The organism is Paenibacillus sp. FSL H7-0331 (assembly GCF_001956045.1).
In genome coordinates, this window is the sequence record NZ_MRTH01000052.1 from 1 (window position 1) to 45,107 (window position 45,107).

Sequence of the window (45,107 nt, forward strand, 5' to 3'; positions counted from 1 at the left end):
CGTTCACGAATCGCTACAGCGCTTTGCTCTTCTCGCTCTTGCAGCACCGCTTCGTGCCACTCCTGCTGCTCTCTCAGCGCTTGCGATTTCTGTGCTTCCAGCTCCGCTTCACGATCTCTAAGCGCCTGTGCTTTCTGCGCTTCCAGCTCCGCCTCACGTTCACGAATCGCTACAGCGCTTTGCTCTTCTCGCTCTTGCAGCACCGCTTCGTGATGCTCCTGCTGCTCACGCAGCGTTTGAGATTTCTGTGCCTCCAGTTCCGCTTCACGCTCTCTCAGCGCCTGCGCTTTCTGCGCCTCCAATTCCGCTTCACGATCTCTCAGCGCCTGCGCTTTCTGCGCTTCCAGCTCCGCCTCACGTTCACGAATCGCTACAGCGCTTTGCTCTTCTCGCTCTTGCAGCACCGCTTCGTGCCACTCCTGCTGCTCACGCAACGCTTGCGCTTTTTGTGCTTCCAGCTCTCTCAGTGCCTGCGCCTTCTGCGCTTCCAACTCCGCTTCACGCTCTCGAATCGCTACAGCACTTTGCTCTTCTCGCTCTTGCAGCACCGCTTCATGCCACTCCTGCTGCTCACGCAGCGCTTGCACTTTCTGCGCCTCGAGCTCCGCTTCTCGCTCTTTCAGCGCCTGCTCGTTCTGTGCCCCCAGCTCCGCCTCGCGCTCTTTTAGCGCTTGTGCTTTCTGAGCCTCGAGTTCCACCTCACGCTCAAGCCGCTCTTCTTCATAACTCTTTTGCGCCTCAAGCCGTTCTGCCTCGTGACGTTCCTGCTGCTCATGCAGCTGATTCTCCCGCTCTTTGAGCGCTTCAGCACTTTCCAGCAGCTTTTCATTCAGCTCATCAGTCCGTGCTTGCAGCTCGGCATAGAGCTCTTGCTGCAGTTGGACCTCTTCGAGTCCACTGTTTAATTGGATCTGAAGTTCAGCCAACTGTTCGCTTTGCTCGCGAAGCTGTGTCGCTGCCGCTTCCTTGTCACGCTGATGCTGCTTCAAGCGCTCATTCAGTTCATTCAGCTCGCCTTTTCCCTGCTCGATCTGTTCTGCTAATTGCTGCTGAAGCTGATGTTCTTTGTCTAATTGCTGGTCGAACTCAAGCTGCTGTTGAATTTGTTTGGCTTGCAGCTCCTTCAATTCAGCTTGAAAGGATGAACTCCGCGCCTGCTCCGATTGATGCCGCTCTTCCAATTCTTGATGCAGTTCCAGCTGAAGATCATATTCTTCCTGACGGAAACGGATCTGTTCCTGAAGCTGATCATTTTGCAGACTTAATTCTTCTATGAGCTGCTGCCTGTTTTCACTCAGCTGCTTAAATTCATTAGCTTCAGTTGTCTGCTTCTCAAGCTGCGCATTCAGGCTCGCTTGTTCCAGTGATTGCTGTTCCAGCAATTGCTCCAGAAGCTCTTTTTCCTCCAGACGGCTTGCCAGCTGCCCAGCAGCTGCATCAGCTCTTTCTGTAAGGTCGGCCAGCTCAGCTTCCTGCAATAGGCTACGTTCCAGCAGTTCGTCTCTCACCTGCTGCAGCTGCTTAAGCTGCTCCTCAGCAGCAATACGCTGTTCCTCAAGCCGTTGCTTCGAGGCCGCTTGCTGAGCTTCCAGTTGTTGCCTTGCTGACTCCTGCTCGGCTTCCAACTGCACCCTGGCAGCTTCACGCTCAGCCTCCAACAACTGATCAGAAGCCTCCTGCTGCACTTGCAATTGCAATTCCAGCTCTACTCTTGAAGCTTCACGCTCAGCTTCCAGCTGCTCCTGATTGGACCGCTGCTGAGCCTCCAGTTGCTCCTTCGATGCTTGCCTGAGAGCACCCAGCTGCTTTTCCAGTCTGCCGCGAGCCTCTCGTTCTTCTTGCTGCTCGACCTCAAGCTGCCTGCGTCGCTGCTCAAACTCCAGTGCGGACGCTTTCAAGCGCTCAATCTCAGCCAATGCTTTTGTTCGTTCCGCCTCCAGCTGAAGGCCTCCTGCTTCCAGCTGCTGCGCGTGATCGCGTTCCTTCTCCAAATCCTGCAAAAGCTGGACATGCTGCTCCTGTAATACAGCAAGCTCTTGAAGCGATTTTTCCATCTGTTGTTGTCGAACCTGTATTTGTTCCAAATCATCTCTGATTTTGCAGTAATCGTCTGACATGTGAACAGCCGCCAAAACGGCGATTTTAGGTGTATCCAAACGCGGGGAACCCGCGGAAATTTTCTGCATTTGTTCATTAACATGCGCCACCACACGTTTCATATGGGGAACACTTGCTTCTGAAACCAATTTGTATTGACTGCCAAAAATATCTACCGTCATCCGAATTTTGCCTTCATTACTCACAACAAGCTCTCCTTTCGGAATCCCACATAAGAAAAACAACTCATCGAAGCCTACTCGACGAAGATACATTCGTGTTGTAGATGATGCCTTTCTTGCGAGCAGAAAGTTCCATAAGCGCTTTGCACTTTCAAGGAAGTTAAACTTTCTTGACTCATAAGTAAAGCTTCTGATCGAAGCCTATTCGACAAGCATACCTTCGTGTCCAATAGGTTGCTTTTCTTGCAATATCGGAGTATTCAGCTCTGCTGAAAACTTATAAATTCCGATATTATAAACAAATTCCTCGTATCTCATTTATTTCGATACGAGGAAGCTTTTTTCCTGCTACAGCAAGGGATTTTCATCAATTTCCATAAAATGGACTTAAATAAAAATCAAATGCGGCTGCTATTCTATTTTCTTTCTATTTTCTAAGCTCGGCGCCATAAGATTGCTCCAGTGCCGTTAACACCTGTGCATGCAATTCACTAACTTCTTCGTCTGTTAACGTACGCTCCAAAGTACGGTATACCAACGCCAACGCTACACTTTTCTTATCCACTCCAAGACGATCGCCTGTATAAATATCGAACACCTGGATCGATTCCAATAACGCGCCAGCGACTTCTTTCACCTTGGCCGTCAGTTCACCCACCTGTAAATCACGGTTAACGACTACAGCCAAGTCCCGACCAATTGCTGGGAAACGTGGCAGCGGACTATACGTAATTTGCTCATCCGCATAAGCGGCCAAAGCCTGGAAATCGACCTCAAGCACATAAGTATCAGCCAAATCCCGATGCTGCTGAAGCGTTGGATGAAGCTGACCCAGTGTTCCGATGACTTGAGCTTGGTCTCCTTCGGGCAATTGCAATGTAATATTGGCTGTTCTTCCAGGATGGAAACCATCCGGCTGCGCCGCTGTATAGCCAATCTTCCCGGTAAGACCGAGGTAACCGACAAGATTTTCAAATACACCTTTCAAATCATAAAAATCAACCTCTACCGACTTCCCGCTCCAATGTGTTGCCTGACGTTTTCCTGTTAACAAAATCGCAAGCATCAGCCGTTCCTCAGGAAGCTTGGTTAATGAAACCTCATTAGTCACGAATACTTTGCCGATTTCAAAAAGCGCCACATCATCCGTATTGCGATTACGGTTATAAGTAGCTGCCTCCATCAAATGCGGAATCAGGCTGGTACGAAGTGTACTCCGATCCTCACTCATTGGCATGGACAAAGTAACAGGCTTCGATTCTTTAAAGGCTCCCGGAAAATCGTTGATTTGCTGCGGATGTGTAAAGGAATAGGTCACGGCTTCAAACAAACCGCTTCCAGTGAGCAATGTACGCGCCAAACGGCGAATAGCCTGCTCCTTATTCAATGCACCTGGAGTCGTTACACCCGTCATTAATGTTGTCGGAATATTGTCGTAGCCATATAGACGAGCAACTTCTTCGATCAAATCAACACCACGGGTAATATCACCACGACGACTTGGTACATTTACATGGAACGTCTCCCCACTCACTTCCGCATCAAAATGCAGACGCTTGAAAATCTCGCTAACCTCTTCTACAGACAAAGTAGTACCCAGGTAAGCATTAATCCGACTAACGCTCAGCTCTATACGAACCGGGTTGTGCTGCTTGGACACAGCTTCCACTGTTCCCGCAGCTACCTGTCCATCTGCATATTGACTCATCAAAGCTGCTGCACGATTGAGCGCAGGCAGTACAGCCTCGGGATTAACTTCCTTTTCAAAACGCAGAGATGCTTCTGAACGCAGTCCAAGCTGACGTGAGGTTTTACGAACTGTACCTCCATCAAACTTGGCCGATTCCAGCAAAATCCTTGTGGTGCCTGATGTGACTTCGGAGTTTTCGCCACCCATAACACCAGCAATCGCTACTGGCTTCTTACCGTCCGTAATAAGCAGCATATGCGGCTCCAGGCTGCGCTCCACACCGTCAAGAGTAACCAGCTTTTCTCCGGACTGTGCCAGCCGAACATCAATATGGCCATTGTCCAGCTTATCTGCATCAAACGCATGCAGCGGCTGTCCGTACTCCAGCATTACATAGTTCGTAATATCTACTATATTATTAATGGGTCGAATGCCTGCTGCCATCAAACGATTTTGAATCCACAATGGGGAAGTGCCTACACGTACGCCTTCAATCAGCTTAGCGGCATAGTGAGAGCACTGCTCCTTCGCCGTGATCTCAACAGAAATCTGCTCAGAAGCTGGACGGGCCGCTTTACCAGCGCCAACAGTGTCTGCAGCTCCCTGCTCCGCGTCCGGTAGCCGTACAGGACGACCCAATATCGCAGCGATCTCATAAGCCGCACCCAGCATGCTGAGACAGTCAGAACGGTTAGGAGTCAAATCAAAATCCAACACTTCGTCACTGATCCCCAGCACATCCAAAATACTTGCACCAATCTCCGTATCCTCGGGAAGCACAAGAATACCTTCCTGGATTTCCTTAGGCAGCAGCTTGTCGTTCAGACCCAACTCCTTGGCCGAGCAGATCATGCCTTGCGATTCTACACCGCGCAGCTTGGCGCGTTTAATGTTCAAACCGTCCGGCAGCTTGGCTCCAACTATAGCGACAGGCACCTTTTGTCCGGCATCGACATTTTTGGCTCCGCAGACGATTTGCAAATCCTCTCCCTGACCTACATCCACTTTACAAACGCTCAGTTTATCGGCATCAGGGTGTTTTTCACGCGACTTGACGAATCCGACGAACACACCCTCCACACCTTTATTGCGATCCTCTACGCTATCAATTTCAACGCCGCTGCGTGTTAGCTTTTCCGCCAGCTCAGCAGCCGTAATTCCGCTCACATCGACATATTGAGACAACCATTGATATGAAACCTTCATCTTCGCTCACGCTCCTCTCTTTTTATACATGTACGAACTGCTTCAGGAATCGAAGGTCATTCGTATAGAAATGTCGTATGTCTTCAATGTCGTATTTAAGCATAGCCACACGCTCCACACCTAAGCCAAAGGCAAATCCGCTGTACTCTTCCGGATCGTAGCCTGCCATTTCCAGCACTTTCGGATGCACCATTCCTGATCCGAGAATTTCCAGCCAACCGCTCTGTTTACATACGCGACAGCCTGTTCCGCCGCACATGGAGCACGTAACGTCAACCTCTGCGCTTGGCTCTGTGAATGGGAAAAAGCTCGGTCTCATCCGAATCTGCGTTTGCTTGCCAAATAATTCCTGAACAAATTGCAGCAGCGTTCCTTTCAAATCACTCATGCGGATATTGCGATCGATCACAAGTCCTTCAATTTGTGTAAACATATGGCTGTGTGTCGCATCATCGTCATCGCGGCGATACACACGTCCCGGACAGATGATTCGTACCGGAACCTCGCCCTTCATTTTCTCCATCGTACGTACCTGTACAGGTGAAGTATGGGTACGCATCAAAATATCCTCTGTCACATAAAAGGAATCCTGCATATCGCGTGCCGGATGGTTCTTGGGCAGGTTCAATGCTTCAAAGTTGTAGTAATCCTGTTCAACCTCCGGACCTTCTGCAACGGTATAGCCCATACCGATAAAAATATCCTCGATCTGCTGGATCACCTTGCTCAGGGGATGAGCAGCACCCACTCCGCTCGGCTTGCCCGGAAGTGTTACATCTATGGTTTCGGCGCGAAGTCTGAGCTCCGTTTCGGCTTGCAGATATTCAGCCTGCTTGCTCTCAATAACCGCCTCGATGGCGCCGCGTACATCGTTGGCCACCTGACCTATTGCTGGACGTTCCTCTGCACTTAACGCTCCCATGCCACGCAGAACCTCGGTTAACGGACCTTTTTTGCCCAAATATTTGATTCTCATATCGTTTAACTGCTGTTGATTCGTGACTTGCTCAAGCTCTAGCAAAGCCTCTACCTTTAATGCCTCTAATCGTTCTTTCATTTGCTAATCCTCCCTTGTCTAAAAATCCTATTCATTTGCCCATTTCTCTAACCTAATCCCACTATACAAGTGCGGTGAATCATGAGCGAAGCGACCAAAGTAATTTGGAGATAGCGAAGCGGTGCCTTTGTTACCGTATTTTCACAACTAAATCATTTAGATAATCAGAAAATACGGTAACAACAGCAATCGGAAAATACTTTGGTCGCGCAGCGCCTCTGATTCACCGCACTTGTATCACGCATCTCAACGCAAAAAAGACGTTCCCTCATCCCGGAAAGGGACGAAAACGTCGTGGTACCACCCTTGTTTCGAAAAGCTTCCATTCCGGGCAACGATCCTCATGATCGAATTCCAGCAACAAGCAAAGCTTTCGCTTGATTGAAATTAACGGTTCTAGAACGCGAACGTTCATAGCCGGTTCCCTCTACTTGCCAGCGATCAGAGACCGTGGTTTCAAAGGACTGCTCAGGAGTGAAATTCGGCAGCCTGTTTCTGTAGAACCGCTCTCAATCTCCGGCGGCTCCTCCCTGTAAAGAGGCACTGCTTACTTGTCTCCGTCAACGCATTTCATGATATGCAACTACTAGCAGTATTATATGCAAATTCAACCTGTGATGCAAGTCAAATGGGGTAATCAAGTAAAATCTTCATTTTAAGACTTGAGTAAACTATCCATTTCACTTTTCAGCAAAAGATATCTATGTGTGCTTCTCATAATTTTAATTTTCGTGAGGTTATGTTTATCAACATATGTTTTCATTGCATCCTTGGACAATCCCAGCAGGGCTCCAGCTTCAGTAATGGTCAGAACTTCTTCATTACTGGTAGCATTGAACGTCTTCTTAACCTTCTGGTTCCAATCTTCAAACGAAGTCATCACTTCACAACCTTTTCTCATAATAAAATTACTTAGTCATAACCTTATTATTTTAACACAATTTGCGGAAATAATCTCACTAAAAGTTGACATTTCATAAAAAATGCGTTCACACTCTAAAACACACTATGATAATTGGATTATTTTCGGATAAAAATGGGTTTCAATACGACTTTGATGTACTGCTTACAAGCAAAAATAACCCGCCATTGTCTCATGAAGAGTGTTAATGGCAGGTTATTGGTGCATGTATACTCAGCATTGAGCGGCAGCCGTTGTTATCTGGTTATCTGAATGCTTCGTGCCTCGTTATACCACTCGGTTTGACCACCAAGTTGTGTGACGATAAACGTCAGCGGTACAAAATGGATGCCATCACGCTGGAGCATTTCCTTATCCATCTGTATTTCCTCGCCATTCACCAGGGCAGTTTGGCTTCCTGAATTCAGCTTAATCGTCGTTAAATTTACCGGGTCGATGATGGTGACGGTTTGTGCCTCCTCGTTCCAATCCACACGCAGATCCAATTTTTCGCTGAGGAATGTGGTAGGTACCATCGCCACACCGTCTTCAAGGAACGGTTTTCTGCTGTTAGCTTTGTAACGATCGCCATCCATCAGAAGCAGCACCGTTTTTTTCGAGATGCCCAAATCGTCTTTGAGCAGCCGATACGCTTCAGAGGAAGGTGTAAAATTGCGCAGCACATCAACGGCAGTTATTCCCTTTTCCAGAACCAAAGCATCCTCATCGGCAGTCAATGGAACCAACTTGACCGGATTGTTGAGGTTCCAGTATTCCCCCGCTATCGAGATTTTGGCTGAGGAGAGACTTCCCCTCGATACCGCGTTCAATGAAGTAGCTTCAATCTCCAGATTGGATTTGCGCAGCTTCATCGTGTTGTCCACGTATAAATCTGCTTTCACACGGGTTGAATCATTTAAAAACGGCAGACTCTCCTGCAATTCCTGTTCCTTTCTGGCGTGGAGACCGAGAAGAACAAAAACCGACAGCTGCTTGATCTCGGTATGAATCACCTCAATTGTCATATCGCGGTTTTTCAAAATATCCAGCATTCCAATGAGCGAATCCACGCTAGCCTTGCTTCCCGGCGTTTCAGGTATAGGGTAGCCTTCTAATGGATTTTGTAAGGCTTTACCGTCCTTGTTGTCCTGGATCCATTGATCCAGCTGAGGAGAGAGTATCGGGTAGAGCAGGTCGTACAACTCGCCAATTAATTGCTTCAGCGCCTTGTCATCCTGCATCAAATTGGTTACAAATGTTTTTGCCAGCGGTATCAGCTCTTTGCCTGACATCTCACCGTGTATTTTGTTAAGGGAAAGTGTCTCTCCGTTGACAACTTCCCTCACGTTTTCCACGTTCAGTTTACCTGGATTAGGGAGCTGCTTAATGAGGAAAGAGCTCAGACTATTCACAAATGGCTCAAACCTCTCTTCCATTTGTTTAACCAGAACAGGAGGGAGGTCTCCAGTGCTGGAGGAAGTCAGATCGATCACGATGGGCTTTTTGCCGCCTTCCAAAGCGATAATGACCTGTTCTTTGGTCATGTAGGTTTGAAAAGCGATTTTATGATTGGCGATGGTGATATAGCCCGTTGAAGAAACATTCTGCGCACTATCCATTTTAATAGCGTCGTGATGGATTTCAATATGCTCTAACAGCTTCATGACTGTCTGTTCTTTTGAAAAAGCCCTTGCCTGTGCTTGATCACCCGGAACAAGATCAAAGATTATGGTTGACTTGCCTTCCAACGACTGTGCAGTCGAAGCCTCAAAAATAGCTTTGTTAACATCCAATCCTCCAACCGCCTGACACCCGTTAAGTACCATTGGCAGTGCAATTAGCAGCGCACCGATTTTTTGTTTGCTTAAACGTCTGAACATATGCAGCTTCCTCTTCTCTCTATGTATGCTTGAATTGACAAGTCTTATGTACATAGAATTCGAGGTCAAACAGATTTTCCCTTTTTTTCTCATTTCAGATCGTTGGAAGTCCTGTAGGAGCTTGGCGTCACGCCTTCGTATTTTTTGAACAGGCGGATAAAGGTACTGATGCTGTAAAATCCGACCAGGTCGCAAATATCCTTAATAAAAATTTCGTCATTGCGCAGCAGCTCCTTAGCTTTGTCCACCCGAAGCTTGTTTATATAATCCGTCAGCGTATCCCCGACCTGCTCCTTGAAGTAACGTGACAAATAGGAGGGATGGATATCGAAGCGGGCCGATATGGTGTTGATTGACAGGTTATGATCGCGGTACTGTTCATTAATAAACTCAAGAATATCCTCCTTGAGACGAAAGTTATGGCTTTTTTTCTTCGAGTCCACATGACTGCACACCTTACCCAGAAAAAGAGTCATTCGTTCCTGCATCGCCGATACGCTGACACCGTTCATTAGATCCTGAATCGTTGTCCTGTTCTCCTCATACAGCTCCGACTGATTCAGATTCACCTCGATCGCAGCCTTCATCATGGTGCTGATGACGTCGAACAGCAGACAGCGGACCATATCCATCGGCAAGCTTTCTTCCGATAAATTATGCTTAATCACCTCATCCAAAATACCTTTGGCCTGTTCGTAATCGCCTGCCTTCACATGGTTGATCAACTGCTGCTCCTTCTCCAACGGATAGCTGTAGGAGTGATTGAAGCTTTGGATTTGATCGTAAAAAATAATTTTTTGCGCGCCAAGCAGCATTTTATATTCCATGGCTTCCATCGCCTCTTGATATGCAGTCGGCAGCTCAGCGACAGAACGGCGTATCGTGCTTACCGAAGCAGTGAAATATATATGAAATCGGCTGCCGATAAAACGTTGAGCTTCTTCCGTAAGCTGCAGCATCTCCTGCTTGGCTTCCTCAGTGGAAAGGTTTGAAGTGAAATTAATCGTGCAGGCCAGCATTTCGTCGATCTCTGTCATCCAACCCTGATGCTGCTGTCCGATAAGCTCCTCCACAATATTGGAAATAATATGCCTCACAAACTCACGTTTTTTCTCGACATCGGTTTCGTCCTGACGAAAGAAGCCGCTAAAATCCTCCAAATAAATGAGCAGTACAGCAAAGTAATCCGATCTGAGCACGATTCCGTATTCCGACATGACCTCGATAACAGGGAAATCGTTCTCCACCCGTCCCTTGAGCAGCCTGACGAACAGGTTCGAGCGCAGCACATTTTTTTGTTTTTCGATGATCCGGTTCATCTGATTGTTATGATCGAGCGTACTGTCGATGGCTTCCTCCAGATAATCGTATTCGTTCCCAACCGTACCCGGGTCCAGCTTGGAGCGCGCGGCAACCGAGCGGACCAGCTTTCCGAGAGGATCATATTGGCGGCGGGCCATCAATACAGCGAGTACAATTCCTATCGCAAGCGCCAACAGTACCGTAAGTATCGTCAGATTACGGACGTATTCCGCCTTTTGGCTGTACAGGCGCATAGGCAGTGCATATACATACTTCCAGTTGGTCCGGTTGGATTGGATATACGACAGCATGACGTCCTCACCATCCCACTGACTACGGACAAAACCGGTTTCACCATTCAGACTCTCAAAGCTGCGAGCGGTACCCGTTCGTTTTTCCGAGGAGGCCAGCAGTTGATTGGTACCGTCAAGAATATAGACCTTACCTTGATTGTAAGATTGGATGTTCCGAATGGCCGACAGCAGCCTCTCCTCGTTCAATTCAATAACGAGTGTAGCGAGAGGCGCATTACGAGCCTCTATCGGTAGTGATTGCGCGAACAATATTCCTGTACGAGGCTGCCCTTCTATCGGCTGCATGCTAAAAAACTGCCCTCGATACGGCTGAGCGAGAAACTGCTTCCACTCCTCATAGGTAAGACCCGAGGTGGATTGCTGCAAATCATAATACATACGCGCATCATAATAAGACCCTTCGGTGAGCACAAAGTCACCACTGCGGAAATACACATAAAACCTGTCCACATAACGAGTCGTGTTCGTATATAATCTGAAATCGGACAGTGCTTGCACCATCGCTATTCGTTCTTCTGGCCCGATTGTACCCGTTGAACGCATGAACTGGCGTACCTTCGAATTAAAAGCGATCATTTCGCTTAGTCGGTAAGCATAATCGATATGACTGTCAATATCCTGCTGAAGCTGGGTCAGCAAGGCTGAATTGGCACGATTGATCTCGTCTTCAAGTACGCTGCGGGTTTGAAAGTACGCAACTAGCATCATGGCTATAGGTATCAACAGGACTGCAGCATAGGAACGAAGCCATCGGCCACGCACGCTGTTCATTTTCAGGCCATTCAAGATGTTCACGCTCCACGGACTTATGGCTTTGGCGAAAAGCTTTACCCTTTAATTGACCCAATCATAACACCTTTAACAAAGTATTTCTGCATAAAAGGATACACGAATAATATCGGAAGGGTAGCTACCATAATCGTCGCATACTTGATACTTTCGCCGACGGATTCGATTTCACCCGCTGAAGACTGGTTCGTCATGTACTCCGTACTGTTCTGAATTAATATTTCCCGAAGAATTAGCTGGAGCGGATATAGATCTCGTTCACGCAAATACAGCATGGCAGAGAACCAGGCGTTCCAATGACTAACACCATAGAACAGCACCATAACCGCCATAACCGGCAGAGACAGCGGAATCACCACACGGGATAAAATCGTAAAATCGTGAGCACCATCTATTTTGGCCGATTCAACCAGACTTTCCGGTATGGAGGCGAAGGAAGTCCGCAATATAATCAGATTCCACGTAGAAATCATGCCCGGAATAATCATCGCCAGCAGACTGTTGCCCAGATGCAGCCAATTGTTGACGAGCAGGTAAGAAGGAATCATTCCGCCCGAGAAAAACATCGTGAACACAATAAGCAGCATCACATATTTGGACCAGGGCACCCCTTTGCGGGACAGCACATACGCTCCCATACACGTGAAAATGAGGTTTAGCAAAGTGCCGAGCACTACGATAAACAACGTATTGCCATAACCTCGGAGAATGTTCGGATTTTGAAAAACGAGCTTGTAGGCGCTCACCGTAAAGCCCTGCGGCCAAAATAGTGCCCCGGTATGAGACAGCAGCAGCCGCGAGTCGCTTAAGGAGGACATCAGGACGTATACAAACGGATACAGTGTGATGATGATCATCGCCAGCATAAACAGCCAATTGACATATCGGAAAGCGATTTCACCTGTGCTTGTGCGGATAGTGTTCACGGACATCAATAAATCCCCCTTACCATAGACTGTTTTCACTCAGCTTCCGGCTGATTTTATTGGCAATAATGAGCAGCAGGAAATTCATCGCCGATTGGAACAAGCCGACGGCCGTTGCATAGCTGAACTCGAAGGTGGCGCCAAGTCCTTTGCGGTACACGAACGTGTTAATTACATCTGCGGTAATATACGTATTCGGGTTATACAGCAAAATGATTTTCTCAAACCCGACATCAAGCATATGGCCGATTTTCAGAATGAACAAAATAATAATGATCGGTGCGATGCCAGGCAGTGTAATGTTCAGCGTCTGCCTCCACCTGTTAGCACCATCAATGCGGGACGCTTCATACAGCTCGGGATTAATGCCGGTAATGGCTGCCAAATAAATGATCGAGCCCCAGCCTACACTTTGCCAAATATCCGAGAGCACATACACAGACCGGAAATATTCAGGATGAGCCAGAAGCGCCGTACGCTCCATCCCAAAGAAATTCACAAGCAGGTCGGTAATAAAACCCTCACGCGAAACGAACTGGGTAATCATACCGCAGATCACGATCAAGGAAATAAAATGAGGCAAATACGTGATGGTCTGAACGATACGCTTGAACAACCGCCCGGCAAGTTCGTTAATAAGCAGAGCGAAGATGATCGGTGCAGGGAATGAAAACAGCAGCTGGTACACATTGAGCAGCAGTGTGTTTTTGAGCAGACGCCAGAAATAATAGCTTTCGAAAAAACTTTGAAAATGCTTAAACCCTACCCAAGGGCTTCCTGTGAAGCCCTCAGCGATTCTGTAATCCTTGAACGCAATAATCGCCCCGTACATAGGCACATAATGAAACAGGATGTAATACAGCAGCACAGGAAAAATCATCAGATACAAATATTTGTGTTTTCGATAATCGATCAACCAGCTTCTCATGAGGTTCACTCCTATTTCCGTTTGTTGTAACGGTCCAGAGCAGCTTGCTTGATCGCGATAGCACGCTCGATTTTCATATTTTTCAGTTGAGCCGTGTATTTGTCGAAATTGGTGATGGGTTCTGCACCCATAATGAATTTGAGGAACATCTCGCTCTGGTAAGTCGTCACTTCGGCCATAATCGCCGACAATTCGGATGCTTCCTCAGGTGTCTGACTGACGCGTGGCAGCAGCACGTCGTTCGCATTTTTCTGATGTTTACTGAACGTGACTGAAGCTTCCTTTTGCTGCTTGTAGACGTAATATTGGTCTGCATAACGATCGTCTCCAACAAGGCCGGGCGATGGCGTAGATACACGCAAGTATTTGGACATCGCTTCACCTACGGACAGCTTGTCGGGATTTTTTAGAATAAGATCCGAATATTTCGGATAGCCGCTAACCATATTGTAGGTCTGACCCTCGACACCGAATGACTTGAGCATATGGCCTTCATTGGAATAGTGATAATCGAGCCATTTAGCCGTTGCTGCTACATTTTTATTCGACGGTGTAATCCCTGCACTTCCGCCACCGCGATATTCATAAGGCTTGTTGATGAATTTGGGCTCTTCGCCTTTCTTGAGAACCGGATAAGGTGCGCCAACGAGATCAAATTTACCGTCTTTGCCCGGCGTGCTGTTCAAGTATTTGCCCATCCCACTGCCGATGTAAGTAAATAGCGCTCCTGCGCTGCCATTCGTCACTTTAGCGTCCAGTAATTTGGCATCCTGAGTGGCAAAATCGGGATCGATCAGCCCTTCCTTGTACCACGCACTCATTTGTGTCAAATAATTTTTGTAGCCCTGCTCATAGGGACCATACTTGACGCGTCCCTGATCCATATAAAATTCATAGCCAATGCCATAGGCACCGTTAAACAGCTGCGTATTAAGATCATTCAACCGAATCGTGAACGGTGTCTTGGCCGATTTCTTCTCCTTGAACTGGCGCAGCACATTCGTCCAGTCGTCGATCGTTTCCGGTACGGCAAGCCCCAATTCGTCGAGCCAGTCCTTGCGCAGCACCAGTCCTCCTGAAACCGCATTATTACCGATTCCTATGCCTGGGAACACATAAATGGTACCATCGTCGGTGACGATATCCTTACGAATCTCGGGATGCTCATCCAAATATTTTTTCAGATTGGGCGCATTCTTGTCGATGACATCGTTAAGCTTGATCAGTACCTTGTCGGAGATGGCTTTCTCAGGTCCTCCCGGGTATTTGGTGAAATCGGATTCAATTATGTTTGGCAGGTTGCCTGATGCGATCATCAGGTTGAACTGTTCGGTTTCACTGCCGATTGCAGGATGCTGAAAATCGATTTTGACTCCCGTTTTCTTCTCAAGCTCTTGATAGAAGAGCACTTCGTTAAAACTCTTTACAGACCGGGCAGCATCAGCAGGCATGGCTACCCAATACGATAGCTTGACCGGAGCGGTTGAAGCCGGGTCTGAATTAGCAGCGGAATTGGCGTTGCTGGCTTTGTCGCTTGATACGCAGCCTGCCAGCAAGCTTCCGGTCAGACCGAGTATAGCTGTATATGCAGTGATTTGTTTTTTATTTATGAGTACATTCAAATTCAAGCCCTCCTATGGATAAAGCTGATATGTGTAGTTCAATTATAAAACGGTTAAGCAGAAAAGCTATGTTCAATTGATGATAGGCCTGTGCAAATGATGACAATCCGCCTAATGAACCGCGCTCTCTTCTGCCTGCCATTGGGCAAATCGCTCATTAACGATACGTCGAATCGTACCTGCCATATCAAAGTCAAGATCCTTGGTCGGCTTCATTGTCACCATGATCGAAAAGTCCGGTTCGCTGACAAGGGGGCCTATCGTCTTGATGATTGCGGCACGTACTCCCCGATTCCGCTCGGCAATCCGAAACAGCGCCATCAGCGAGAACGAAAAGTATTGGAAAAAGTATTCATCGTCATGATTGATAAACTCAACATCCGTAGACAAATTAACAAATTGCTCGCGGCTGTGTATAATCTCGAGCAGCTCGGGCACGATTTCCATATCACCAAGCAAGCCGAGTAAATAAATCGAAGCGTAGCCACGAACCTGATTATATTTGCGGCTCGTTCTTGGAACAAACGTATCCCGTTCCCTCATGATTTCCCTGAGCACAGGGATAGCCGCTGCATCTCCCTGCAAAGCCAGTGCGAAAGCGCTGTGCCTTCGCAGGTTTTCGTCCTCCTGCTGTGTCACCCATTCTCTGAGTGAAGCGTTGATGGCAGCTCCTTCTCTTCGGGACGACCATATTGCAATTCCGGGTCTGATCGAAGCCAAGCCTTCCTGGATCGTTTCGTGATCGGTTATCCAGGACACGATCGTATTCTGATCGTCCTGTGTCGACATGCTGTCCTTCATCCCGAAATGATTGGAAGGATTCAGGCAGCCGTTTTCGAGCAGTAGTGGACGAAGCTGCTCGTAATCTATGGAGTGAAGCGATTGCTTCTCGCTGATCGCAACGTAAGCGGCCAATGCCGCTGCCTCACCACATTTCTGCATGTCGCGTTTCATCCGAACGCAGGAAGCCAGATCGTGATCAACACCAAGCGCACGTCCAGCCACAAGCACATTATCAAAGCCTTGCGGAATAAGGGCACCAAGCGGAATAGGTACCGATATGGTAATCCCCCACAGGCTGGCAGCAACGGCCCAATCCTGCTGCAGCACGCTTTCAAAGGCAATGTCCTTGTTATGATTATCCATATTGGAATAAGCATACAGCAAAGGCTGCGACGACAATCGGTCATTCAGTACATCGGCGAACGTCACCTGCTCTTCCGCACGGATGAATCGGCCCTCGCGAATACCAAGCTGAGGTGCCAGCTTCAGAAATTTACGAGATTCATCGAACTGTTCAGGGAGATGCGTCGGCATGCAGGCGGATTGCATAATAGCTTGTGTCAGCTCATTGTCCTGCGTCTGATCGACATAGCCCGAATCTGTATAAAAAGCTCTTACCACGTCGTTCTGGACAGATACGATAGGATGGGAATAAGGCTGCATTTTTCCGTCTACAGGTCGACCTGGCGGCAGCATCGCAGCTCCAAACATCGCACATACCTCGGCATCTCCAGACGCATCGATCAGCATGCGGCAGCCTGCTTCCTCTACCCCGCTCGGCCCGACCCAGCGTACGCCTTGGACAGTTGATCCTTCCAGATAAGCTCCAATGACAGCACACTCATAACGTACGGACACCCCGGCCTCCAGACAACGCTGCTCCAGTACATATTTCTTCAGCTCCGCATTGACACCGCCCGCTTTCGTGAAACCAACGGAATCAAGCTGCTGCACCTGCTTGTCAATTTCCTCAAACAGCCCGCCTTTGGAGCCATAGTAATAGCCAACAACTGCGCCAATCGTTCCGGCGCCGCCCATGGCATTCAGCCGCTCCAATCCCAGCACGCGAAGTCCCTTGCTGGCAGCAGTCAGTGCTGCTATCGCTCCCGCTGTACCTAATCCGACCACGATAAGATCATAGGTTTGTTGAAATAATCGATTCTCTACCTGTACAGGGACAGCAGCCCCTTGCTCACGCTGCATAAGGATCATGATGAGATCACCACTCTTTCTTCGTAGTAGCGGATGCCCGCCTCCATCGCTTCCAATGGATTATCGTAAGCGCAGGATGGAAGCCAATCCCAACCCTCCGCAATTTGTTCATGCCCGCTGGATACGTGATAAGTGAATGCATCGGCAATCGCAGCAATTGTCCATGGCTTAAGCTCCTCAGGTCGTTCACTCCAGGATTGAAACAGCTCGTACCGCGCCTGCTCCCAGGTTGCACCCATATCGATCGGCAGCTGCAAATAAGCCTCTGAAGCATAAGCACCAGGTATGATAGCACGCTGCCATGCTTGAGGTATTTCGTTCTGTGCTTCTTCCGTACTTGTACGATGCAGCGCAGCGCCAATGAATTTGGCCTTGGCCTGATAACGCCCCGGAGCGGAACGACAGTCCGAGGTCGTATCAATGATCCGTCCCGCCGTCAATGTGCGAATGCCTGACGCATCAAAAACCGTAACCCTCCAGCCGCCGCTTTCATTTGGACACACTTCAACAATCTCGTTCATCAGTCGAATCGGCTGCTTCGAATCGAGCAGCAGCTTATGGACAGTGGGTGCGATACCTCCGAGATGGACCTTTCCATCCTTGGTAAGCAGACCTTTGCTGCGCCACTGCTGCTGAAGCTGCTCAGCTAGCGGCTGCTGCCGCTCGATGTTCCAGCCTTTCCCTGGCTGATAGCTGTTAATAAATTCGTGTCCAGGCAGCATCGTTCTTTCTACAATCAATCCGTTCTCTCCCAAACAAGCCCCGACACCTATTCCAGCAAATGTAGCACCTACAATGAGCGTTTCTACGTGTTCATGATCGTTCATCTGATTCCCCCCTGTTTTAGCCAAATCGGCGATTACGGCTTCAGTATAGAGAGCGGCACAATCCCGTGACAATAAGCAATTGATGAAAGAGTATGTATTTCATAACAATGTCATCACATGGAAATCGAATACGGATTTGCGCATCAAAAAACCGGCCATCCCAAAAAGGGAAGACCGGCTTATCTATGTTCATCATATACATGGTCACGCTGGCTCAGTGATGACTCCATCAAAGGCCGATTGATAAATCGTACGGATATCTTCTTTAAGAAGTGGAAGAGGACTTCGGGCCAGCAGTCTCTTCTGCTTAACTCCGTCTTCCGTCAAACTCTCCAAAGCGCTTTCAGGAATATTGAACCCACGTAGTGTATTCGGGATGCCGACATCACTAACGAGTCGCTCCAGCTCATCTACACATTTACGAGAGGCCTCCTCCTCCGACAAATAGCTGGCATACCCGCCCATCGCTTGCAAAATGTCGGCCATTCGTTTCGTGCAGCTGCTGCGGATATAGCCCATCACATAAGGCAGCAGCACGGCATTGGATTCCCCATGTGAGACATGGAACTGACCGCCAAGCGGATAGGCCAGCGCGTGAACACCGGCTACGCCTGCAGTGAAAAAGGCGATCCCCGCCATATTGCTGCCGTAGCTCATATCGATGCGCGCTTGTTGATCCTGTCCGTTTTTTACCGCCTTTCTAAGTGAGCCGCTAATCAGGCGGATCGCCTGCAGCGCCAGTCCATCTGTGATCGGGTTCGCATTGACCGAGATATACGCTTCAATCGCATGGGTGAGTGCGTCCACGCCCGTTGCCGCGGTCACACGCGACGGAACCGAAAGGGTCAGCTGCGGATCGACGATAGCCACATCCGCCATCAAATAATCATGCGTGACGACATCCTTGGTCGTTTCCAGCGAAAGCACCGCAATGTTGGTCACCTCTGAGCCTGTGCCTGAGGTAGTCGGAATCAGGATTTTCGGCAGCCCTTTATGCTGCAGCTTCTTCGTTCCCGTCAAATTCAAATATTCGGCAACCTTGCCCTCATGCGTAGCTAATACGGCGGCCAGCTTGGCCAAATCCATTGCGCTGCCACCTCCAACACCAATGACCAGTTCAAAATTCCCTTCCCGCGTATAGGTAACCAGCTTCTCGCCAACCTCAAGCGGCGGCTCGGGAACTACATCCGTATATACAACGACCTCATAGCCCTGCTGCCTGAGCTTGGAAGAGATAGGCTCAATCATTCCCAATTTCTCCAGAATAGCATCGGTTATTAGCAAAATTCGTGATGGCGCGTATCTCGCCACCTCCGGCCATAGCTGCTCCAATGACCCCCATCCCATGTAGTTAAGCGGCGTATAGACCAGTTTGGACAAGCTCATAGATGACGCCTCCTTTATTCGTAATAACCTTCGGTTGATTTGCGGAATTGCTTGAATTGATCAGGATCATGGCCGAACCATACTTGCGAATTCGTTCTTTCCGCTATCGTTCGAATTTTCTCGACGGCGTTCCTGTAACCAATCGAATCGTAGATGATCCCTGGAGGCTTCACCGGAGGCCCATAGCTCTCTGCGGTGTAAATAGCATCGGAAGCGAGAATAATGCCGCCTGTTTCCGGCATTTCGATATGCAGACCGAGCATCCCCCACGCATGGCCGCTGCCGAAATTAAGAATTTTTATGCCTTCGGCCAGCTCCAGATTGTCCTCTCCCCGTTTGATCGTTTTCCATTGCAAATGATTCTTAATCCACGCATCGATATCCGCCCAAATGTAAGCGCCTTCCTTTTGGTTGCGTGCATAGGATTGAAGGGTTCCATTCAACTCATCCTCATGGACAATGATCGTCGCATTCGTGAACATCTCCAAGCATCCGGCATGATCCAGATGCAAGTGAGAGGCAATAACGAACTTGATTTCCTCCGGTCTTACCTTTAGCTGCTCCAGTCGGTTATGCAGGTAACACTCCTCGCTCGCTACCCACGGGAACGTTTGCTGTGTCGATTCCGTCCAGCGCCCCTCAATACCCATCGAGTTAGGGTTGCAGGAAGTGTCGAACAAGATTTTGCCTGCCGGATGATCGATAAGAACCGTATAAATCGGAAACTCTACAAATTGCGTCGGCGCGTTCGGATTATTGAGCGTAGCCGGATTGTGCATCGCGATCATCCAGTTTTTGTCCATACTCATCCGACCGTTATCCATCACATACAGCTTAGGGCGCGCTTTAATAATATTTGACATGTATAATTCCTCCTATAATTGGGTTTTGATCGAAACAAACTTTAAATCAGTCATCTCTTGAACCGCATACTTGACGCCTTCACGTCCATAACCACTCTCTTTAACACCGCCGTAAGGCATATGATCAACCCGGAATGTCGGGATATCGTTGACAATGACACCACCGGCTTGAATTTCGCGAGCTGCATGGAAGGCCTTTTCAAGATCCTTCGTATAAATACCTACATTCAGACCATAAACCGAATCATTAACCATTTCGATGGCTTCATCCAGACTGCTGTAAGGGACGATTGATACGACCGGAGCAAAAACCTCCTTGCACGAAACCGACATATCCGGTTTGACGTCCAGCAGAACCGTCGGTAAATAAATCGAATTTTCACGTCGGCCTCCACAACCGATTCTAGCACCGGCCACCACCGCCTCCTGCACCCAGGAATCAATCCGTTCCATTTCCCGTTCATGAATCATAGCACTGATATCCGTCTGCTCATCGGTTGGGTCGCCGACCCGCAGCTGTCCGGTTTGAGCGATGAAACGCTCCGCAAATTCACTATAAATCGATTCATGAACATAAATACGCTGCAGCGATATACACACTTGCCCGGCGAATGCGAACGCTCCTTCGACACATCTCGGAATGATCGCTTCGATCGGAACGTCCGGTTCAACAATAAGCCCCGAATTAGAACCAAGCTCCAACGTCACTCTGCGCAGTCCAGCCTTCGCTTTAATCTGCTTGCCAACCTCAGAGCTTCCTGTGAACGTAATTTTTTTGACACGCTCATCCTCCACCAGAGCATCCCCGATTTCCCTGCCGCTTCCCGTTACGACCTGCAAAGCTCCGTCCGGCAATCCGGCCTTCTGGAACAGCTCGGCAATCAACAAGGCGCTGAGCGGCGTCTGCTCGGCTGGCTTCAGGACTACGGTATTGCCTGCGGCTATCGCTGGACCCACCTTGTGAGACACGAGGTTAAACGGGAAATTAAATGGACAAATCGCGACAACCGTACCCAAAGGTTCCCTCCATGTAAAACCAAGTCGCCCTTCTCCACCAGGAGCTGCATCCATCGGGATGGTTTCCCCATAAATGCGTTTGGCTTCCTCCGCTGCAAACTGGTAAGTCGTTATGGTACGGCCTATCTCCGCTCTTGCGGTACGAATCGGCTTGCCTGCTTCGAGTGACAGCAATTGCGCAGCTTCTTCTCTTCTTTCCTTTAATTGCTCCACGACCTTGGACAAAATATCGGAGCGCTGGTGGGCAGGCATCTTACGCATCGTTTGAAATGCTCGATGCGCCCCACCTATCGCCTCCTGAACATCCTGCACATCGGCCTTGCTAATGTACGCCAGCACCTTACCATCATAAGGAGCACGCAAATCATAAGTGCGTTCTGTCACTTTCCATTTCCCATTGACAAAAATACCTTTGGTTTCCACTTCCAAATGGAATACCTCCTTCACTATGGATACAATTAAATATATATGCAAAAACCGTGCCAATCCCAAAAAAGCTATCTTAACACTCCATATATCCAGCCCGAAAATTCTAATGGTGAAAAAAATCACCACCACCATTGTGCAGCATAGCTTCCATACATAAATCCAGAGATGCGCTTGTATGCTTGTCACGTGTTCCATAGATACGTTTCATCGGTACATGTAGCATATCCAAGTCCTCCATTCCTCCTTCCCTTGTAGTTAAAAAAGGTGGTGAATCTTATCACCGCTCTGCGGAAATAATTCACCACCCACACCTATCAGATTTATTATCCCTTATCCCATCGCTGCATTTTTTTCAAAAGCGTTGAATGATCAATACCCAGCTGCTCGGCAGCTTTTCTCAGCGAGCTGTTTTTCTCAATGACTTCATGGATCAATCTCCGTTCAAATTGCTGAACACGCTCTTTTAATGAAGTGAATGGATCGAACTGGCCTTGATCACGAATATGTGGCGGCAGGTGAACCGGCTCAATTATTGTGGATGGAACTGAAACGATCATATTTTCGATCAAATTCCTCAATTCCCTGACATTCCCTGGCCAATGATATTGGATTAAGATATCCTTGGTTTCTTCGGACATCTGTTTATTTATCCGGTATTGACGACAAAAATAAGTAAAATAATGATCCATTAATGGCTCAATATCTTCGTGTCGCTCTGCCAAGGAAGGGATCGCAATTTCCACGACGGCCAATCGGTAAAACAGGTCCTCCCGGAACTTCCCGCTTTTGATCAGATTTCTGAGGTCCTGATTCGTAGCCGCGACGATTCGTATGTCCAAATGACGCCATTTCGTTCCCCCTATACGCCGCATTTGCCTTTCCTGAAGCACCCTTAGCAGCTTTACCTGAAGAGCCAATGGAAGCTCCGCGATTTCATCAAACATGACCGTGCCTTGATCTGCCAGCTCCAGCAATCCGATCTTTCCGTTCCGACTCGCCCCTGAAAACGCACCCGCTTCATAACCAAACAACTCCGATTCGAGCAGATGCTCGGGAATAGCACCGCAGTTGATTTTGATAAAAGGCTTCTCTCTGCGTTCACTAAGATCGTGCACCAGATTAGCCATCACCTCTTTGCCCGTACCGGATGGGCCATATAACAGGATGCTAGTCGGATAGGGAGCCACCTGCTGAATGTGCTCATACACCTTCTTGATTTGCGGACTGCGAAAAATAATGCTCTGCTCGGTTTCCCCACTCTTGATCGTATACCGATTGTTCTGCATCTGTGAGAACGTGTGCGCTTTCTCCAATTCCATCCTCAAATCGTTAAGATGGGTAATATCACGAACACTGGTAACGATCATCTCCAGGCCCCCCTGCTCATCAAAAACAGGATTGCCAGTCACGATCACATCTTTTTTGCCACCGATTCGTTGAATGATGGAAATTCGCTGCTTCCTCTCCAGCACCAGCAAGGAGACCGACTGATCGAAATACCCTTCCGACATTAAATCGACCATGCGTCGGCCGATCAATTCGTCCCTCCGGAAACCGGTGATTTCTTCATATGCCGTATTGACCTGCATCGTAACGCCTTCCCGATCTACAACATAGATACCGTCAGTCGAGAATTCGATAATCGATTCCATTTGCTTCAGCAGGTTGCGGTAATGGTCCATCTCCGATATGTCCTGAATGACAGCAATGGCTCCAACCCTGTCCCCATTTTCGTATAGCGGTGTCCGGTTGACCATGCAGGCCCGACCCGAAATCACCATCTTTTCACCAATAGAGCTTTCTCCACCCTCCAGCACTTCATGCATTCGGGAGTTGGGGATCAGCGTCTTGATACTTTGTCCCTTCCAGTCCTCGTTATGAACAGACAGCAGCTTTTGAGCGGATTCATTCATCAGTGAGATCTGATTATCCGAATTCACGACGATGACACCATTGTGCATGGAGGCAATAATATTTTCCCATAAATTGGCGGTAACCGATTCATATGGCACGGTAGACGAACCTCCTTCCTTATTCACCGGATAGTTAGAAACACGAATACTATGAGGATCTTAATCGAGACGATAAAATATGCAGCGCTTCTCTGTATTTCATCACCGTTCTTCTAGAAATCTGCAAGCCCTGCTGAACCAGCCTATCGGTAATTTGCTGATCGGATAAAGGATTCTGCTTGTCCTCCTCCTTCACAAGCTGCATGATTTGGGCTTTAATGCTTTGTGCAGATGCCGGCTCCTGCCCACTTAATTCTAATTTACTGGAAAAGAAATACTTCAAGGGATACACACCACGCGGCGTTTGCACATACTTATTTTTAACCGTCCGGCTGACGGTAGATATATCCAGGTTTAATTGTTCTGAGATCGCTTTCATAATGAGTGGTTTTACATACATCGGGCCTTTCTCCAAAAAGAGCCGCTGCTCTTCCATGACCGCTAGAACCACTCTGCTTATCGTTGCTTTTCTTTGCTCCAGACTACGAATTAACCATTGAATGGATGGCGCATATTGGCCTATGAACGTTTTGGTTTGCTTACAGGAGGTTTCCTTTTTGAGCTGCCTATAGTAATCATTCATGTGCACCTGAGGGTAGCATGCCTCATTAATCACCACTGTGTATTGATCCCCATTTTTGTAAATGATCGCATCCGGCTCGATAGGAGATGCTGTAAAAGTGCTGTAGACAAGGCCGGGCCGTGGATTCAATGTTTTGATGTACTGAATCGTTTTTTTGACCTGGTCCAGGGAAATTCCCAATTGGTCTGCTATCGTTCGATGCTTCCCTGCTGCTATCTCCTGCAAATACGCGCTAGTTATACGTGCAGCCTGCTCCAAGGCATCAGGATCTCTGTTAATTTGAATCAGCAAGCATTCCTGCAGTGACCTGGCGCCAACACCGGCTGGCTCCAAAGCTTGCACATAGCTCAACGCTTCTTCTATATCCTCCACAGATCGTCCTAAGCAGGCACTCATTTCTTCCAAGCTGATCGTCAAATACCCGTCATCATTGAGACTGCCGGCAATAAACTCGGCAATATCCATATACTTTTGCGGAATTGGACTGAGGTGAAGCTGGCTAAGCAGCACCATCTCGAGCGACTCATCCTGCTTGCTGACCACCTTAAGCAGTGGATCCTCATAGTTGTCTACTTCCATCGAAGGTTTTGAGGAGAGCGTTTTCCTCCTTGACTGAGGCAATCCAGAATGAAAAGCAACCTCCAGCAGCGGATTGTGTATAGTCTGCTCCTCCAAATAGTCCAGTAGCTCCGTAGAAGACATTTGCAGCATATGCATGCTCTGCATCAGCATCGTGTTCAATTTCAAATTTTGTGTCTGAGTTATACTCGGGTTCAGATACAGCATATCGATCACCTGTCTTTTTGAAATCGTGTGCAGACCTGCTGGTTATTACTGGGTATTCCGCTCGGACATCAGAAACCAAGGCTGCACTATAATCTTATCTTACACCACTATGGAGTGTCTGAGAAGTTGACTGGCATACTGCTGTTTTTCCTGCTCTTCCAACGGATTCATCCATACTGGACGCATAGATGTTTGTGATGATATGAAAAAGGAGCTGCCAACGAATACCTCCGTGACAACTCCTACTTTATCTATTGTATCTGTATGGACAATTTGATCTGAAAATGCCAATATTTCTACTCCATCCAACCCTTTGTGGTCGGCAGCCACTGCTCAAATGGCTTTAGATCGGCATCACCGGGAATATACCAGGATTTATTTCTGGAATTCCATTGCGCTCCCAGCTTTAATGCTTTATCCTTTTCCATCAAAGGGACAACCAGTTGTACAGGCCTTATAGCGGGACTCTCGCTCAGCTTTCTTCTCCACTGCTCCAAGGGAATCTCGTTCCAGAGCTCAGTTTGCTCCTCATATACGGCAATAAAGCTTTTTTTCATAAGCGTACTGTTGATTTGCTGGTTATCCACGACAACATAGTTATCACCCTGTCCTGCGTCGCAGTGGGGGCAAACGTGCATGATATATTCCGATTTGATAAAGGCACTGTATCTGTTCTCCAGAATAATCCCGTACTGTTTCGCTAAATCGATCATAGCCGCGGTCTTCTCATAAGCTAATTCGGTATGAAAAAAATACCCGTTAAACAAAAATATCGTGTTGGTCGGCTTATAAAGCAGTATAATGTCCATTTGCTGATCGCACTTGTGGCAATGATAACCGGAGTGTATTTGTACTCCCCATTGTACAGTCATAAACAGCCTCCTTCGGTTTTGCATAGCAAAACTTGCATCATAAGCGAATCCTTGCTTGTCCAAGCCAAACTTACATGGTTAGCATGTCAGGATTGTGCCAAATTGAGCTTCGTAGGTCATCTAATGGATGATGCGGAGTGAGTGTAATTATATGCGTCCCCAACGTAGTGTAATATACAAATTATACCACACAAATCGTTTCATTCACACTGCCTGACCCCTTAAATTCCCTATCTTATTTTATTGATAAATACTTTACTTTTCGTGTGCAGATGTCGATAAAAATAGTATGTAGGTTAATTAATATCATCCAAGAGAATAGAAGGAGACTTGTCGTACATGAATTTACGTATTCCTCAGACACTGCTGCTGTCTGCTTTCCTTTTAAGCTCTAGTCTCACAACTACCCTGTGGTGGGAAACTCCTGTCTATGCAGCTGCCCAAACAGCGACCGATCTCAAAGATTTGCAAGCTAAGCTTGAAGCCGCCATATTCAGTAAACCAGCTTCCTTCAGTGTTACTTACACAGGCGGTGCCTTATCCAAGACCAGTATGAACGCTATACTGGCAGCCATTTATGAGAAAGACGATTATTTACTTTACAGTACGAAGTCCTATGGCTACACGTTGTCACCCGACAAGGATTCTTCGACAATCAACTTAACTTTTACTTACTGGGAAACTGAAGATCAATCCAAAGATGTTGCTGCACGAGTAAGCGATATATTATCTGAAATTATTACACCTGACATGAACGATTTTCAAAAAGAAAAAGCGATACACGATTGGATCATCTCTAATCTCGCTTACGATACGTCATTGGTACAGCACTCTGCTTACGCCGGACTTTTTGGCAACCGAAAAACAGTATGTCAAGGCTATGCCCTACTCGCCTATCGGATGCTGTCGGATGCAGGACTGGAAAATAAAATTATTGAAGGAACAGCCGGAGGTCAGCTGCACACATGGAATCTGGTCAAGCTGGAAGGCAACTGGTATCATCTTGACACAACCTGGGATGATCCTGTACCCGATACAGCAGGCCGACTTGCCTATGGCTACTACAATCTGACCGACGCCCAGATCAAGTCCAATCACACTTGGAAAAAGAAATATCCAGCAGCAACAGTCGATTTTAATACCACATTATTGAGCAAAGAAAACACGGATACGGCAAGAGCCGATTTTTATCAGAAGCTTCAGCAATCGCTTGACCTGGATTATATAAAGGATGAATATACGATCTCTACCCCGGCGCAGCTTGCTACCAAAATTAAAGAGACCATGGCCACCAATCAGCCTTCCTTTACCGCTCGTTATACAGGCAAGAAAAGTATTGCCAATGACCTGAAGTCTGCCATTAGCAGCTTCGGTAATATATCGGCATACAGCTACAGCTCACCCGATTATATGCGTACGGCATTAGCCACGGATATATTGCTTACTGTTAATCTAACTTATGGTGATTCGGTTTCAGCGGCTGGCATAACATTAAATAACACGAGTCTCACGGTAAATGCAGGCAGCACGGCCCCGCTGGTTGCTACCATTCAGCCGATGAATGTGTCTAATAAAGGCATTACATGGTCTTCCTCCAACAGCGCCATCGCTACTGTAAGCAATAAAGGTGTTGTCTCGGGCAAATCGTCAGGAACCGCTATCATTACGGCTACTACCACTGACGGAGGGCTCACCGCTGCTGCTGAGGTTAATGTGATACAACCAGTCACCCGCATTTCGTTGGGCAAAACCACATTAAATCTCAAGGTTGGCGACCCTGACTTCACATTGACCCCTACAATCGCTCCGACCAATGCGACCAACAAAGATATCACCTGGTCAAGCAGCAACACGTCGGTTGCTACGGTAGATGAAGACGGTAACGTGCACATTCTTGCCTCTGGTAAAGCGGCTATCAGCGCCAAATCACAGAATGGCAAAACCGCCAGTGTCACCCTTAGCATCAAGCCTTAACTAAAGGTTTCGTTAACATCCAAGAAATTGCAATTTGCAAACGAGTGATGCCGGGGGGATAGCTGCATGTATAAACAACTTAGGCTTATAGGAATCATTGGGATCATTATGGTTACGCTTGGAGCTTGTGTACCACAATCGTTCGCGGGCTCTGCTCCAACAGATGAACCTCCACGTGTCGAGTCTGTTGATGTGCCTGCGCCCCAGCCGAATTTAAGCGATGAGGAACTCAAGAAATTCCAAGAGTTCATCCCTTCTATCCGGGGTGCCTCTATGATCCAAATAGCCGAGATTCGCAATCAGAATGAAGTTTTTATTCAGTTTTATACGAGCTATAAAGAACTCAAAGAAGCTAAACCCGACTCTCCCTTAACCGAAGAGGAGTTCAATAGCTATTTTCCTGCGATCGATACCGTTCATAAGTTGATCATGGAAGTAACCATTCGGCTGCTGCACGAAATTCCTGCAGTTCGTAAAATCACTCTAAACGCGCCATTCAAAAACCAGTTATATGGGATCGACGCCAAAAGACGGTCTATTGAGATGTACCTGAAAGCAAGCTTTAAAAAAATTCATGATGAACCCGGTCAAAAACAATGGAAAGAGCTGGTCAAAAAGCTTTTCACTACCAAGGAACGGGATAAATTCGCTCAACGATTTATTCGGCCCTATCCATCTGCTCCGCTTTAGCGGCACGGACGTCTAATACAAAAAAAGCTTACAGGGAAGGACCCCTGCAAGCTTTTTTTGTATGGAGTTATTTGCTGACAGTTCCTAATTGAATTTGGGCGATAGAAGCGCCTATTCCCGGCTCGTTTGGCTTATTATCGCCGCGCGGCTGGTCAAAGTTGCTTATATACAGGGTATTTCCTACAAAATAAGGACTTGCAGGAAATTCCAAAGGACCATTATTATCGTTATGCGCAACCTCGGTTACCTTGCCGTCCAGCGTTACCTTGACAATCGAATTACGCTCATTGGCGCAGACGTACAGGGCATGGTCCGGACCGAAGTTAATACCGTCAGCACCATAGAGCAGAGCACTTTTTGCCACCAATTCTGTACTGCCAAGTGAACCATCAGCGTTCACCGTAAAGCGATTAATTTCCCCGCTGCTTGTATTCGATACGTACAGCTTGCCATCCTGACCAAATGCGATTCCGTTAACGACAATTAGCTGGTCTGTACGCTCTGCCTGCAGACCGCTTTTAAACGTATTTAACTGCCTATCCGGTGTAACCATATAAATATTCCCATTGGCTCCGCCGGTCACATACAAATTGCCTTTCTTATCGAAAGCCAGTCCGTTCGCACCCGCCACACCGCTGACGTAGGTTTCTACCTTTGCAGTGTCGAACATTCCGCCTTCCAAATCCTTGGCCAGCACCCTCAGGATGACACCCTCCTGACCGCCGCTCGCCATATACAGATTACCGGCTGCATCTAATCCCAGACCTGTTGCCGCACGCGGCAGCTCGGTTAACACATCCGCCTTGCCGCTATCCGCCATAATACGGTACAGCTTCTTTGAATCTGAATCTACCGTAAATACATGGCCCTTGGTATTGGCAATAACACCTTCAGTGCGCATTCCAGTTGCTTTCTGCGGGTCCAAATCAGCCAAAATCGATATTTGCGCGCTGTTGAATTTAATAGTTTGCTTCAAATCAGGTTGAAGTGGCAGTGAATCATTGCCTACCCACTGCACGGTCAATGTATGCTCGCCAGGCTTAATCTGATTGAATGCGATCGGTTCACCTTTATACGAGGTGATAGCCAGCTTGGGATCGAGATCTGTATCGAGCCACACCAGCAGGTGGCCTTCACCTGCCTTGGGCGTTTTGTTTACTGTAAAATCGGTTAACGTTAGATTCTGCACCAATACTGCTATTTTCAATTCACTGCCCAGAACATATTGCCCTTCGTTAATGCCCAATACCGACAAGCTTGGCTTGCTATCCGAGCCCACACTGACGACACGTGTTTTGGAATCATAACCTATGGTATAACCGAGGGATTCATAGATGAAGCGAACCGGAACGTATGGCTTCTCTCCGACGACTTGCAAAGGAGCTGCCAAGGCGAGCTCAACCCCGTTTACTTTAACCGCTTTCATATTTGCCGTAAATTCTAGTGTGCTGCCGGATTTGCGCAAAGCAAGCGTCTTAGCAGTGGCATTCCAAGTAATCTCAGCGCCCAACTGTCTCGCAACCTCATCAGCGGGTCCATACAAACTGTTGTCCACCAAATACGTTCGAGCCGTAAATTCAGCGTCTTTCCCATTTAGCTTGAGCACCAAGTCGGATTTCACCGGATCTGCTGCAAATGCAATGGACGATAGTAAGATCAGACTGCTGGTAGCCACCGCTGTCGCCGTGAGCCATTGTTTAATCTTCATTATTGAGCCTCCTTATAATTTGCATGCTGCTTGTTCCTGTTGTGAGTGTAAAATCCGTGATGATGGAGTCAGCTACCCATACATTCGATACGTTCTATTGCCTTTCCTGCTTAAAACCGACATTTCCTATAAGGGATTTTCTCGTAAGATACGGTTCATTCCAGCGTGATCTCCACGCCGCTTGGGGGTACTGCGTTGTATGTAGATTATTAGGGTAATTATAAGTAGCAGACGATTCCCAATAATCTTAGGAAATGGGGTCTTATCATGAATGATTTGTATATCTATGTACCGGTTATTTGTGCCCTTGCCGTTGCTTTTGTCGTTAGTTATATAGCGTTTCGCAAGAAGGACGAGAGTGCAAAATAAGCGAATTGCCTTATTCACTGCTGCCCAACCAGGATGAACCAGCTTTGACTGAAATTATCCGCTAATATTGTGGATGGAGCATCCTGTTTAGGAAACCCTAACCGTAAGGGGGTGACTTTATGACAGGCAGAAACAATAAACCGGATAATGACGGATCTGCAAGCAATCCGAGTCGGCTGGATCAGTTTGGAGATAAACTTTCCTCCCATAACGAGGAGGAGTTTCGTTCAGCCGTTGACTTGAACACAGAGCAGAATTGTGAAGTTGAAGAACAAGAAAATCAGTAATGACTGTATGATTTCAAACAAAAAGAGGATCGCGACGAGCTCCGGTCCTCTTATATATATTAAGCATGGAATTTTATTTGTTCTGATTGTTGTTCATAAGCTGCTGTTGTGCCAATAAAATCATTTCACGAACCATCGATCCGCCAATTTGTCCCCCAATTTTACCAGCCTGCTCTGTTGATAAATGTCCATTACGTCCTGTTGTGAGCGGGATCCCCAAAGACTGGGCAACCTCGTACTTCACATTTCCAGGTTCATTCATATTAACCGAATACCCCTTTCGTTGCATAACCTCACCCTTGAATCGCTCAACAGCTTGTGAAGCCTGGGGCACGATCAGATTGCGTCCTCTTCGTCTGGCCATATCGACATCTCCTTAGTTGGAATGGTTTACGCGTATTATCCTTAGATTGGACTATATAAGCTCTTCCTATGCTTCGCATATTGAAAGAATGAACCTTCCTGCATGTATAACGTGTCGATAATTCATGAAGGAAAATAAATAAACAAAAAACCCTTAAGTATCAAGGGTTTACAGTGGTAAGCGGGTGAAGGGAATCGAACCCTCGCCTCGAGCTTGGGAAGCTAGCGTTCTGCCATTGAACTACACCCGCATGAATGATATCCAAGTCAATGTCGTGTTACCTGCTCATTGATTATAAAGCGTTTTATTGCGATTGTCCAGTAGGGTTTAGCTTGAGACAGCTTGTTGTTCAGCTTTTGCATCAAGCTTCCTTACTCTCCAATATCAAGCGCACTTTTCGATTCGGTAAAGGTTGTAAAAAAACTAGTAGAATCAAAGCTATTTCGTCATTTCCTACTGTCCAGTGGTCACTTTGAAATATAAAGTTAGTGGTCTACAATGGAAAAAATAACCTACAACGTCTATTGTATGCGTGAAAATTATTCATTCGAATCACTTCAATTTAGTCATTTAATTTCCAGATTAATGAACAACAACTCAATGTCCTTGTTAATATCAGTTTTAAGGAGTTGACAGCCCTTTTCTTCATACTCAATTACATCAATATTGTTGTTGTTAAGTAAGTAATTTTTCAGAATCAAGAAGTTGGTTAAAGGGAAATCATGTCTATCCCAACATTTCTTGAAACCAATAATTCCATGAGTTTTAATGAGCATATCCAATTCTTGAACAACAACATAAACCAAATCAACAATGTCACAATGTGCATCTATCTCAATCATTGGATCAAGTCTTTGATGAATATCTTTGTATGCAACAATATTAATATGAATAGTTTTACAGTTTTGTCTAGTTAATGTCCACTGAGTACCTGCTGGCTCTTCGTACCATTCAAATGTGTTTGAAGTTTTCAGCTCATCCTCAGGCACACAACTTGGAATTACACTTACCAGCACATCTAAAAAATCTTTCAATGCATTTGTCATATAGCTTGTTGTAAAATAGCAGATGTTTTCATTAATTTCAATACATCCATCAGCCCAACCTAGTCCAGACAATCTATATTCAAATTTCATTGATTTATCGCCCACCTTTATTCATTCTTCAGTCGCGTATCTTGTGCCTCTAAATTCATTGGTCTCATAATAATCACTATCTATTATTGGTTGATTGCATAATATCTTTTATAAAAATTGATTACATTCTCTCTTGTGAAATTCACAAAATCATTGCTGCGTTCAGACTTTTCCAAATACTTGAGCTGGTCAATGGCATGTAAAGTATTAACGCTTTTCAGATGTCTCTTTGTTTCCTCTAATCCCGCTCCACAAAGCAATTGAACTTCAATATAGTTGCCTGCATCAAAGTTTTTCCTTTTCGCGCTCCATATTAGCAATGTATCTTCCACATGACCAAGAACAAATAATAAAATGCATATTGTTTTCATGTATTCATTGTCTTCAGAGTTTCGATTATTCACTTCGTAAATTAACAAAGAACGTATGCTCTCAATATGCTTTTGATCAGGTTCTAATCCATAAAATTTCAATATTTCCTCTGTACGATCTACTGTCACCAGGTCAGTCACTCCAATTTATTAAATTCTTAAATCATTTCGGCATTACGTTTCGGTAATAATCCTTTTCTAAGCCTATTCATATATACGAGCAGCCATTAGAATTTCACTAAATATTCGCCAAGATGGTTGTACTGGTATTTCAGTTCCTTTGCTAGTGTAATAACCATCCATATCTTCAACCCATGCTTGCATTGCTTCTAAAAAATCACTCAAAGCAATATTCTCCCATTGATCTCGATTATTAAGTAAATCATGCCTTAAAGCTTCGACAAAAGAGCAAAAATCTTCTCTTTCACTTATATTTTCCAATGATTCAAATTTTTTTTCGTAATCATTCACTGGTTCTAAGATAAAGGCTAACACAGACAATTCAAGCACCACCAAACATTTGATTTACAACATTTCAAATCCTTCATTATCATCAAACTTACTAAGATCAACGGTGATTTGCTCCAACAAGTCTTTCCCTTTGACCAAGAGCATAGTAAATGGGTTTATACTATCTTCGCTTATAATTACTTCGCATTTTAAGATTTCACAAAACTCGCCTATCATCGTTAAAGTATCTCTTGGAGCATTGCCGCTAAAATAGATACTTAATATTAAAGGGAAATCAGTATTACACTTTCTTGTTTCGCAAATGACTACAGCGTCAGAACTATCCATTAAAATCTCAATGCTTGGCGTAATCCTTAATTTGGAACAGCCAATCCCAAATATACAGCATAACCCATGGGAAAGTTCAGCTTTTGTTAGAATCCTATTAACAATAATATCTTGCCACATCCTAAGCGCTCCTCTATAGACACTTTGGCAATGAAATCCATGTATTATCAACTAGAAAAATTCATCAAGTAACTGATAGAAATAGATTTTGGATTCATCTAGTTCTTTAATACCATATTCATCGAGAAAATGCTGAACATGCTTCTTACCAAAGTTATATGTAATACTTCTAGCGGCTAATGCCAAATCTTGATACCTATCCGCAATTCCTGCTCTGCCCCAATCTATAACACCACTAAATCTATCATTGTCGATGATGATATTTGGCAAGCAATAATCTCCATGTGTAAACACCAAATCTTCCATCATAGGTCTTTTGAATAATAACTCTTTAAGCAGATCTTCTGGAGATAAGCCAAGTCTAATTTGGTCAAAGTCTTCTTCGTCAACAAGTTTGTTTTGCACCCTTTTTCTTGCTTCCTCAATTTTGCTTTCCAATCTCTGATTAAATGGGCAGTTATCTATTTTAACTTCATGAACTTCTCTTAATCCAGCAGCCAACTGCTTCATTATTGCTGATGATGTCATTTCGAATGATTTATCAGAAGCATTTACTCCTGCAATCTCCGTTATTAGCAGATATTCATTTGTATAGTCTTTACCGTAATACAGAACTTCTGGGACAGAAAGTTTGCCTTGTAACCATTCCAATCGATTTTTCTCATTCAATAGGCTTTCAATGGCGGTGAGGGATTGAATTTTTAAGTAAAGATTAACTGAAGTGCCTGTCAGTAAGTATGTTTTAGATTCTGAATGACCAATAGTAATTCTTCTCCATGTATATCCGTTTGAAATTTTAGATAAGTTCTCTGGTAGTATATATTCCTGCATTATTGTCCCCTCACTTTATTGTTACTCTTTCGTTTGTGATAATGGTGGATTCTCCATCCAATCCTCAATAATATCTCTTATTTCATACCTATCTCTGGTACATTTTTCTCGAATTACTTCCCAATATTCACTAACATAGACTTGTTTAAGATTATACTGACCAATTACTTGACCATCTGGATACCATCCCAAGTCTATTATCGATTTACCTTGTTTGGGTATTATCCAATCTCCATCTTCAAGTTTCATCTGAACTATCTGTAAAATATCTTCGGTGAAATACTCCCAGTTATCTAGAAAACCATCATCACTTTTACAAGATATTGGATCAATATCAGTAAATTTATTAAAGCAGATAGCATAGCCCATTGGAATCCTCAAGGGTACTAGTGACATAGCATAACCTCCTACTCACAATCTTTCCTTCGTTCATTGTTTGTTCATCATTAATCTGTTTATTACATCATCTTTTACGCTTTCCGTTATTCCAGTTCTAAAATCAGTTACCACAAGGAAAGGTTCCAATTCACCCATCTCTTCCTCATCGTCAATAATAACGAATCCTTCGAGATCATCAAAAGCGTCCAAGTATGTCTGTATTTCAATTCCTCTGATTGTTTCATCGTTGAACGAAGGTGTCACTCCAATTACACAATCCTCTAGACCATTAGCTCTAAATATAGATTGTAATTGAGTTAAGGTCCTGCCTTCTCTCCAAGATGAAGAAATGACTATTTTCGCTTTAGTCGCTGTAAGGATTTCAATAAATTTTCGAACGCAGTTTGGGTCAAATGTATGTCCAAAATACTTGTCACTTGGTATTAAAGAGTTAGATGTTACTAATACCCCATCGATATCTAAAAAGATTAATTTCAAGCAATCAACACCCCGAGTATAATAATTTGCTCGATCCAAATATGCTCCAATGATGGATCAGAGACCACTGGTTCATATATCCATATCAATTCCCTTTTTATACCTATTGTACCATTTGGCGTATCGCTGTAGTTGATAATATTATCGTTCTTTTCAAAATACAGCGCGGCGATTTGCAGTGCCTATACCCTGCTACAATATACTCTTTTGCTACATAGTAATAACCCATCCCCCTTTCCCCTATATAATAAGTCTATTTCCTTAAATATTGTTGCTTTCAGTTAGAGTAAAAAGAACTGGATTTTTATTGAGATTTACTATAAAATGGAACTATATTATGAAACGAAGTTTCATTATACGAAACAAAAAAAAGGGGGGAGGGATTATATGACTTACAATTTCTATGGTCTTGACCACGTACAACTGGCAGCCCCAGAAGGATGCGAAACAGAGGCTCGGAATTTTTTCAATAATTTATTGGGTTGGACGGAGATTCCAAAACCTGAAACTCTAAAAAAACGTGGTGGCGTTTGGTTCCAATGCGGCACCCATCAAGTACACATCGGAGTACAAAAAGACTTTGTTCCCGCTACAAAAGCTCACCCAGCTTTTCACGTACAAAATGTTGATTCATTGCGTGAATATTTACTTCAAAAAAATATCCAAGTGATTGATGATGAGGCGCGAGCTGATGAAGGTGTAAAACGCTTTTATTTGAACGATCCTTTTGGAAATCGACTTGAGTTTTTAGAATGGCTTTCATAAGCATACGAGCTTATTTTCTTGTTTGAAAGTTTTTATCGTTGTAAAGTGTTGGCTTTTTGCATGAATAAGTTTGTTACTATATATAACAACTCTTGTTTAAGAGTAACAAACTTTAAGAAAAGAGCCTAAAATAAAAAAAGCATCCGTTATATCGGGATGCTCTCTCCTGCTCATATTCGTTTGTTCTTCTATAAAACAGTATTAGGTTTCATATCAGCTCTACGCATTGCCTCTACCGCGGTAATACTTCCAGTTTTCCATTCCTTTAAACAACAATAAACTCATTGCTAATTTCACGTTTTGGTCTACCAAACTTAACTCCGCTCGCCTTAGCGGTGGCTATTCCTTCCATTTGCCTTCTATTGATTTTTTCCTTTTCTCTTTCAGCCATATACGACAATAATTCTAATACAATTGTGGATATTACCTTTTCCAATCCATTCTTGTATTGCCTGGTATCTAGAATCGGCATATCCAAGATCACGATGTTTGCTCCAATATCTTAAGTAACTTGCTTCCATTCTTTTTTTATCTCTTCCGCATTTCTTCCCAATCTATCCAGTTCTTTAATAAAAAGTATATCGCCTTTTCTCAAAACCAACTTTAATGCTTGGTATTTGGTCGGTCAAAATCATTACCGCTTTGCTTGTCTATGTAAAGATCACGTTCTTGAATGTCTAAACCTTTCAATGCTTCAATTTGTCTTGCTTCATTTTGCTCTTTCGTTGAAACACGTATATAGCCAAAGTTCCGTATCTCTCCCATTTGACTCTCACCCTTCGATTGGTTTCCAGTATACTAGCATGTTATTTCGAAACATACCAGTTTTATTTGAAATATTTCAAATATGGAAACCCCACCTTTTGAAAGGCGAGCAAGAGTGCCTCCCAATAAATAATAAATTCTAGAAGTCGGTTCCTTCTATTCTTTTTCCAAGTTGAACCACGCTGTAATCACCGTCCCAATTAATAGGTACGCCAAGGAGATCAGCAACTGCACGCAAAGAGACATATGTACTTCCATCAACAATAAAAGGTTTATTTTCAGTTGGTGTTTTATCAATCCCATTCAGAAATATTTTGACACCATAATAAGCATCCAATCTCACAGCTTCTGATGCTGCATAGGAGATACCTCCAAAGAACATCGCTCCTAAAATAAATCCATATGAAACTAATTTCAAATTTTTAATTTTGCTCAAAATAATTTCCCCCTAATAGCTTAGTGTTAAATTTATCCAGATATTTATAAACTCCTTCCAAAACAAAAACTATATGCTCGGATGTATTTATACAAGTTCCATATTTTGTGTAGATGTCTGACTCCTTTTTTAAAATCAATTGGGTAGCTATTCAAAGAATGGGAGAGTAGTCGCAACGAGCGCCAAAAGACGTTGATACTTCAAACTGGAATCTAGTGCGAAGTTCCACATTAAATTAATTTGTTAAGTGTAAGAAACCGCTCTGATTCCATAATTTTTATTTTGCGATTTACGTTCACTATCCCTGCCGCTCACGATCAACATTAGTTAAGAAGATATTGATTTGAAATATGTATTAATAAAATTCAAGAATCCTCTTACACAAATCGCTTTAAACTGTTCATACGTTAATTTTACTTCGTATACCCTTCTCAACCCATTTAATTTCCCATCCCTTTTTAGTTTTACTTCCCTCTGGTTCTCAGCCACAGTTATTGTATTTAACATCGCTGTATCGCTATCTGTAAAATGGAATCCCCAATAATCGCCTTCGTGTGCAAATATGTTTCGTAATTCGTTTATTACCCTTGCGAATATTTCCATATTTATTTCCGTGTTCCATCTATCGTTGTTGGTTTGTTTGTATTCACCTACAGTTTCGTTAAATTTATACCTATCATCACCAAGACTTCTTCTAATATTATCTATAATAAACTGGGCATCTGCCTCTTCGATATATGTATTGAAAAAGTCAATAATTATCATTGATTTGCTATTCATTTCTATGTCAGCCAATGAATATAAGGTTTCTATACATACAACAAAGTAGAATATCTTTAAAGAATGCTTCCCTTTGCGTATGACATCCATATCGTCTGCAAGGGATACTAATCGCTCGACACTATTAATCATTCTCCGAGGACTATTGTTGCTTCTAAACTTTAAAATGTTAGTAATGAATGCTACTAATTCCGACTTTTCTTCTACATAGTTAGTAAAGAACTCTACTAGCCGCGGCAATAGATCATCATCGTTTACTGCTGTTATGAATTGAAAGTAAAGTTCCATTTGCGCTTCACTATCATTTGAATCCATAAGGATAAATACTTCTTCTTCTTTTAAACTTAACTTTTCTATGAAATATGACAATGGCACTTGAATTTCTTCCAAAACCTTACGCAATTCAAACATAAGCACCCACCCAATATTAATAATTCCAGCCATATTCTAACTTAGTATTCGTCTGGAGAACGAATTGCCCCCATGTTATACCTGTAATTTTGGAGCTGTTACTTATCCCCTCGAAAGACCATACAATTTCATTTGTCCAAGGATCTTTGCCTTCTTTAGGGCTATATACAGTCCAGCATGTCCCAATTGAATTAACTAGTAGTAATGTTGTCAATACGGCTTGACTAATTTCTAAATGATCTATATATTCTGTTACAAATTTTGCTTCAAATAATGATTTATCCTCTAATCTCCCATAGGTCTTTTCTTTAATTTGCAGGCGGGTTGCATTTTCAAATTGCTTGAGCAGCTTGTCAGCTTTAATTTCATTTTTCACTCTCAAAAATAAATGCCATTTGATTTGGAAGTACATATACATCACCTTCACTCAGATTTTTACCAAATCCATGGTTTATGCTGACGCAGATATAATTTCAACATTAACTCCGCAGTAAGTCCTCGATTGTTTGTTGACCAAGAGTTATTAATTTAAATTTATATATTGGTTATGCGTGAATGTTATCAGTAACCTCTACAATTCCTAACCAGCGGCAAGGCAAATGAGCAACAAGAAACCACAACACGATGGTTAATCGCCCTGTGATTCCAAGAGACTCTATACATTACGAATTATCTTTTCATCTGGGTGTATGATCTCTATCGTTTCATCAACAAGTCCCTGTATGACATCAAGTCTGCTCGTTGGTAAAAGAACAATTGCTCCTGCTTCTTTAAGTACTTCATTGATCAACTTAATCCGTTCATATAAGTAGGTATTGATCAAACCAGGATTGAGCCAAGGATAGCCAAAAACTAACTTACCATGAGCCAGACCAATGGCTGCAGAAGCATTCCATCTTTCATTACTTATCATTTCAATATTCCTGTCTAATCTTGAAGGTGATAGCTGGAATCGTTCTATCAAACGATCTATTTGGTCATTCTGCCCACTCTTTAATTGCTTGATAATTGATGGTATCTTAAAGGTAAACCATCTATTTTTATTTATTCCTTCACCTATATACCAGCCCAACTCAGCTAAATCAGTTTTACTCAATATCTTTCCATTGAAGTTTATTTCTCCTTGATATCCATGAATGTTACGTCCAGCCAAAATATATGAGAGTGTCCAGCCACCAGATCCACATTCCCCTATAAGCCCGTATGCCTTACCACCGACAAAAGATGCAGTGAAGTCATGGCAATGATCTCTCATAGCACCATACCCTTTTAAAGAAGGATCACTAACTGCACTGACATTCTTTACTTCTATTTTGACTAAATCCGCGGTCAGTATCACACTTAAAGACCCCAATTCTGGTATATTTGAAATTGGAATATAGTTTAAAGCTTGTGCATAGAAACCTTGTAAAGATTGGAGCAATAAATCATGCAGGTTACCACTACATGTTCATTCAGAAAATTATTGTAACCTCAACATCATTCCAAATGTCTTTTAAGTGTTTACCATCAATCATTCCCTTTTGAAGCAATTCAATATGATCTGTGAGAGATTGATAATCACCATTGAACTCCGATAAATACGTACCTCTACTGTTATGACTAATTGAATATTCCTTGCCCAAGTATTTGAAGTGAAACTCATGTCCATTGTATAAGTCTCGCACTAATTCCTCAAATGAATAGGACATATTTCCTTCACTGACAGGGTACTTCCATAGGCTTGGAATAACACGGTAAGAACTTTCAGCATATCCAATAGCTTGTTTCAATGATTCATGTAAGGTATCACTTATTACGTTCCATTCACTATCACATGAGAATACATAATATCTATTGTCAGCATCATAATTTGCTACCGCTAACCCAGTAATAACTACATCGTATGTAACTCCATCTTCTTCTTCATAATGAACAATGCCAAAATTATTGGATTCATCATTAGATGTATATGCTATAACTTTTGCTCCATCAAGTTTCTCAGGTGGCTTTATCAAAAAAAACTCCTTATTTAAGTTTATTTATATTACAAATCGCCTTTATTCTATGGGAGTGACACGAAACATCCCTGTTAATTCAGAATATTGCTTAAACCCATATTGTTTGTACAAAGATATAGCCTCATTTGAAGAAAAAATGCCACAAATGACTTATCTGGTGCATTGTTATTTATATAATCCATAAGATGATTCATGATTTTTTTTCCTATACCTTTTTTCTGGTGTTTCGATATTACCACTATGTCTTGAAGATAGAAATATATAAATCCATCTCCAACAATACGCCCCATACCTATTATTTCATTTTCACATTCAACAACCACACCATACAAAGAATTTGCTATAGATTGTTCAGCCACATCAAAGTTCATAAACTCTTTCCAACCTACATCTATACATAAGGATTGATATTCTTGAAGGGTAGGTTTACGTTCTATTATCACATAATCACTTGACAAATGATCTTCCCTCCTTTATTAATTTCTAAATTCGCATTTTTAGGAAATATCAAATTGCTCATTTACTTTCAGCTCTCCGTGTATAGTTTGAACAACTTTTTTAATATACCTCTTACTGTATTTACTACATAAAATAGCAACAGACTGCTCCATTTCCCAATCCTCCTTCTTTAGATTTTGCTCAATTACTGCAACCTCCTTAAGTAGTTTCTTTATTGTTTCGACAGTTTCCATTTCGTCAAATAACTTAATGAGGTCTGTAAATGACAATTGAAGTACATCTCGATATTGATTCATAAAGTATGTAAAGATAGGCATATTCTTAACTCCCGCTTAAATTAAAATCGCACTTTCTTTAAATCCCTCTGCTTTTATCAAGCCATTCCTCATTATTCCAAAGTACAGGCAAGGCTCCCAATGATTTAATATTCATCTTGGGGTCATGAGAATGTATAAAAGCAATTAACTTTTTTCGATTCCCTACGAGCAATCTCCACGAATTATCTTGAATAATGCCTAATACATGGTAAGCTGTGTCCTTACATCTTTCATTAAATTTATCGAAGTTCTTAAATATTAAAACCATACCTTCATTATCAGGAACAATATCTGAAAGGCAATCATTGAAGGCAGCTAAGTTCATTCCATAATAATCTGGAAATCCTAAAGTCTCACCTAATTCCTTTAGACAAGTGTTTCTATCCCAACATTCACAATCAAAGTGGTATAAATCGAATCCTTCTTTACTTATGGTTTCAATGTAGTTCTCCAATATACTTTGTCGCCAAAACTTTATGATAGAGCCGTTGACCATTATAGACTTCCATAATAAATGTTCCATTTAATCATCCAATCCTATCTTCTTAATAAACTCTTTCTTTCATTCATTCTTTATCTAGTAGTGGTATCCAACTCAGATCACGTTCACCTATTTCAGATGGAATCCTAACAAATTCTTTACATCGTCCCTTACATGCCCCAAATTCTAAGAAATATCTTTGTCCTTTTCTTAGTGATACTTCATTTGATCCACCTTCGTAGTCAGGATCATGAAATTGTACTAATCATCATGCCAAAAGCATATTTCACAAATTAAATCAGTCCCAGGTGGTTGTTCATCTAGTGTCTTATAGCCACAACAAGGACAAGTATATTTTTCACTCATATCTTCCCACCTTTTATGTTGATGTTGTAACATCAACTACTCTCATTTAAGCGTTTACCAATCGCTTTTACTCCCTCTGAAACCCTCTGGTTATTTGGGTCAATCTCCAAAATCTTATTAAGCCACTTAAGAGCATTTTGGTAATCCTTCAACATAAAGTAAGCATATGCAATTTCATTCATGTTTTCTGTATTATTTGGGTTATATTCATAAAGTTTTTGAAAGCAAGGGATAGCTTTGTCAAATTGCTTTAACGAGCATAACACTAATCCTTTGTTCCACAACGCATCAAAACACTCATTATCGTTCTGATATGCCAAGTCAAACTCTCTTAGGGCTTTCCCTATATCCTCTAATTTCCAATACATCCTCCCTAAATTCAAATGGGCTTCAGCTTGTTCATCATTAATTTCTAATGACTTTTGGTAAAAATTAATTGCTTGCTCATAGTCCTTTATCTTTTCGTAATAAACTCCAAGATAAAAATGAGCATCTTCACTATTGGGGTTTGCCATTATTGCCCTGTTAAAACAAGTAGAGGCTTCCGTAATATTACCAAGTATCAAGTAGGCACGGCCTTTATTAAACAAAAATCTTTCCCATGTAGGGCTTATGTTTAATGCTTTGTCCAACAGCTCTATTGCCTGTTGTGAATTACCTAATTGTATTTGGCAACACGCCATATAATTAAGGAAATCAGATTCGTTTTCTTCATCATTAACATAAGCTAACTCAAATTTTTCGTATGCTTCCTGATATAGTCCATTGGCATACAGTTCATCGCCTTGTTCAAATAAGTTCAATTATCTTCCACCTTTAAGTAAAATCGTGCTGTCATGTACGTTCTTAAACAACAACATCATAAGCATCGCCTAATGAAACAAAATCATTTTCTAGCCAGTACCACCTATTTCCATCATTCTCTATAAGCTGCTTAAGTAAATCTATAAACGAATTTGCTATAACTGGGCAATCGCCTATCACGCCATGTCTATCCCAAAAACTATCATAGCATTTCCCTAATCTTTCGATTTGTAGGTCTATGGTCAGATAATCTCCATTATCATCTTTTGCAATGGTATACCACGTAGATGAAATATCATCTTCGCATTTTTCACCAACAATAACTTGATTAGCTAATACAAAATCACTGGGAGAAACAATGGAAATCGAATAATCACCTTTTGTAAAAAGGTTTACTCCTCCACAAAACTTATAAAAATCAGTCAGATCAGAAGGCAATAGAAATCCTTCTTCTAAAATAGGAAGTCCACTTGGTGAATGAACAACACAATCAGGAATGGCTTTCAGTTTAGTTAACAAGCTTTCGATGTTCATCTATTCCATGTACCTCACATTTGTTTTAAAAATTATTATTTTGTTGATCTTTGTGCTTTGTGCCATCCAATCATATTGCAGCTAATCACTAAATAACTTTGAAGACAGACCTGTTCATGATCTTCAACGCTCCAAGGATTCATTCGAGTCCATATTTCATCTGTGAAGTATTCCAAAATGATATATGCTCCTATTCCCTTTTTATTCCTATTGTACCATTTGACGCGTCATTATACTTGATAATTGTTGGTTTTAAGCCCCCACCCCTTATACTCAAAAAAAAAGCATCTTTAATCAAGATGCTCAGCTTGTCGAGAAACCCGGACATTTTAAAAATACCGGGTTTCTCTTTTTGTTTTGCACGTATCAAATCGAGAAATCGAGGGCGCTACCCCCGTCTTTTCAGGCGATCCAGATGGATCGCCATCTTCTTCATGTTCTGCACGGCTGCGGTCATCAGTGCCTGTTCTCTGACGTTGGCCAGTCCGCGCAAACGGCAATAGCGAAACCCATGGAGCTCTTTAGCATCCGCGAAGCTTCGCTCTATCGTCTCTTTTCGTTTGCGGTATAACTGTTTGCCTGATTTGCTCAATCGGTTATTCCGTACCCACTCCTTGCTGTCTTCCCAGACATGTCGGGTTACCACCTTCCGGTGGTTTCGGGAATGTGTACATTGGTTTAACAGTGGGCAGCTCTTGCAATGCAGCGGATCGGAAGCATATTGCCGGTACCCCTTGCGATCTGTGGTTCGGTAGTTCAATTCGTAGCCTGTCGGACAAATATAGAGATTTCGTTCTACATCAAACGCAAACTTCCATTTTGGAAACAAACCTTGCTTGGGATGAAATCGCCGGTGGGCAATGACTGCAAAAATTTTCCGGCTTTGTAGTCCTCGGCAAATGGGTGTGGTTAAATAACCCGAATCCAACGCAACAGCTTCGACTTTAAATCCAAAACGTTCTTGCTGACGATCCAAGCGCGACAAATACGGCACCGAATCATGGACATTTCCGGGTGTCACATGCACATCGGTAATGAGATTGTATTTAGTATCTACGGTGCGGTGATCCAAATAAAAGAAACCTTCCGGTTTGCCGTCCCGAATCATATATCCGCTATCGGGGTCCGTTTTGCTCACTTTAATTTCTTTCTCCTCGTTCACATCCTCTCTGGGTTTTAGAGCTTTTTTCCATTCTCTTTCCGGTCTTCCACTACGGCGGCATTGAGCTCGTCCACGTAATCTTTGGTATTCTGCAGCACTTGTTGTTTCGTATATTGGTGTTTGTTAGCATTGGCCTTGACATGTGTAGAGTCGGAAACCAGAACACGCCCACCGATCATTCGATGTGAAATGGCTTGCAGGACGATTTCATCAAAAATATCCTGAAAGATGTTCGTATCTTTGAAACGAGTTCGCCGATTCCAGCTTATTGTGGTATGGTCAGGGACCTTGTCGGTCAACCCCAATCCTAAAAACCAACGGTAGGCCATATTCGTCTGGATTTCTCGTTCCAATTGACGTTCGGAACGAATCCCGTAAAAGTAACCGAGAAAAATCATTTTAAATAAGATGACGGGATCAATGGCAGGACGTCCGTTATCCGCACAGTACAATGGCCGAACTTTTTCATCGATAAAGGAAAAATTGATATAGGTATCTACTTTGCGAAGCAAATGATCTTGGGGAACCAAATCTTCTATGGAAACAAATTCATACACTTGTTGTTTTTCTCGGTTAGAACGCAGCACGAAGAACACCATCCGTTCTATAATTAGTTACCTATATTATACAACATTAACG

At 43.9% G+C, this 45,107-nt stretch carries 41 protein-coding genes, 1 tRNA gene and 4 pseudogenes; 4 read left to right on the top strand and 42 right to left on the bottom strand.

What is annotated here, in order from left to right; all coding sequences use genetic code 11:
* The 19 genes and pseudogenes from BK127_RS37530 to BK127_RS37615 all read right to left on the bottom strand — a co-directional run.
* Nucleotides 1–2,303: pseudogene (locus BK127_RS37530) on the bottom strand (hypothetical protein); the annotation flags it as partial.
* 403 nt (nt 2,304–2,706) lie between these two features.
* Nucleotides 2,707–5,175 carry a phenylalanine--tRNA ligase subunit beta gene (pheT, locus tag BK127_RS37535; protein ID WP_076237804.1) on the bottom strand — a complete coding sequence of 823 codons (2,469 nt, stop codon included), beginning with the start codon at nt 5,173–5,175 and terminating at the stop codon, nt 2,707–2,709.
* Between the two features lie 22 nt (nt 5,176–5,197).
* On the bottom strand, nt 5,198–6,232 hold the full coding sequence (gene pheS / locus BK127_RS37540) for a phenylalanine--tRNA ligase subunit alpha (protein ID WP_076237805.1): 1,035 nt from the start codon (nt 6,230–6,232) through the stop codon (nt 5,198–5,200).
* 655 nt (nt 6,233–6,887) lie between these two features.
* On the bottom strand, nt 6,888–7,112 hold the full coding sequence (locus tag BK127_RS37545; RefSeq protein WP_076237806.1) for a MerR family transcriptional regulator: 225 nt from the start codon (nt 7,110–7,112) through the stop codon (nt 6,888–6,890).
* 278 nt (nt 7,113–7,390) lie between these two features.
* On the bottom strand, nt 7,391–9,013 hold the full coding sequence (locus tag BK127_RS37550; protein WP_076237807.1) for a copper amine oxidase N-terminal domain-containing protein: 1,623 nt from the start codon (nt 9,011–9,013) through the stop codon (nt 7,391–7,393).
* Nucleotides 9,014–9,102: 89 nt separating this feature from the next.
* The gene (locus BK127_RS37555) at nt 9,103–11,415 is read right to left on the bottom strand and encodes an AraC family transcriptional regulator (protein WP_076237808.1); all 2,313 of its coding nucleotides are present in this window, start codon (nt 11,413–11,415) and stop codon (nt 9,103–9,105) included.
* A 41-nt stretch (nt 11,416–11,456) separates the two neighbouring features.
* Nucleotides 11,457–12,350: a carbohydrate ABC transporter permease gene (locus tag BK127_RS37560; RefSeq protein ID WP_076237809.1), complete on the bottom strand. Its 894-nt coding sequence runs from the start codon at nt 12,348–12,350 to the stop codon at nt 11,457–11,459.
* Nucleotides 12,351–12,363: 13 nt separating this feature from the next.
* Nucleotides 12,364–13,272 carry an ABC transporter permease gene (locus tag BK127_RS37565; RefSeq protein WP_076237810.1) on the bottom strand — a complete coding sequence of 303 codons (909 nt, stop codon included), beginning with the start codon at nt 13,270–13,272 and terminating at the stop codon, nt 12,364–12,366.
* A gap of 11 nt (nt 13,273–13,283) precedes the next feature.
* Nucleotides 13,284–14,894 (bottom strand): extracellular solute-binding protein, encoded by a 1,611-nt coding sequence (locus BK127_RS37570; protein ID WP_076237811.1) that lies wholly within the window; start codon nt 14,892–14,894, stop codon nt 13,284–13,286.
* 111 nt (nt 14,895–15,005) lie between these two features.
* The gene (locus BK127_RS37575; RefSeq protein ID WP_076237812.1) at nt 15,006–16,889 is read right to left on the bottom strand and encodes an FAD-dependent oxidoreductase; all 1,884 of its coding nucleotides are present in this window, start codon (nt 16,887–16,889) and stop codon (nt 15,006–15,008) included.
* Complete coding sequence (locus BK127_RS37580) at nt 16,886–17,716, bottom strand: hypothetical protein (protein ID WP_076237813.1); 831 nt, start codon at nt 17,714–17,716, stop codon at nt 16,886–16,888. The genes BK127_RS37575 and BK127_RS37580 overlap by 4 nt, the downstream gene beginning before the upstream one ends.
* A gap of 204 nt (nt 17,717–17,920) precedes the next feature.
* The gene (locus BK127_RS37585) at nt 17,921–19,102 is read right to left on the bottom strand and encodes an iron-containing alcohol dehydrogenase (protein ID WP_076237814.1); all 1,182 of its coding nucleotides are present in this window, start codon (nt 19,100–19,102) and stop codon (nt 17,921–17,923) included.
* A 14-nt stretch (nt 19,103–19,116) separates the two neighbouring features.
* A complete protein-coding gene (gene ahlS / locus BK127_RS37590; RefSeq protein ID WP_076237815.1) occupies nt 19,117–19,965 on the bottom strand; it encodes an AhlS family quorum-quenching N-acyl homoserine lactonase in 849 nt (282 codons plus the stop codon).
* Nucleotides 19,966–19,977: 12 nt separating this feature from the next.
* Nucleotides 19,978–21,411 (bottom strand): aldehyde dehydrogenase family protein, encoded by a 1,434-nt coding sequence (locus BK127_RS37595; protein WP_144026677.1) that lies wholly within the window; start codon nt 21,409–21,411, stop codon nt 19,978–19,980.
* Nucleotides 21,412–21,514: 103 nt separating this feature from the next.
* Nucleotides 21,515–21,640: a hypothetical protein gene (locus tag BK127_RS45205; protein ID WP_256711613.1), complete on the bottom strand. Its 126-nt coding sequence runs from the start codon at nt 21,638–21,640 to the stop codon at nt 21,515–21,517.
* Nucleotides 21,641–21,734: 94 nt separating this feature from the next.
* A complete protein-coding gene (locus BK127_RS37600) occupies nt 21,735–23,423 on the bottom strand; it encodes a sigma 54-interacting transcriptional regulator (protein WP_256711614.1) in 1,689 nt (562 codons plus the stop codon).
* A 49-nt stretch (nt 23,424–23,472) separates the two neighbouring features.
* A complete protein-coding gene (gene rpoN / locus BK127_RS37605; RefSeq protein ID WP_076237816.1) occupies nt 23,473–24,792 on the bottom strand; it encodes an RNA polymerase factor sigma-54 in 1,320 nt (439 codons plus the stop codon).
* Nucleotides 24,793–24,891: 99 nt separating this feature from the next.
* Nucleotides 24,892–25,083, bottom strand: coding sequence for a hypothetical protein (locus BK127_RS37610; RefSeq protein WP_076237817.1), 192 nt, complete (start codon nt 25,081–25,083; stop codon nt 24,892–24,894).
* A gap of 5 nt (nt 25,084–25,088) precedes the next feature.
* Complete coding sequence (locus tag BK127_RS37615; RefSeq protein WP_076237818.1) at nt 25,089–25,664, bottom strand: DUF5710 domain-containing protein; 576 nt, start codon at nt 25,662–25,664, stop codon at nt 25,089–25,091.
* 339 nt (nt 25,665–26,003) lie between these two features.
* Here BK127_RS37615 and BK127_RS37620 point away from each other — a divergent pair, with 339 nt between their 5' ends.
* Nucleotides 26,004–27,638: an Ig-like domain-containing protein gene (locus BK127_RS37620; RefSeq protein ID WP_076237819.1), complete on the top strand. Its 1,635-nt coding sequence runs from the start codon at nt 26,004–26,006 to the stop codon at nt 27,636–27,638.
* 66 nt (nt 27,639–27,704) lie between these two features.
* Complete coding sequence (locus BK127_RS37625) at nt 27,705–28,328, top strand: hypothetical protein (protein ID WP_076237820.1); 624 nt, start codon at nt 27,705–27,707, stop codon at nt 28,326–28,328.
* 67 nt (nt 28,329–28,395) lie between these two features.
* Here BK127_RS37625 and BK127_RS37630 read toward each other — a convergent pair whose 3' ends face one another.
* On the bottom strand, nt 28,396–30,036 hold the full coding sequence (locus BK127_RS37630) for a stalk domain-containing protein (RefSeq protein ID WP_076237821.1): 1,641 nt from the start codon (nt 30,034–30,036) through the stop codon (nt 28,396–28,398).
* Between the two features lie 488 nt (nt 30,037–30,524).
* Here BK127_RS37630 and BK127_RS44215 point away from each other — a divergent pair, with 488 nt between their 5' ends.
* Nucleotides 30,525–30,692 (top strand): hypothetical protein, encoded by a 168-nt coding sequence (locus tag BK127_RS44215; protein ID WP_179097744.1) that lies wholly within the window; start codon nt 30,525–30,527, stop codon nt 30,690–30,692.
* 73 nt (nt 30,693–30,765) lie between these two features.
* On the opposite strand, the gene BK127_RS37635 is transcribed toward BK127_RS44215, so the two are convergent.
* From BK127_RS37635 to BK127_RS37675, 9 genes are all read right to left on the bottom strand, one after another.
* Nucleotides 30,766–31,056, bottom strand: coding sequence for an alpha/beta-type small acid-soluble spore protein (locus BK127_RS37635; protein ID WP_076237822.1), 291 nt, complete (start codon nt 31,054–31,056; stop codon nt 30,766–30,768).
* Nucleotides 31,057–31,235: 179 nt separating this feature from the next.
* Nucleotides 31,236–31,306, bottom strand: a tRNA-Gly gene (locus tag BK127_RS37640).
* 316 nt (nt 31,307–31,622) lie between these two features.
* Complete coding sequence (locus BK127_RS37645) at nt 31,623–32,192, bottom strand: hypothetical protein (protein WP_076237823.1); 570 nt, start codon at nt 32,190–32,192, stop codon at nt 31,623–31,625.
* 83 nt (nt 32,193–32,275) lie between these two features.
* Nucleotides 32,276–32,692, bottom strand: a complete 417-nt coding sequence (locus tag BK127_RS37650) for a hypothetical protein (protein ID WP_076237824.1) — start codon at nt 32,690–32,692, stop codon at nt 32,276–32,278.
* 75 nt (nt 32,693–32,767) lie between these two features.
* Nucleotides 32,768–33,076: a DUF7660 family protein gene (locus BK127_RS37655; protein ID WP_445667542.1), complete on the bottom strand. Its 309-nt coding sequence runs from the start codon at nt 33,074–33,076 to the stop codon at nt 32,768–32,770.
* Nucleotides 33,077–33,088: 12 nt separating this feature from the next.
* Entirely contained in the window at nt 33,089–33,481 is a 393-nt protein-coding gene (locus BK127_RS37660) for a hypothetical protein (RefSeq protein WP_076237825.1), read from the bottom strand.
* A gap of 51 nt (nt 33,482–33,532) precedes the next feature.
* Nucleotides 33,533–34,312 carry an APH(3') family aminoglycoside O-phosphotransferase gene (locus tag BK127_RS37665; RefSeq protein WP_076237826.1) on the bottom strand — a complete coding sequence of 260 codons (780 nt, stop codon included), beginning with the start codon at nt 34,310–34,312 and terminating at the stop codon, nt 33,533–33,535.
* Nucleotides 34,313–34,333: 21 nt separating this feature from the next.
* Nucleotides 34,334–34,708, bottom strand: a complete 375-nt coding sequence (locus BK127_RS37670; RefSeq protein ID WP_076237827.1) for a hypothetical protein — start codon at nt 34,706–34,708, stop codon at nt 34,334–34,336.
* Nucleotides 34,709–34,741: 33 nt separating this feature from the next.
* Nucleotides 34,742–35,188 (bottom strand): HAD domain-containing protein, encoded by a 447-nt coding sequence (locus tag BK127_RS37675; protein ID WP_076237828.1) that lies wholly within the window; start codon nt 35,186–35,188, stop codon nt 34,742–34,744.
* Between the two features lie 387 nt (nt 35,189–35,575).
* Between BK127_RS37675 and BK127_RS37680 the strand changes: the two genes are divergently transcribed.
* Nucleotides 35,576–35,953, top strand: a complete 378-nt coding sequence (locus tag BK127_RS37680; protein WP_076237829.1) for a VOC family protein — start codon at nt 35,576–35,578, stop codon at nt 35,951–35,953.
* Between the two features lie 112 nt (nt 35,954–36,065).
* Here the strand turns inward: BK127_RS37680 and BK127_RS37685 are convergent.
* From BK127_RS37685 to BK127_RS42780, 13 genes and pseudogenes are all read right to left on the bottom strand, one after another.
* Nucleotides 36,066–36,718 (bottom strand): annotated as a pseudogene (locus BK127_RS37685) (recombinase family protein).
* A 139-nt stretch (nt 36,719–36,857) separates the two neighbouring features.
* On the bottom strand, nt 36,858–37,154 hold the full coding sequence (locus BK127_RS37690) for a stalk domain-containing protein (protein ID WP_076237830.1): 297 nt from the start codon (nt 37,152–37,154) through the stop codon (nt 36,858–36,860).
* A gap of 327 nt (nt 37,155–37,481) precedes the next feature.
* Nucleotides 37,482–38,378 (bottom strand): hypothetical protein, encoded by an 897-nt coding sequence (locus BK127_RS37695; protein ID WP_076237831.1) that lies wholly within the window; start codon nt 38,376–38,378, stop codon nt 37,482–37,484.
* Nucleotides 38,362–38,757, bottom strand: a complete 396-nt coding sequence (locus BK127_RS37700) for a hypothetical protein (protein WP_076237832.1) — start codon at nt 38,755–38,757, stop codon at nt 38,362–38,364. The genes BK127_RS37695 and BK127_RS37700 overlap by 17 nt, the downstream gene beginning before the upstream one ends.
* 243 nt (nt 38,758–39,000) lie before the next feature.
* Nucleotides 39,001–39,768 (bottom strand): P-loop NTPase family protein, encoded by a 768-nt coding sequence (locus BK127_RS37705; protein ID WP_179097745.1) that lies wholly within the window; start codon nt 39,766–39,768, stop codon nt 39,001–39,003.
* A gap of 31 nt (nt 39,769–39,799) precedes the next feature.
* Nucleotides 39,800–40,342, bottom strand: a complete 543-nt coding sequence (locus tag BK127_RS42775) for a hypothetical protein (protein ID WP_083689886.1) — start codon at nt 40,340–40,342, stop codon at nt 39,800–39,802.
* Between the two features lie 42 nt (nt 40,343–40,384).
* A pseudogene (locus BK127_RS37715) lies at nt 40,385–40,788 on the bottom strand (GNAT family N-acetyltransferase).
* Between the two features lie 54 nt (nt 40,789–40,842).
* Entirely contained in the window at nt 40,843–41,100 is a 258-nt protein-coding gene (locus BK127_RS37720; protein ID WP_179097746.1) for a hypothetical protein, read from the bottom strand.
* A 58-nt stretch (nt 41,101–41,158) separates the two neighbouring features.
* Nucleotides 41,159–41,644, bottom strand: a complete 486-nt coding sequence (locus BK127_RS37725; RefSeq protein ID WP_256711615.1) for a barstar family protein — start codon at nt 41,642–41,644, stop codon at nt 41,159–41,161.
* A gap of 43 nt (nt 41,645–41,687) precedes the next feature.
* Nucleotides 41,688–41,968 (bottom strand): annotated as a pseudogene (locus BK127_RS37730) (CPCC family cysteine-rich protein).
* Between the two features lie 32 nt (nt 41,969–42,000).
* Nucleotides 42,001–42,771 carry a tetratricopeptide repeat protein gene (locus BK127_RS37735; RefSeq protein ID WP_076237835.1) on the bottom strand — a complete coding sequence of 257 codons (771 nt, stop codon included), beginning with the start codon at nt 42,769–42,771 and terminating at the stop codon, nt 42,001–42,003.
* A 43-nt stretch (nt 42,772–42,814) separates the two neighbouring features.
* The gene (locus BK127_RS37740) at nt 42,815–43,306 is read right to left on the bottom strand and encodes an SMI1/KNR4 family protein (RefSeq protein WP_076237836.1); all 492 of its coding nucleotides are present in this window, start codon (nt 43,304–43,306) and stop codon (nt 42,815–42,817) included.
* Between the two features lie 388 nt (nt 43,307–43,694).
* Nucleotides 43,695–45,067, bottom strand: a protein-coding gene (locus tag BK127_RS42780) for an IS1182 family transposase (RefSeq protein ID WP_144026679.1) whose coding sequence is annotated in 2 segments (ribosomal slippage) — nt 43,695–44,488 and nt 44,488–45,067 — 1,374 coding nt in all. Because the reading frame shifts where the segments join, the coding sequence is not laid out codon by codon here.
* Nucleotides 45,068–45,107: the final 40 nt, after the last annotated feature.

Bases quoted from the DNA above. Each gene is read 5' to 3' on its own strand.
- BK127_RS37670 (WP_076237827.1), bottom strand. From the start codon at position 34,708: ATGTCACTAGTACCCTTGAGGATTCCAATGGGCTATGCTATCTGCTTT.
- BK127_RS37585 (WP_076237814.1), bottom strand. From the start codon at position 19,102: ATGAGCTTGTCCAAACTGGTCTATACGCCGCTTAACTACATGGGATGG.
- BK127_RS37630 (WP_076237821.1), bottom strand. From the start codon at position 30,036: ATGAAGATTAAACAATGGCTCACGGCGACAGCGGTGGCTACCAGCAGT.
- BK127_RS37615 (WP_076237818.1), bottom strand. From the start codon at position 25,664: ATGACTGTACAATGGGGAGTACAAATACACTCCGGTTATCATTGCCAC.
- BK127_RS37620 (WP_076237819.1), top strand. From the start codon at position 26,004: ATGAATTTACGTATTCCTCAGACACTGCTGCTGTCTGCTTTCCTTTTA.
- BK127_RS37645 (WP_076237823.1), bottom strand. From the start codon at position 32,192: ATGAAATTTGAATATAGATTGTCTGGACTAGGTTGGGCTGATGGATGT.
- BK127_RS37695 (WP_076237831.1), bottom strand. From the start codon at position 38,378: ATGGCTGGAATTATTAATATTGGGTGGGTGCTTATGTTTGAATTGCGT.
- BK127_RS44215 (WP_179097744.1), top strand. From the start codon at position 30,525: ATGACAGGCAGAAACAATAAACCGGATAATGACGGATCTGCAAGCAAT.
- BK127_RS37720 (WP_179097746.1), bottom strand. From the start codon at position 41,100: ATGAATCAATATCGAGATGTACTTCAATTGTCATTTACAGACCTCATT.
- BK127_RS37575 (WP_076237812.1), bottom strand. From the start codon at position 16,889: ATGATCCTTATGCAGCGTGAGCAAGGGGCTGCTGTCCCTGTACAGGTA.
- rpoN (WP_076237816.1), bottom strand. From the start codon at position 24,792: ATGCTGTATCTGAACCCGAGTATAACTCAGACACAAAATTTGAAATTG.
- BK127_RS37725 (WP_256711615.1), bottom strand. From the start codon at position 41,644: ATGGAACATTTATTATGGAAGTCTATAATGGTCAACGGCTCTATCATA.
- BK127_RS37545 (WP_076237806.1), bottom strand. From the start codon at position 7,112: ATGACTTCGTTTGAAGATTGGAACCAGAAGGTTAAGAAGACGTTCAAT.
- ahlS (WP_076237815.1), bottom strand. From the start codon at position 19,965: ATGTCAAATATTATTAAAGCGCGCCCTAAGCTGTATGTGATGGATAAC.
- BK127_RS37635 (WP_076237822.1), bottom strand. From the start codon at position 31,056: ATGGCCAGACGAAGAGGACGCAATCTGATCGTGCCCCAGGCTTCACAA.
- pheS (WP_076237805.1), bottom strand. From the start codon at position 6,232: ATGAAAGAACGATTAGAGGCATTAAAGGTAGAGGCTTTGCTAGAGCTT.
- BK127_RS37660 (WP_076237825.1), bottom strand. From the start codon at position 33,481: ATGTGGCAAGATATTATTGTTAATAGGATTCTAACAAAAGCTGAACTT.
- BK127_RS37625 (WP_076237820.1), top strand. From the start codon at position 27,705: ATGTATAAACAACTTAGGCTTATAGGAATCATTGGGATCATTATGGTT.
- pheT (WP_076237804.1), bottom strand. From the start codon at position 5,175: ATGAAGGTTTCATATCAATGGTTGTCTCAATATGTCGATGTGAGCGGA.
- BK127_RS37550 (WP_076237807.1), bottom strand. From the start codon at position 9,013: ATGTTCAGACGTTTAAGCAAACAAAAAATCGGTGCGCTGCTAATTGCA.
- BK127_RS37565 (WP_076237810.1), bottom strand. From the start codon at position 13,272: ATGAGAAGCTGGTTGATCGATTATCGAAAACACAAATATTTGTATCTG.
- BK127_RS37680 (WP_076237829.1), top strand. From the start codon at position 35,576: ATGACTTACAATTTCTATGGTCTTGACCACGTACAACTGGCAGCCCCA.
- BK127_RS37700 (WP_076237832.1), bottom strand. From the start codon at position 38,757: ATGTACTTCCAAATCAAATGGCATTTATTTTTGAGAGTGAAAAATGAA.
- BK127_RS37580 (WP_076237813.1), bottom strand. From the start codon at position 17,716: ATGAACGATCATGAACACGTAGAAACGCTCATTGTAGGTGCTACATTT.
- BK127_RS37665 (WP_076237826.1), bottom strand. From the start codon at position 34,312: ATGCAGGAATATATACTACCAGAGAACTTATCTAAAATTTCAAACGGA.
- BK127_RS37560 (WP_076237809.1), bottom strand. From the start codon at position 12,350: ATGTCCGTGAACACTATCCGCACAAGCACAGGTGAAATCGCTTTCCGA.
- BK127_RS37740 (WP_076237836.1), bottom strand. From the start codon at position 43,306: ATGAACATCGAAAGCTTGTTAACTAAACTGAAAGCCATTCCTGATTGT.